The sequence below is a fragment of the Bradyrhizobium sp. genome, from assembly GCF_016219575.1.
In the GTDB taxonomy this organism is placed as follows: domain Bacteria; phylum Pseudomonadota; class Alphaproteobacteria; order Rhizobiales; family Xanthobacteraceae; genus Bradyrhizobium.
This window is the reverse complement of the sequence record NZ_JACRMG010000005.1, coordinates 223659-278026: the sequence shown is the minus strand read 5'-3', so window position 1 is coordinate 278026 and position 54368 is coordinate 223659. Positions and strand designations below refer to the sequence as shown.

General features: G+C 64.9%; 57 protein-coding genes, 3 tRNA genes and 2 pseudogenes (2 of these 62 cut by a window edge). 36 read left to right on the top strand and 26 right to left on the bottom strand.

Annotation, left to right across the window (positions count from 1 at the left end):
• Window positions 1–298 carry the beginning of a serine hydrolase domain-containing protein gene (locus HZB49_RS03475; RefSeq protein ID WP_291609080.1) on the bottom strand. Its footprint begins 974 nt before the window's first position, so only the first 298 of its 1272 coding nucleotides appear in the window; it begins with the start codon at window positions 296–298; its stop codon lies beyond the left edge, outside the window.
• 66 nt (window positions 299–364) lie between these two features.
• Window positions 365–928: a nitroreductase gene (locus HZB49_RS03470; protein WP_291609079.1), complete on the bottom strand. Its 564-nt coding sequence runs from the start codon at window positions 926–928 to the stop codon at window positions 365–367.
• A 176-nt stretch (window positions 929–1104) separates the two neighbouring features.
• Here HZB49_RS03470 and HZB49_RS03465 point away from each other — a divergent pair, with 176 nt between their 5' ends.
• On the top strand, window positions 1105–1443 hold the full coding sequence (locus HZB49_RS03465; RefSeq protein ID WP_291609078.1) for a hypothetical protein: 339 nt from the start codon (window positions 1105–1107) through the stop codon (window positions 1441–1443).
• Window positions 1444–1446: 3 nt separating this feature from the next.
• Here the strand turns inward: HZB49_RS03465 and thrS are convergent, their stop codons facing one another.
• Window positions 1447–3468: a threonine--tRNA ligase gene (thrS, locus tag HZB49_RS03460; protein WP_291609077.1), complete on the bottom strand. Its 2022-nt coding sequence runs from the start codon at window positions 3466–3468 to the stop codon at window positions 1447–1449.
• A gap of 293 nt (window positions 3469–3761) precedes the next feature.
• Here thrS and HZB49_RS03455 point away from each other — a divergent pair, with 293 nt between their 5' ends.
• The 3 genes from HZB49_RS03455 to HZB49_RS03445 all read left to right on the top strand — a co-directional run bounded on the left by HZB49_RS03455 (window position 3762) and on the right by HZB49_RS03445 (window position 6876).
• The gene (locus HZB49_RS03455) at window positions 3762–5006 is read left to right on the top strand and encodes a hypothetical protein (RefSeq protein ID WP_291609076.1); all 1245 of its coding nucleotides are present in this window, start codon (window positions 3762–3764) and stop codon (window positions 5004–5006) included.
• A 51-nt stretch (window positions 5007–5057) separates the two neighbouring features.
• Window positions 5058–6224 carry an MFS transporter gene (locus tag HZB49_RS03450; RefSeq protein ID WP_291609075.1) on the top strand — a complete coding sequence of 389 codons (1167 nt, stop codon included), beginning with the start codon at window positions 5058–5060 and terminating at the stop codon, window positions 6222–6224.
• A gap of 193 nt (window positions 6225–6417) precedes the next feature.
• On the top strand, window positions 6418–6876 hold the full coding sequence (locus HZB49_RS03445; protein WP_291609074.1) for a hypothetical protein: 459 nt from the start codon (window positions 6418–6420) through the stop codon (window positions 6874–6876).
• Window positions 6877–6939: 63 nt separating this feature from the next.
• Here the strand turns inward: HZB49_RS03445 and HZB49_RS03440 are convergent, their stop codons facing one another.
• Together HZB49_RS03440 and HZB49_RS03435 are read right to left on the bottom strand one after the other, a co-directional pair.
• On the bottom strand, window positions 6940–7266 hold the full coding sequence (locus HZB49_RS03440) for a GrlR family regulatory protein (protein ID WP_291609073.1): 327 nt from the start codon (window positions 7264–7266) through the stop codon (window positions 6940–6942).
• Window positions 7267–7445: 179 nt separating this feature from the next.
• A complete protein-coding gene (locus HZB49_RS03435) occupies window positions 7446–8696 on the bottom strand; it encodes an alpha/beta hydrolase (RefSeq protein ID WP_291609105.1) in 1251 nt (416 codons plus the stop codon).
• Window positions 8697–9057: 361 nt separating this feature from the next.
• Here HZB49_RS03435 and HZB49_RS03430 point away from each other — a divergent pair, with 361 nt between their 5' ends.
• On the top strand, window positions 9058–10428 hold the full coding sequence (locus HZB49_RS03430) for an amino acid permease (RefSeq protein ID WP_291609072.1): 1371 nt from the start codon (window positions 9058–9060) through the stop codon (window positions 10426–10428).
• Window positions 10425–11636: a hypothetical protein gene (locus HZB49_RS03425; protein ID WP_291609071.1), complete on the top strand. Its 1212-nt coding sequence runs from the start codon at window positions 10425–10427 to the stop codon at window positions 11634–11636. The genes HZB49_RS03430 and HZB49_RS03425 overlap by 4 nt, the downstream gene beginning before the upstream one ends.
• 22 nt (window positions 11637–11658) lie before the next feature.
• On the opposite strand, the gene yidD is transcribed toward HZB49_RS03425, so the two are convergent.
• Entirely contained in the window at window positions 11659–12000 is a 342-nt protein-coding gene (gene yidD, locus HZB49_RS03420; RefSeq protein ID WP_291609070.1) for a membrane protein insertion efficiency factor YidD, read from the bottom strand.
• Window positions 12001–12256: 256 nt separating this feature from the next.
• Between yidD and HZB49_RS03415 the strand changes: the two genes are divergently transcribed.
• Window positions 12257–13156: a hypothetical protein gene (locus HZB49_RS03415; RefSeq protein ID WP_291609069.1), complete on the top strand. Its 900-nt coding sequence runs from the start codon at window positions 12257–12259 to the stop codon at window positions 13154–13156.
• A gap of 128 nt (window positions 13157–13284) precedes the next feature.
• Here HZB49_RS03415 and HZB49_RS03410 read toward each other — a convergent pair whose 3' ends face one another.
• Complete coding sequence (locus HZB49_RS03410) at window positions 13285–13728, bottom strand: iron-sulfur cluster assembly scaffold protein (protein ID WP_291609068.1); 444 nt, start codon at window positions 13726–13728, stop codon at window positions 13285–13287.
• Window positions 13729–13979: 251 nt separating this feature from the next.
• Here HZB49_RS03410 and folE point away from each other — a divergent pair, with 251 nt between their 5' ends.
• The 3 genes from folE to HZB49_RS03395 all read left to right on the top strand — a co-directional run bounded on the left by folE (window position 13980) and on the right by HZB49_RS03395 (window position 16406).
• Window positions 13980–14663, top strand: a complete 684-nt coding sequence (gene folE, locus HZB49_RS03405; RefSeq protein ID WP_291609067.1) for a GTP cyclohydrolase I FolE — start codon at window positions 13980–13982, stop codon at window positions 14661–14663.
• Between the two features lie 27 nt (window positions 14664–14690).
• Window positions 14691–15116, top strand: coding sequence for a phosphoribosyl-AMP cyclohydrolase (gene hisI, locus HZB49_RS03400; RefSeq protein WP_291609066.1), 426 nt, complete (start codon window positions 14691–14693; stop codon window positions 15114–15116).
• Between the two features lie 204 nt (window positions 15117–15320).
• Window positions 15321–16406, top strand: a complete 1086-nt coding sequence (locus tag HZB49_RS03395) for a transglycosylase SLT domain-containing protein (RefSeq protein WP_291609065.1) — start codon at window positions 15321–15323, stop codon at window positions 16404–16406.
• A gap of 9 nt (window positions 16407–16415) precedes the next feature.
• Here the strand turns inward: HZB49_RS03395 and HZB49_RS03390 are convergent.
• Window positions 16416–16528: pseudogene (locus HZB49_RS03390) on the bottom strand (IS5/IS1182 family transposase); the annotation flags it as partial.
• 72 nt (window positions 16529–16600) lie between these two features.
• Here HZB49_RS03390 and HZB49_RS03385 point away from each other — a divergent pair.
• Window positions 16601–17101, top strand: a complete 501-nt coding sequence (locus tag HZB49_RS03385; RefSeq protein ID WP_291609104.1) for a heme-binding protein — start codon at window positions 16601–16603, stop codon at window positions 17099–17101.
• Window positions 17102–17251: 150 nt separating this feature from the next.
• On the opposite strand, the gene HZB49_RS03380 is transcribed toward HZB49_RS03385, so the two are convergent.
• Window positions 17252–18544 carry a caspase family protein gene (locus tag HZB49_RS03380; RefSeq protein WP_291609064.1) on the bottom strand — a complete coding sequence of 431 codons (1293 nt, stop codon included), beginning with the start codon at window positions 18542–18544 and terminating at the stop codon, window positions 17252–17254.
• A 238-nt stretch (window positions 18545–18782) separates the two neighbouring features.
• Between HZB49_RS03380 and HZB49_RS03375 the strand changes: the two genes are divergently transcribed.
• A complete protein-coding gene (locus tag HZB49_RS03375; protein ID WP_291609063.1) occupies window positions 18783–19958 on the top strand; it encodes a DUF2336 domain-containing protein in 1176 nt (391 codons plus the stop codon).
• A 157-nt stretch (window positions 19959–20115) separates the two neighbouring features.
• Here the strand turns inward: HZB49_RS03375 and HZB49_RS03370 are convergent, their stop codons facing one another.
• The 4 genes from HZB49_RS03370 to HZB49_RS03355 all read right to left on the bottom strand — a co-directional run bounded on the left by HZB49_RS03370 (window position 20116) and on the right by HZB49_RS03355 (window position 24328).
• Entirely contained in the window at window positions 20116–20694 is a 579-nt protein-coding gene (locus HZB49_RS03370) for an Hpt domain-containing protein (RefSeq protein ID WP_291609062.1), read from the bottom strand.
• A 19-nt stretch (window positions 20695–20713) separates the two neighbouring features.
• Window positions 20714–21259: a response regulator gene (locus tag HZB49_RS03365; protein ID WP_291609061.1), complete on the bottom strand. Its 546-nt coding sequence runs from the start codon at window positions 21257–21259 to the stop codon at window positions 20714–20716.
• Window positions 21260–21376: 117 nt separating this feature from the next.
• Window positions 21377–22150 carry an NAD kinase gene (locus HZB49_RS03360; RefSeq protein ID WP_291609060.1) on the bottom strand — a complete coding sequence of 258 codons (774 nt, stop codon included), beginning with the start codon at window positions 22148–22150 and terminating at the stop codon, window positions 21377–21379.
• A gap of 162 nt (window positions 22151–22312) precedes the next feature.
• A complete protein-coding gene (locus HZB49_RS03355; RefSeq protein WP_291609059.1) occupies window positions 22313–24328 on the bottom strand; it encodes an autotransporter domain-containing protein in 2016 nt (671 codons plus the stop codon).
• Between the two features lie 389 nt (window positions 24329–24717).
• On the opposite strand from HZB49_RS03355, the gene HZB49_RS03350 reads away from it, so the two are divergent.
• Both HZB49_RS03350 and HZB49_RS03345 read left to right on the top strand, forming a co-directional pair.
• Entirely contained in the window at window positions 24718–27048 is a 2331-nt protein-coding gene (locus tag HZB49_RS03350; RefSeq protein ID WP_291609058.1) for a caspase family protein, read from the top strand.
• A gap of 518 nt (window positions 27049–27566) precedes the next feature.
• Window positions 27567–27725: a hypothetical protein gene (locus tag HZB49_RS03345; protein WP_291609057.1), complete on the top strand. Its 159-nt coding sequence runs from the start codon at window positions 27567–27569 to the stop codon at window positions 27723–27725.
• On the opposite strand, the gene HZB49_RS03340 is transcribed toward HZB49_RS03345, so the two are convergent.
• Together HZB49_RS03340 and HZB49_RS03335 are read right to left on the bottom strand one after the other, a co-directional pair.
• Complete coding sequence (locus HZB49_RS03340; protein WP_291609056.1) at window positions 27713–29872, bottom strand: adenylate/guanylate cyclase domain-containing protein; 2160 nt, start codon at window positions 29870–29872, stop codon at window positions 27713–27715. The two genes, HZB49_RS03345 and HZB49_RS03340, sit on opposite strands and share 13 nt — an antisense overlap.
• Before the next feature lie 16 nt (window positions 29873–29888).
• On the bottom strand, window positions 29889–30566 hold the full coding sequence (locus HZB49_RS03335) for a hypothetical protein (protein WP_291609055.1): 678 nt from the start codon (window positions 30564–30566) through the stop codon (window positions 29889–29891).
• Window positions 30567–30845: 279 nt separating this feature from the next.
• Between HZB49_RS03335 and HZB49_RS03330 the strand changes: the two genes are divergently transcribed.
• Entirely contained in the window at window positions 30846–32408 is a 1563-nt protein-coding gene (locus HZB49_RS03330; RefSeq protein WP_291609054.1) for a peptidase S10, read from the top strand.
• Window positions 32409–32469: 61 nt separating this feature from the next.
• Here HZB49_RS03330 and HZB49_RS03325 read toward each other — a convergent pair whose 3' ends face one another.
• Both HZB49_RS03325 and HZB49_RS03320 read right to left on the bottom strand, forming a co-directional pair.
• Window positions 32470–33009 (bottom strand): tetratricopeptide repeat protein, encoded by a 540-nt coding sequence (locus HZB49_RS03325; RefSeq protein WP_291609053.1) that lies wholly within the window; start codon window positions 33007–33009, stop codon window positions 32470–32472.
• A gap of 26 nt (window positions 33010–33035) precedes the next feature.
• The gene (locus HZB49_RS03320; RefSeq protein WP_291609052.1) at window positions 33036–33593 is read right to left on the bottom strand and encodes a tetratricopeptide repeat protein; all 558 of its coding nucleotides are present in this window, start codon (window positions 33591–33593) and stop codon (window positions 33036–33038) included.
• Window positions 33594–33860: 267 nt separating this feature from the next.
• On the opposite strand from HZB49_RS03320, the gene HZB49_RS03315 reads away from it, so the two are divergent.
• From HZB49_RS03315 to HZB49_RS03300, 4 genes are all read left to right on the top strand, one after another.
• Window positions 33861–34082, top strand: a complete 222-nt coding sequence (locus HZB49_RS03315; protein WP_291609051.1) for a hypothetical protein — start codon at window positions 33861–33863, stop codon at window positions 34080–34082.
• 219 nt (window positions 34083–34301) lie between these two features.
• Window positions 34302–34697, top strand: a complete 396-nt coding sequence (locus HZB49_RS03310) for a hypothetical protein (RefSeq protein ID WP_291609050.1) — start codon at window positions 34302–34304, stop codon at window positions 34695–34697.
• A gap of 269 nt (window positions 34698–34966) precedes the next feature.
• Window positions 34967–35695 (top strand): outer membrane protein, encoded by a 729-nt coding sequence (locus HZB49_RS03305; protein ID WP_291609049.1) that lies wholly within the window; start codon window positions 34967–34969, stop codon window positions 35693–35695.
• 169 nt (window positions 35696–35864) lie between these two features.
• Entirely contained in the window at window positions 35865–36104 is a 240-nt protein-coding gene (locus HZB49_RS03300; protein ID WP_291609048.1) for a hypothetical protein, read from the top strand.
• A 46-nt stretch (window positions 36105–36150) separates the two neighbouring features.
• Here HZB49_RS03300 and HZB49_RS03295 read toward each other — a convergent pair whose 3' ends face one another.
• Window positions 36151–36429, bottom strand: a complete 279-nt coding sequence (locus HZB49_RS03295; RefSeq protein ID WP_291609047.1) for a hypothetical protein — start codon at window positions 36427–36429, stop codon at window positions 36151–36153.
• Window positions 36430–36636: 207 nt separating this feature from the next.
• Between HZB49_RS03295 and HZB49_RS03290 the strand changes: the two genes are divergently transcribed.
• The 3 genes from HZB49_RS03290 to HZB49_RS03280 all read left to right on the top strand — a co-directional run bounded on the left by HZB49_RS03290 (window position 36637) and on the right by HZB49_RS03280 (window position 38074).
• Window positions 36637–36750 (top strand): glucose transporter, encoded by a 114-nt coding sequence (locus tag HZB49_RS03290; protein WP_291609046.1) that lies wholly within the window; start codon window positions 36637–36639, stop codon window positions 36748–36750.
• A 113-nt stretch (window positions 36751–36863) separates the two neighbouring features.
• Window positions 36864–37229, top strand: a complete 366-nt coding sequence (locus HZB49_RS03285; RefSeq protein WP_291609045.1) for a hypothetical protein — start codon at window positions 36864–36866, stop codon at window positions 37227–37229.
• Window positions 37226–38074: an alpha/beta hydrolase gene (locus tag HZB49_RS03280; protein WP_291609044.1), complete on the top strand. Its 849-nt coding sequence runs from the start codon at window positions 37226–37228 to the stop codon at window positions 38072–38074. Before HZB49_RS03285 ends, HZB49_RS03280 begins: the two co-directional genes overlap by 4 nt.
• Window positions 38075–38198: 124 nt before the next feature.
• On the opposite strand, the gene HZB49_RS03275 is transcribed toward HZB49_RS03280, so the two are convergent.
• From HZB49_RS03275 to HZB49_RS03265, 3 genes are all read right to left on the bottom strand, one after another.
• Window positions 38199–38597 (bottom strand): hypothetical protein, encoded by a 399-nt coding sequence (locus HZB49_RS03275; RefSeq protein WP_291609043.1) that lies wholly within the window; start codon window positions 38595–38597, stop codon window positions 38199–38201.
• Between the two features lie 296 nt (window positions 38598–38893).
• Window positions 38894–40174: a hypothetical protein gene (locus HZB49_RS03270; protein ID WP_291609042.1), complete on the bottom strand. Its 1281-nt coding sequence runs from the start codon at window positions 40172–40174 to the stop codon at window positions 38894–38896.
• 210 nt (window positions 40175–40384) lie between these two features.
• Window positions 40385–40459, bottom strand: a tRNA-Thr gene (locus HZB49_RS03265).
• Window positions 40460–40632: 173 nt separating this feature from the next.
• Between HZB49_RS03265 and HZB49_RS03260 the strand changes: the two genes are divergently transcribed.
• The 4 genes from HZB49_RS03260 to HZB49_RS03245 all read left to right on the top strand — a co-directional run bounded on the left by HZB49_RS03260 (window position 40633) and on the right by HZB49_RS03245 (window position 43341).
• Window positions 40633–41346, top strand: coding sequence for a dienelactone hydrolase family protein (locus tag HZB49_RS03260; RefSeq protein ID WP_291609041.1), 714 nt, complete (start codon window positions 40633–40635; stop codon window positions 41344–41346).
• A 117-nt stretch (window positions 41347–41463) separates the two neighbouring features.
• Window positions 41464–42159 carry an urease accessory protein gene (locus HZB49_RS03255; protein WP_291609040.1) on the top strand — a complete coding sequence of 232 codons (696 nt, stop codon included), beginning with the start codon at window positions 41464–41466 and terminating at the stop codon, window positions 42157–42159.
• A 173-nt stretch (window positions 42160–42332) separates the two neighbouring features.
• Entirely contained in the window at window positions 42333–42791 is a 459-nt protein-coding gene (locus HZB49_RS03250) for a hypothetical protein (protein ID WP_291609039.1), read from the top strand.
• 49 nt (window positions 42792–42840) lie between these two features.
• On the top strand, window positions 42841–43341 hold the full coding sequence (locus HZB49_RS03245; protein WP_291609038.1) for a hypothetical protein: 501 nt from the start codon (window positions 42841–42843) through the stop codon (window positions 43339–43341).
• Between the two features lie 194 nt (window positions 43342–43535).
• Here HZB49_RS03245 and rlmB read toward each other — a convergent pair whose 3' ends face one another.
• Complete coding sequence (rlmB, locus tag HZB49_RS03240; protein ID WP_291609037.1) at window positions 43536–44366, bottom strand: 23S rRNA (guanosine(2251)-2'-O)-methyltransferase RlmB; 831 nt, start codon at window positions 44364–44366, stop codon at window positions 43536–43538.
• A 219-nt stretch (window positions 44367–44585) separates the two neighbouring features.
• Here rlmB and HZB49_RS03235 point away from each other — a divergent pair.
• The 4 genes and pseudogenes from HZB49_RS03235 to HZB49_RS03220 all read left to right on the top strand — a co-directional run bounded on the left by HZB49_RS03235 (window position 44586) and on the right by HZB49_RS03220 (window position 45960).
• Window positions 44586–44671, top strand: a tRNA-Tyr gene (locus HZB49_RS03235).
• 170 nt (window positions 44672–44841) lie between these two features.
• Window positions 44842–45102 (top strand): annotated as a pseudogene (locus HZB49_RS03230) (GIY-YIG nuclease family protein).
• Window positions 45099–45704, top strand: coding sequence for a TMEM175 family protein (locus tag HZB49_RS03225; protein WP_291609036.1), 606 nt, complete (start codon window positions 45099–45101; stop codon window positions 45702–45704). Before HZB49_RS03230 ends, HZB49_RS03225 begins: the two are co-directional and overlap by 4 nt.
• 43 nt (window positions 45705–45747) lie before the next feature.
• Window positions 45748–45960: a hypothetical protein gene (locus HZB49_RS03220; RefSeq protein WP_291609035.1), complete on the top strand. Its 213-nt coding sequence runs from the start codon at window positions 45748–45750 to the stop codon at window positions 45958–45960.
• A gap of 73 nt (window positions 45961–46033) precedes the next feature.
• Here HZB49_RS03220 and HZB49_RS03215 read toward each other — a convergent pair whose 3' ends face one another.
• Complete coding sequence (locus tag HZB49_RS03215) at window positions 46034–46483, bottom strand: hypothetical protein (protein ID WP_291609034.1); 450 nt, start codon at window positions 46481–46483, stop codon at window positions 46034–46036.
• A gap of 163 nt (window positions 46484–46646) precedes the next feature.
• Window positions 46647–47033 carry a YciI family protein gene (locus HZB49_RS03210; protein WP_291609033.1) on the bottom strand — a complete coding sequence of 129 codons (387 nt, stop codon included), beginning with the start codon at window positions 47031–47033 and terminating at the stop codon, window positions 46647–46649.
• Between the two features lie 182 nt (window positions 47034–47215).
• Here HZB49_RS03210 and HZB49_RS03205 point away from each other — a divergent pair, with 182 nt between their 5' ends.
• The 4 genes from HZB49_RS03205 (at window position 47216) to HZB49_RS03190 (ending at window position 49693) form a co-directional block, all read left to right on the top strand.
• Window positions 47216–47407, top strand: coding sequence for a hypothetical protein (locus tag HZB49_RS03205; protein WP_291609032.1), 192 nt, complete (start codon window positions 47216–47218; stop codon window positions 47405–47407).
• Window positions 47408–47848: 441 nt separating this feature from the next.
• Window positions 47849–47922, top strand: a tRNA-Gly gene (locus HZB49_RS03200).
• Window positions 47923–48017: 95 nt separating this feature from the next.
• Complete coding sequence (locus HZB49_RS03195) at window positions 48018–48395, top strand: YbaN family protein (RefSeq protein WP_291609031.1); 378 nt, start codon at window positions 48018–48020, stop codon at window positions 48393–48395.
• Between the two features lie 92 nt (window positions 48396–48487).
• Window positions 48488–49693: a M20/M25/M40 family metallo-hydrolase gene (locus tag HZB49_RS03190; RefSeq protein WP_291609030.1), complete on the top strand. Its 1206-nt coding sequence runs from the start codon at window positions 48488–48490 to the stop codon at window positions 49691–49693.
• 6 nt (window positions 49694–49699) lie between these two features.
• Here HZB49_RS03190 and HZB49_RS03185 read toward each other — a convergent pair whose 3' ends face one another.
• Entirely contained in the window at window positions 49700–50122 is a 423-nt protein-coding gene (locus tag HZB49_RS03185; RefSeq protein ID WP_291609029.1) for a hypothetical protein, read from the bottom strand.
• A 246-nt stretch (window positions 50123–50368) separates the two neighbouring features.
• Between HZB49_RS03185 and HZB49_RS03180 the strand changes: the two genes are divergently transcribed.
• Window positions 50369–51592, top strand: a complete 1224-nt coding sequence (locus HZB49_RS03180) for a CaiB/BaiF CoA-transferase family protein (protein WP_291609028.1) — start codon at window positions 50369–50371, stop codon at window positions 51590–51592.
• 186 nt (window positions 51593–51778) lie between these two features.
• Window positions 51779–53743 (top strand): tyramine oxidase, encoded by a 1965-nt coding sequence (locus tag HZB49_RS03175; protein ID WP_291609103.1) that lies wholly within the window; start codon window positions 51779–51781, stop codon window positions 53741–53743.
• Window positions 53744–53751: 8 nt separating this feature from the next.
• On the opposite strand, the gene HZB49_RS03170 is transcribed toward HZB49_RS03175, so the two are convergent.
• Window positions 53752–54368: the 3' portion of a TetR/AcrR family transcriptional regulator gene (locus HZB49_RS03170; protein WP_291609027.1), read on the bottom strand. 55 nt of this gene lie beyond the right edge of the window; the window shows 617 of its 672 coding nt (coding positions 56–672); the start codon falls outside the window, past its right edge; its stop codon occupies window positions 53752–53754.

The window sequence follows — 54368 nt, the reverse complement described above, 5'->3', positions numbered from 1 at the left end:
TGATCGGCTTGGTCATGGAATGGATGGCAAAGATCGTGTCCGGGCTCATGGGCGTCCCTGTCCGGACGTCCTGGACACCAAAGCCCTTCAGGTAGAGAGGTTTGCCATGCTGCTGGACCAGGATCATGGCGCCAGGCAGCTTCCCGGTTGCAACTTCGTTGGCGAAGAAGGCCGTGATGGCTTCGAGCTTGTCCGGCGCAGGGGCGGGGGCATCGCTCGCCTGGGCCTGATCGATGGCGCCGGTTTCGAACGTGCCGGCAACGGCCAATGCAATGAGAACGACGCCAAGGCGCTTCATCCCGGTTCCCTCCTGCCGACGCATCAAGGGGGAAGGAACTGCGTCCGTCAATCTTGCGGAAGTTGCCTAGAACCGCGTCACGATGTCCGACAGCGCCGGGCGCGGGCGGTCTTCGCCCGCCTTGGTCACGTTGCCGATGTGGATGAGGCCGACGAGCTTTTCATCCGGCTTCAGGCCGAAGCCGTCCAGCACGTCGCGGTCGAAGGCGAACCAGCCGGTCAGCCAGCAGGCGCCATAGCCGAGCGCGGTCGCTGCGGTGACGATGTTCATGGCGCTGGCGCCGGCGGAAAGTTCCTGTTCCCAGGCCGGCACCTTGGGATGCGGCCTGGTGAAGCTGACGATGCCGATCACCAGCGGCGCATCGGTGAGGCGCTTCTTCTCGACCTCGATCTCGGCGGCGGTGGCTTGAGGATTTTTCCTGGCGAACACGCCGGCAATGACCTCGCCGCCGCGGACCCGCGCATCGCCCTCGAACACGATGAAGCGCCAGGGGGCGAGCTTGCCATGATCGGGCACGCGCGCGCCGATGGTCAGGATAGTCTCCAGTTCGGCCGGCGAGGGGCCGGGACCGGTCATCTCGCGCGGCTTCATCGAGCGGCGGGTTTTCAGGAGTTCGATCGCGTCAGGCATTGAGAACCGCAGGGTTGGAGTCTTGATGCAGATATCTGCATCTGAGAGGCGATGGCAAGATGCCGACTTTATTTGCATTCCAAGCCGGCGGAGGTGCACCCGTTTGATCTCGCGCAAGGATTGACGCTGCGCGCCCTATATTTTGGCAAATATCGCCATCCTTTCGGAGGTCCGCAATGCCCAAACCGAAAAAGCTGGAGTTGAATGTCGTTCGCCTTGCGCCCGATGTGACCGCCCACGTCGATATCTGGGCGGCCGCCCATGCAGTCGATCGTTCGGTCGCCATCCAGCGGCTGGTCGAACTCGGACTGAAGGCGGAAGCCGAGAGCGCTGCGATGGCCCATCACTTGCTCGACGACCGTGCGATCGAGGCCCGGGCTGCAGACCAGATCGGGCTGTTGATCGACCCCGAAACGCCGGAAGAGGAGCGCGAGCGGCGCATTCACCGGCTGACCGACGGTCCGCCGGAATTCGTCGACTTCCGCATCGACCTGCCGGGGCGACGGCCGCACTGAGCGTCAGGTCGGCCCTCGCGCCCGCTTCACATCCGGCGGCGTCGCCTCGTCCACCAGGGCCGCGATCGCTTCGGCGGTGGGCAGGACCTTCTGTCCCTCGCTGCCGAGGCGGCGCACCGAAACCGAGTGCGTCTCGGCCTCCTTCTTGCCGACGGCAAGGATCGCGGGGATTTTCGCCAGCGAGTGCTCGCGGACCTTGTAGTTGATCTTCTCGTTGCGCAGGTCGATCTCGACCCGCAAACCCGCGCGCCGCGCCGCTTCCACCACCTTCCTGGCGTATTCGTCGGCTTCCGAGGTGATGGTGGTGACCACTGCCTGCACCGGCGCGAGCCAGAGCGGGAAGTTGCCGGCATAGTGCTCGATCAGGATGCCGATGAAGCGCTCCATCGAGCCGCAGATCGCGCGATGCACCATGACCGGCGCCTTCTTGCCGCCGTCGGCGTCGATGTAGAACGCGCCGAACCGTTCCGGCAGGTTGAAGTCGACCTGCGTGGTGCCGCACTGCCAGTCGCGGCCGATGGCGTCGCGCAGCACATACTCGAACTTCGGCCCGTAGAACGCGCCTTCGCCCGGGTTGATGGCGGTCTTGATGTAACTGCTCTGCGACTGGATCTGGTTCAGCACGGTGGCCATCACGCGCTCGGCGTGGTCCCACATCTCGTCGGTGCCGACGCGCTTCTCCGGCCGCGTCGACAGCTTCACCGTGAGCTCGCCGGTGAAGCCGAAATCGGCATAGGTGGAGAGGATCAGCTCGTTGATCTTGAGGCACTCGTCGGCAAGCTGCTCTTCGGTGCAGAACACGTGGGCGTCATCCTGCGTGAAGCCGCGCACGCGCATCAGGCCGTGCATGGCGCCCGACGGCTCGTAGCGATGCACCACGCCGAATTCGGCAAGCCGCAGCGGCAGGTCGCGGTAGCTCTTCAGGCCGTGCTTGAAGATCTGCACGTGGCCGGGGCAGTTCATCGGCTTCAGCGCAAACCAGCGCTTGTCCTCGGCTTCATCGCCCGCCGACTGCGCCGCGAACATGTTCTCGCGGTACCAGTCCCAGTGACCGGAGGTCTCCCACAACACCTTGTCGAGGATCTGCGGCGCGTTGACCTCGCTGTAGTCGCCGGTCAGCCGCCGGCGCATATAGGCGATCAGCTGCTGGAAGATGGTCCAGCCCTTCGGGTGCCAGAATACCACGCCCGGGCCTTCCTCCTGGAAGTGGAACAGGTCGAGCTCGCGGCCGAGCCGGCGATGGTCGCGCTTCTCGGCTTCCTCGATCTGCCTGAGGTAGGCGTCGAGCTCTTCCTGCTTCGCGAAGGCCGTGCCGTAGATGCGCGTCAGCATCGGATTGTTGGAATCGCCGCGCCAATAGGCGCCGGCCACCTTCATCAGCTTGAAGGCGTTGCCGATCTTGCCCGTCGAGGTCATGTGCGGGCCGCGGCAGAGATCGAACCAGTCGCCTTGGAAATAGATCTTGATCGGTTCGTCGCCGGGAATGGCGTCGACCAGCTCGACCTTGAAATTCTCGCCCTTGTCGCGGAACACCTGTTTCGTCTTGGCGCGGTCCCAGACCTCCCTGGTGAAGGGCTGATCGCGCGCGATGATCTCGCGCATCTTCTTCTCGATCGCGGCAAAGTCTTCCGGCGTGAACGGCTCGTTGCGGAAGAAGTCGTAATAAAAGCCGTTCTCGATGACGGGGCCGATGGTGACCTGCGTGCCCGGCCACAGCGACTGCACGGCTTCCGCCAGCACATGCGCACAGTCGTGCCGGATCAGTTCCAGCGCGCGCGCATCGTCGCGGGCGACGAATTCGATTCTCGCGTCGTTCTCGATTGCGTCGTTGAGATCGCTCAGCGTGCCGTCCAGCGCCATCGCCACGGTGCGCTTGGCGAGCGAGGGCGAGATGCCCTTGGCAATATCGAGGCCGGTGATGCCCTTGGGAAATTCGCGCTTGGCGCCGTCGGGAAAGGTGACGTGGACCTTGTTCACGGGCTCGACGGGTTTGAGATTCGTAAGGGAATACTTGAAGTCGCTCATCAGTCTCTCCTGTGGCTCACTCCTGCGGACCAACGCAGGTAAGCGGGAACTGGGCCCGGTATAGCAGGCGATTCGGGCGGCGCAATCCGGGATTCTCGCCAATTCAAGATGAAACACGGCCGATTGAGGGGGATCGTCCAAGGGACGCCGCCACGATGAGGCGGACCATGACTCGCCACGGATTTGTGACAGCATTTTTGACTCCGAATTTCCGAGCACCCACCGGTTGCCGCAGGCCGGCCGCCTTGTTAGCGTCGCAAATCGGCGCAATCGCCGTCGTCTGAAGACCGTTCATGATGCTCAGCGCATTCATTGTCGCCATCCTGATCCTGCTCGACGCACCGGCGTTTGCGGCACCTGGCCCGGCGCGGCGCGTGCCCCTGGCGACGCACCCGGCGCCGATGGTGTTCTATGTGGCCAAGGGCGCACCCGACTCCTGCGGCCGCGGCTGCGACAGCTGGATTGCGGTGGAGGGGCAGGTCGACGGTGCCGCCGCCTTACGCTTCAAGAAATTCCTGCAACAGGCCGGCAACCGCGACCTGCCGATCTATCTCTCGTCGCCCGGCGGCAATCTCGATCAGGCGCTCGCCATGGGGGCGATGTTGCGCGAACGCCGCGCCACCGCGCGGGTCGGGCGCACCGTGGTCAACGATTGCGGTTTCGAGGCGCAGGACAGCGTTGCCTGCGTGAAGCTCAAGCAATCCGGCCGCCTGCTGCGTGGAGATCTCTTCACCCGCGGCGCCAACTGCAATTCGGCCTGTCCCTATCTGCTGCTGGGTGCGACGAACCGCGAGGTTGCACCCGATGCGCTGCTTGCGGTGCATTCCGCCAAGGTGGTGGTGCATTTCCGCGGCGGCGTGCCGCCTGCCGAGGTGCGCGCGGCTGCCACCGAGCGCGGCCGGGAACGCGCCGACCGCATGCTGTCGGCTTACATCGTGAAGATGGGAGCGGATATCGGCCTGTTCGATCTCGCCCGCTCCATCAAGTTCGAGAGCCAGCATGTGCTGACGCGCGAGGAGATCATGCGCTTCGGCATCGACCGGCGCGAGATCGCGGAGACGCCCTGGAAATTCGAGAACAGCGTCCGCAGCATGGTGAGCAAGGCGGCGGCGGTGCGCGAGGAAGGCGGCAAGGCCTGGCGGCTGTCGCAATGGCGGATCATCTGTTCCTCGAACGAGCAGTTCGAACTGAATTTCCAGCGCCCGGCGCTCGTCTCCGGCTCGACACTGCCGACGGTCGCGATATCCGGAGTGGGCCCGTCGCCGCAGCACTTCAATTGGCCGCCGGCGAAGCTGCAGGGATTTGAGATCTGGGGGCTGCGCATGACGAGCGCCTCGGTGCAGAGCCTGGCCGCCGTGCCGCAGTTCGAATTCATGGAGTCGGTGCAGGCCGCGGACGGGCGGCGCGTGGCGCGCGCTGCGAAATTCTCCACCGAAGGCCTGGCCGGCGCGCTGACGACGCTGGCTGCGACTTGTCCGCCGCCCAGGAACATCGTGCTCCGGCAGACCGTCGGCGCGCAGGAGAGCGCCGCGAAATAGAGGGAACGCGCACCCTGTTCATCGGCGCCCGCCGGCCATAGATGCGATTGCATGGATACTCGCCCCGCCGCCGCGCGCCGCTTCGCTCCCACCGCCCTGATGCTCGGCAATGTCGTCACCGGCTGCGCGGTGCTGGCGCCGGCGGGCATGCTGAAGGAATTGTCCGAAGGCCTCGACGTCAGCATCCGCACCGCGGGGCTTCTGATCACGTTCGGCGCCATCGTGCTGTGCGTGGGATCGCCGGTCACGGCCTGGCTCACCAGTCGGGTCGAGCGGCGCATGCTGCTTGCGGCGACGCTCGCGGTCCTCGCGGTGACCAATGTCGCCTCGGCCTTCGCGCCCGACTATGCGAGCCTACTGGGCTTGCGGCTCGCGATGCTCGCCATCGGCGTGATCTATACGCCGCAGGCTGCCGGCACAGCGGCGATGATCGTGCCGGAAACAAGGCGCGGCTCCGCCATTGCCTATGTCTTCCTCGGCTGGTCGCTGGCGGCTGCCGTCGGCCTGCCGCTGATCACGCTGGTCGCCCACCGTTACGGCTGGCGCGCGGCCTATGGCGGCATCGGCGCGCTGGGCGTCGTGAGCTTCCTGCTGTTGACGTGGCGGCTGCCGGGCGGGCTGTTCGGGGCGCCCGTGGCGTTGCGGACCTGGCTTGATCTTGCGCGCAACCGCCTCGTCGTGCTGCTGCTCTTGATCACCACGCTCTATATGTCCGGCCAGTTCGTGATCTTCACCTTCATGGGGCCGCTGCTCGCCCGGCTCACCGGCGCAAGCGCCGACGCCATCGGTCTGGTGTTCGCGATCTATGGCGCCTTCGGCTTCGTCGGCGTGGCGGTCGCGACCCGCATTGTCGATGGCTGGGGGGCCTACCGTACCTCGGTGCTGTCGATATCTCTGGTGCTTGCCGGCATTGCGGGCTGGGCGCTGACCGCGGGCAATTACCTGTCGATGGCCTGCTCGGTCGCGGTCTGGGGGCTGGGTTTTGCTTCCAGCAACTCGATGCAGCAGGTGCGCCTGGTCGCCGCGGCGCCGTCGCTCGCATCCGCGTCCGTCTCGCTCAACACGTCGGTGCTCTATATCGGGCAGGCGATCGGCTCGGCGGTCGGCGGCATCCTCTACGGCGGCGATCTCCTTTACGGTGCAGGCTACGTGGCGGCGGTCTTCCTGGCGTCGGCGCTTGTCACCGTCGTCCTGACCCGGCCGCGCACGGCCGGATAGGGCGCGGGGGCCGTCACAACCTGCAACGTGACAAGACGCCCGCCGCATGCTTTCCTCAGCTCTCAAGGGGGAGGCGATCAGGGAATCGCCGGGACGCAGGCGCCGCGGGGCGATTTCGCCATTTGGCCTCAATCGGGCGCATATTCGTCGCATTGCCTTCCATCCCGTTGGGTCAGGACGAAAGCGAAGCGAGATGAAAAAGATTCTGGTGATTGCTGCGCTGCTGTATTCGGCCGCCGCCATTGCGCAGACCAGCGAGCCGGCCAAGCCCCCGATGGTGGGCGACAAGCCGCTGGTGCAGGTCAAGCCGAAGGGCGCGGCCAAATCCAAGGATGCGTCCAAGGATGCTTCCAAAAATGCGTCCAGGGATGCGCCGCCGGCGGATGCGGCCAAACCGGCCAAGTCGGCCAAGTCGACCAAGGGAGCCGGCAAACCGAAATCGATGGCGCAGCGGTTGCAGGCCTGCCTCGACATCGACGACGGCACCAAGGACCGGCTGAATTGCTATGACACCGTGATTGCGCCCAAGCCCAATCCAAAGGCCAAGGCGCCGGTGAAATCCGTCACCGAGTGCGGCGGCTTCAAGGACGAAGAGGAGCGGCTGACCTGCTTCAACGGCTTCGCCGAAAAGCTGCCCAAGCTGCCGTCCTGACCGAACCCGACATCGAAACGGCGACCGCTCGGGAGTAGCCTCCGCTCGCGAGCGCCCCGTGCGCTAATCGCTGATCCAGGTCAGGATCGCCTTGAAAGCGATGCCCGGCAGCTGCAGGGCGGTGCCCTCGAAGTCGACCATGCCGCCGTGCTCGGTTCCCCGTAGCGTCAATGTGATCATGTCGGTCCCGAACAGCGGCCGGAACGCCGGATCGGGATTGTGCCGCTGGGTCGAAACCTTGACCTGGATGCCGTCGTTCCGGTCGACATAATTGCCGGTGAAGGCAAACGCGGAGTTGCCGCCGCGCAGCTTGCCTGCCGTGGCGTAGATCACGCCGGTGCCGGTGCCGTGCACGGTGTGAAACTCGACCTTGTACAAGCCCTCGCGCAACAGCCGTCCCCAATGGCAAAACACGTTCAAATCAACGCATTCAGTAAAGGTTGCAGCCTAGGGCGTGCGCAACGTACCGACAATGCCCTGTGTCGCCTTTGACGGAGACATCAACATCACATCTCGGATGGAGGTATGATAGGGCGTGTTCGAGGCGCCCTCTTCGGTATTTCTACGGATCAGCGGCTCGCGCTCGCCGACGATGGCATGCTCGCATAGCGCGCGGATGTCGGCGCCGTCGCCATCTTGATCAGGACGTCCTTGACCGGATGCTCGGTCCAGGCCTGCGTGACGTAGCTGCGATGGGTGACGCCGTCGCGCGTCTGCACGAACACGACGCTGCCGGGGCGCAGCGGGCCGTCCATCTCCTCGCGATAGGAGATGCCCTTTTCACGCAGCATGGCCATGAGCTCCATGTCGCGCCGCTTGGTGTAGCGGGTATACGAGCTGATGAAGAAGCCGTTGCGATTGTTCTCGATCCAGTTGGCGAACTTGTCGAGCTCGCCATAGACGGCATCGAGCAGGATCACGCCGGCGATGCGCTTGGTGATGCCGCCGACCTCGAGGCTCCAGGCGGTCGGCAGGAAGCCGCCGCTGTAGCCGACGATCACGATCGGCATGTTGGCGAAGGTCTTTGCAGATTTCGGATCGCCATAGAGGCGGGTCAGATGGGCCACCGATTCGTCCATGAAGCGCTTGAAGCCGTTCGGCTGCCAGAACTTGCCGGCGCTGGAATCGGCGGCATCGACGGCCATCTGGGGCGCGAGCAGCACGGCGTTGACGCCGGAGTCGGAAATCTGCTGCGGCACCATCTGGCGGTCGCGCACGTCGCGCTCGAGCGTGGCGCCATTGCCATGGAAGAACACCACGATCACGCCCGGCTTCTGCGCATCGAAGTGCTCGGGCACGTGCACCAGCACGCGGCTGTCGTTGTAGGTCTCGTCCTGCCAGTAGACCTTGCCGGAATAGCTGCGATGGCCGCGGCGTTCGCCCTTGGCGATGTTGAGGAACGGCGCTTCCGAGCGCGGGTTCTCGCCGAAATAGGGGAAGGCGGAAGACTTCATGCTGACCAGCGTGGTCAGATCCTCGCGCGGGCGCTCCAGCGGCAGCGTCGGCGCGTAGGACGCGACGCGGTAGGACGAGGGCGCGGGCATAGGCTCGGGCGTGATCCTCTCGGTGCGCACCGTGCGCTGCCGCGCCGGCTCGCCGCGCGACGACCATTTGATGCTTTCAGACTCGCTGGGGAAACGATCCTTGAACTGCGGGGAGGGGAAACGCTCCTCGAACGAGTCGCCGCCGGTGGCGTGCACGTTCGCTGCGAGCGTTGCGGCCGGCGGCGCCTTGCCGCACTGAACCAGCAGCGAGGACAGCGGCACGAACACGGCGAGGAGGGCGAGCGCGCGCCAGCGCGGCGACATGCCGAATGGCATCGCCGGAACAGCGTGTTCGTGCGTCGTCGATTTCGGATCGACCCCGATCATCCACCCCCCAAAAAACCACCGAACGGCAAGCTGGACCGGCCGGCGTTTAGGCGACGTTAAGAATCCGGACGAACTCCCCATATCCGGACCCCCGAAATTGAACATGGAATCGTGTCCTGATTGTGGGAAGCGCCTTTTTGTTTGCGCATTACCGCGAATGATCAGGAAGATGGTCGGGCTCGCTTTCGGTATCTAAATACCAAAATCGGCGTTTGATTTAAACCTTTGTTAACATTGCTTGAACTGGCGGGCGCGAGCCTGCACCATTGACGCGAATCCCGGGCGCGATGCCCCAAAGGCGTGGACCGATATGGCGGCATCAGAAGCGGGGGGCGCGGCCGCGCCCGGCCGACCCACAGGCGGGTCAACCGTCTCGCTCTGGGTGGCGGCTGCCATCGTGGTTGCCGACATGGTGGGCGTCGGCGTCTTCACCAGCCTCGGTTTCCAGGTCAAGGATATCCCCAGCGGCTTCTCCATCCTGCTGCTCTGGACGCTCGGCGGCATCGTGGCGCTGTGCGGCGTGTTCTCCTATGGCGAGCTCAGCGCGATGTTTCCGCGTTCGAGCGGGGAGTACAATTTTCTCGGCCGCACCTATCACCCGGCGTTTGGCTTCGTCGCGGGCTGGGTGTCGGCGACGGTCGGCTTTTCGGCGCCGGTTGCGCTCGCCGCCATGGCCTTTGGCGAATATGGCCGCTCGATCCTGCCGAACGCGCCGCCGCTCGCGCTCGCCATCGGCGTGGTCTGGCTGGTGTCGTTGATCCAGCTCACCGGCATCCGGCATTCCTCGACGTTCCAGATGATCGCCACCATCATCAAGGTGGTGCTGATCGTCGCCTTTCTCGGTCTGGGCTTCGTCATCGGCACGCCGCAGCCGGTCTCCTTTGCGCCGCATTCGTCCGACTTCACCTACGTGCTCAGCGCTCCCTTCGCCATCAGCCTCGTCTTTGTGATGTATTCCTTCTCGGGCTGGAACGCGGCTACCTACATCATCGGCGAGATGAAGCTGCCCGAGCGCAACGTGCCGCGCGCCATGCTGATCGGCACGCTGATCGTACTGGTGCTCTATGTGGCACTGAACGCGGTGTTTCTGCATACCGCGCCGATGGACAAGCTGGCCGGCCAGCTCGACGTCGCCCGCATTTCCGGCAGCCACATCTTCGGCGAACTCGGCGGCCGCATCGTCGGCGCCATGATCTGCATCGGCCTGATCTCGTCGATCTCGGCCATGATGTGGATCGGGCCGCGCGTGATGATGACGATGGGGGAGGACATCCCTGCGCTGAAGGTTTTCGCCCGCCGCTCGCCGAGCGGCGCGCCGGCCTATGCCGTCCTGTTCCAGGTCGTCGTGGCGAGCCTGATGCTGTTCACTCGCAGTTTCGAGGCGGTGCTGGAGTTCATCCAGTTCTCGCTTCTGTTCTGCTCGTTTTTCGTGGTGCTCGGGGTGATCAAGCTGCGCATCACCCACCCGGACCTGCCGCGGCCCTATCGCGCCTGGGGATACCCGTTCACGCCGCTGGTTTTCCTGCTCGTGACCGGTTTCATGATGTACTATCTTCTGACCACCCAGCCCAAACCGTCATTGCTAGGTCTATTGATCATGCTTTCAGGCCTGCTGATCTACGCCGTTTTCCGCAAGCAATCCGCCAATGGCCCCGCGGCCGCATCTCCGGGTCGTGAATGAAACTGTTTCGATCACTTGCATCAGCAACGCTCGTAGCCGCCCTGATGCTGGCGGCCGCCGTTCCGGCACGCGCCGCCGAGGTCACCGCCGACGACACGGCGAAATTTCTCGCGGGCATGCAGCCGTCGGCGGATTCACCCCTGCTGCCGCTGACCAAGGATCCGTCCTGGCAGCGCCACGCCCGGTTCTTCGACAACGCCTTCGGCCAGCTCGAGCAGCGCCAGCTCTCGAAGATCCGCGCCTGGTCGGAAACCCATCTCGCCGCGCCCAAGCCGACCATGTTCTACATGTTCTCCGGGCCGGACTTCCTCTATGCCAACGCCTTCTATCCGAAGGCGACCACCTATGTGCTGAGTGCGCTGGAGCCGCCGGGGCAGGTGCCCGACCTGACGAAACTGCCGCGCGGCGCCATCGGAGCAGCGCTCTACAATATCGAGCATTCGCTGGGCTCGATCCTGTCCTTCAGCTTCTTCATCACCAAGCAAATGAAGACCGATCTGCGCGCCGGTCAGATGGGCGGTACGCTACCGGTGCTCTACGTGTTCCTGGCGCGCTCCGGCAAGACCATCAAGAGCGTCACCCCGATCGCGCTCGACGCCGAAGGACAGGTCAAGACCGGCAACGAGAATCCCGGATCCAACGCGCCGCGCGGCGCGAAGATCACCTTTGCCGGCTCCGACGGGGTGGAGAAGACGCTGTATTACTTCTCGACCGATCTCTCCAATGGCGGCATCAAGTCGAGCGGATTCCTTAAGTTTTGCTCGACGCTGGCGCCCGGCAACAGCCTGATCAAGAGCGCGTCCTATCTCTTGCATTCCGGCAACTTCACCACGGTGCGCGACTACATCCTCGCCAACAGCGCCACCGTCATCCAGGACGATTCCGGCGTCCCGCTGCAGTACTACAGTTCGAAGCAGTGGCGGTTCTTCCCGTTCGGCAGGTACAACGGACCGATCGGCGAATTCCCCGGCCGGTACCAGCAATCCTATGCCGAACTGTTCCGTAAGGCTGAGCCGATCAATTTCGGCATCGGCTATCGCTGGCGGACCAATGATTCGAATTTGCTGCTGTCGGTGCGGTTGCCGAACGACGGGACGGCTCCGGTGGAGACCACGTCGTCGGCCGAGCCGCCTCCGCCGCCACCGCGCCCGAAAAAGCCGAAGCCGCCGCCGCCTGCGCCGCGCGGCTTCCTGTTCTTCGGCCGCTAGTCCGCTTCGCTCCCGGCGCGCGTCACGGCGGCGGCGCATTGACGCCGCGCCAGCGGCCGTAGCGCCAGGGCAGGTACCAGCGCGCGCCAGGCGGTCTCGTTGCCGGAACATGATCGATGCCCGACGTGCCCCAGGGCTGGCAGCGCAACAGCCGCGCCAGGGTCATCCATCCGCCGCCCCACAGGCCGAAACGTTCGATCGCTTCATCGGCGTAGACCGAGCAGGTCGGCAGGTGGCGGCAATTGTAGCCGACCAGCGGCGACAGCGTGTGGCGATAGATCCAGATCATGCCGCGCCCGGCATTGCGCGGCAGGCGCAGCAGCGCGCCGGCGCAGTCGGGGCAATGATGCGGTGCATGCTTCATGGGCGGTCTGCTGCAATCCTAGCCGTAATCTTGCGGGGGTTCCAAAGCGGGGAACCCTTATTCTGCAGGCATTTGCGCCACAGTTGTAAAATATCGCACGAAGCCGACGGCGGTGCAGCAAAGGTCCTATGGACGAGTCCGGTCAGCACGATTACCGTTTTGATAACGCGGGCATGACAGAATCATGTCGCGTTTGGGGGCCATCGCAGCCGCAATATTGGGGCTTGGGGAAGGAACCGAATTGAAGCTTGTGACGATGCTTGAGCTTCGCGGCTGGGCGCTGATCGGCGCAACGGCCCTGTGCCTCGCATTGCCTGGCTTGCCCACGACGTCAGGCAATTCGGCGAAGGCGAGCGGCACGCTCGAGGAACGCAAGCTGCCGATGCGCTTCAACTGGGTCGAATGCAAGCCCGATTGCAAGAGCTGGGTCAGCGCGGTCGGAATCGTCACCGCGGACAGCCCGCGCGACTTCGACGAGTTCGCGCGCGACCGCGACCTTGCCGGCGCGACCATCGTGTTCGACTCCAGCGGCGGTTCGGTGAACGACTCCATCGCGCTCGGCCGGCGTTTCCGCAGCCTCGGCATGCTCACCACGGTGGGCATCAGCCTGCGCGGCGACAATGCGATGCGACCGGGCATTGCGCCGGAAGCCTACTGCGAGTCGATGTGCGTGTTCCTGCTGCTCGCTGGCAAGACACGCTATGTGCCTGAGGCCGCCCATGTCCGCGTGCACCAGATCTGGATGGGCGACCGCGCCGACGATGCGAAGGCCGCAAGCTATACGGCGCAGGACCTGATGATCGTCGAGCGCGATATCGGGCGTCTGGCGAAATATACCTTCGACATGGGCGGCACCGGCGACCTGCTGTCGCTGTCGCTCAGCGTGCCGCCGTGGGAAGACCTGCATCGGTTGAGCCGCGCCGAATTGCGCATGACCAATCTGGTCACGACGGATGCGGTGGCGGACGTGCTGCCGCGCGACAACCCGGTGCCGGTGGCGGAAGCAAAGCCGAAGACGGTGCAGGATCGTTTCGCCGGCCAACCGGCCAATGATGAAGCCGTGGTTCACCCTGCCAAGGCGACCAAGACGGCGGAAGTGCAGACGGGCGGTGTGGCACCCGCGGATAAGACGGCGCTGTCTCCGCCGGAGAAATAGCAATTCTTGCCGAGCAAGGACTGTCATCATCCGCGAAGGCGGATGATCCAGTACGCTGCGGCAGTCGTGATTGACCGGGAAGTCCCGGCGTACTGGATGCCCGCATTCGCGGGCATGACGAGGGATGGTTACGCCGGCTGCTTTGTCTTCGCCTCGATCTGCCCGATCGCATCGACAACCGCGTCGAAGGTGAGCATGGTCGAGGCATGGCGCGCCTTGTAGTCGCGCACGGGCTCGAGCAGGGCGACGTCGGCCCATTTGCCCTGCGGCGGGGCGCCGTTCTCTTTCAGCATCCTGCGAACGGTTTCGCGCAACTCGCGCAATTCATTCGCGTTCGAGCCGACGACATGGCGTGCCATGATGGAGGAGGAGGCCTGTCCCAGCGCGCACGCCTTCACGTCATGGGCGAAGTCAGTGACCACGGGGCCGTCCATCTTGAGGTCGACCTTTACCGTGGAGCCGCACAGCTTCGAATGCGCGGTGGCGCTGGCATGGGGGTCGGGGAGGCGGCCGAGGCGCGGAATATTACCGGCGAGTTCGATGATCCGCTTGTTGTAGATGTCATTCAGCATAGAGCGAAGTCCAACGTTCCCCCACTGCGCCGCGCCCTTGGCGGCCCCGGCGCACAGCCCTATATATGTACCAGAACGGCGGAAATACAGCCCGCTCGTTTGGCGCCCCATGCGGGATTTGCAGGGCAATTCCCCTGTGGCGGTGCTAGAATAAGAGAGAATGCTAGGGGACCCAGGCGTCCGGCGGCCGCAGCCGCCCCGTCTGCCCGGTGACACATCCGGCCCGCGTGGGCCGGTCGAACGGAGAAGACATGGTGGACGCGCTGATCAAATCCCTCAATACGCGCAAGGCGCCGGAGGTTCGTCCGGCCGAACTCGATCCTGCCGAATTCCTCGCCGCCGCCGTCCGGGCCGACCAGCCTCGCCCGTCGCGCGCCGAGGCCGAGCAGGCGGTGCATACGCTGCTCAGCTATATCGGCGAGAATCCCGATCGCGAGGGCCTGCTCGATACGCCGCGCCGCGTCGTCGAGGCCTTCGACGAGCTCTACCAGGGCTACCACCAGTGCCCCGCCGAAGTGCTCGACCGCACCTTTGGCGAGACCGCGGGCTATGACGATTTCGTGCTGGTGCGCGACATCGAGTTCACCTCGCAGTGCGAGCATCACATGATGCCGTTCTACGGCAGGGCGCATATCGCCTATACGCCGGTCGAGCGGGTGGTGGGCCTGTCGAAGCTTGCGCGGCTGACCGACATCTTTGCGCGGCGGCTGCAGACCCAGGAACATCTCACCGCGCAGATTGCAGCCGCGATCGACGAGGTCCTGAAGCCGCGCGGCGTTGCGGTGCTGATCGAAGCCGAGCATACCTGCATGTCGGTGCGCGGCGTCGCCAAGCATGGCGCGATGACCTTCACCAGCCGCTACACCGGCATGTTCCGCGACAACCCGGCGGAGCAGTCGCGTTTCCTGACCATGGTGCGAGCACCGCAGCGGTGACCTCGCATTGAAGATGCGAGGTCTGTCTTGTCCAAGCCAGAAGATGTAGAGCGCGAAGATGGGCTGGAATTCCTGCCCAAATTCGACGCGTCCGGTCTCCTCACCTGCGTGGCCACGGATGCCGCGACCGGCGACGTGCTGATGGTCGCACACATGAACGACGAGGCGTTGCGCAAGACCATCGCCACCGGCGAGGCCTGGTATTTCAGCCGCTCGCGCAACGCGCTGTGGCGGAAGGGCGAGAGCTCCGGCCAGACCCAGCGCGTGGTCGAGATGCGCACGGATTGCGACCAGGACGCGGTCTGGATTCGCGTCGAGCAGGTGGGCGCAGCCTGTCACACCGGCCGGCGCTCCTGCTTCTATCGCAGGGTCGAGGGCGGAGGCGGCAAGGCCGGCCTGGCCTACGTCGATGCCGAGCGGCTGTTCGATCCGAACGCCGTCTATCGCAAGTAATTGCCGGTTGTCATTCCGGGGCGGCTCGAAGAGCCGAACCCGGAATCTCGAGATTCCGGGTTCGCGCGTTGCGCGCCCCGGAACGACTGGGGCAGCCTTAACCCGGCATTAACCATAATCGCCGCACTGTGAGGCAGGCATGAGCGCTGGGTGGGCGCTCAGTAAGACCGCGCGGGGGTTTCGCCAGGAGCGAGGCACCAACACATGTCGGTCGAATCAATCAGTGCTACGGCCGCGGCGGCGATCGATCCGGTGCGGCTCGATCCGTCACGCATCGATCCGTCGCGTATCGATCCTTCACGCCTGAAGATCGCCACCTCCATCAAGCAGGCGTCCAGCACCACCGGCGCCAGCTTCGAATATCTGCTGACCACCGCCAAGATGGAGTCGAACTTCAATCCGAAAGCGGCGGCGACCACCTCGTCGGCACGCGGGCTCTACCAATTCATCGACCAGACCTGGCTCGGCACCGTGAAGGAGGCGGGCGCCCAGCTCGGCTACGGCAAATATGCCGACGCGATCTCGAAATCCTCGTCGGGCACCTACTACATCAACGATCCCTCGATGCGCTCTTCCATCATGAAGCTGCGCGACGATCCCGATGCGGCATCCTCGATGGCCGCAGTGCTGACGCAGTCGAACAGCTTCAAGCTCACCGGCAAGATCGGCCGCCGACCGAACGACAGCGAGCTCTATATGGCGCACTTCATGGGGGTCGGCGGCGCCGCCAAGCTGATCTCCAACGCCGAGGACAATCCCAACGCTTCCGCGGCGCGGTTGTTTCCGAACGCCGCGGCCGCCAACCGCTCGATCTTCTACGAGAAGGGCACCGGCCGCGCCCGCAGTGTCTCAGAAGTCTATTCGGTATTGGCTACGCGCTACACCGCGGCCGCCAATGCCAGGGACACCCGCACCGCCTTCGCCGCGCTCGGCGGCACGCCGCGGCCGACGGCGGTCGCCAGCGCCACGGCGCCGTCGGCGACGGCCGCCGCCACGATGGACAGTGCCAATTTTGTTTCCCTGATTCCGGACTCCCGCGCGGTGACGCCGGTCAAGGCGACCTCGGGAACGGAGTTGAAGACCGCCTCCCTGCCGCAGCAGGAACCGATGTTCCGCACGCTGTTCCAGGCCGGCGACCGCCCGCAACCGATCTCGCCCGCGGTGCAGGAATTGTGGGGCAATCCGGCGCCGCGGGTGAACGTGGCTTCGGCCGGCAGCCAAGTGCCGGAAGTCCGAGCGCCCGGCCGGCTCGATCTCTTCAGTGATCGCGACGGCACGTACTCGGGCTAGGGCATTAACGCGCAGCCATAGTCGGATTGACGCAAGCTGGATGAAGGCGAGGTAGTTCGACACAAGTTTGTCGTAGCGCGTTGCGACCCGCCGCACTGCTTGATCTTGTTGAAGAAGCGCTTTGCGTTAGATCAAAGTGCGAATGGCAGATGGCCGCTAGCCTAAAAAGCTTTTCGGAACCAACTATGAACCCGATGATCACACGTAGCCTCACGGTAGCTCTTGCTGGCTTGCTCCTCGCTTCCGCCTCATCGCGCGCGCAGGAATCGATTATCACTCACAAATCATTGAGCCCGGAGATTGCGCTTGATCTCGCCCGTGCTGCGCTCGTTGACTGCCGAAAGCGTGGTTATCAGGTGGCGGTTTCGGTCGTTGACCGTTTCGGCGTTCCGCAGGTGATGTTACGGGACCGTTTTGCTGGTCCTCATACGCCATCGACAGCCTCCGGCAAGGCATGGACCGCGGCGACGTTTCGCACCAACACGACTGAGCTTCACGCCATAAGCCAGCCAGGCATGATGCAAGCCGGCATCCGCAATCTGCCCGGGGCAGTAATCATTGGCGGTGGAATGGTAATTGAATCGGGCGGCTCGCTGCTTGGTGCGGTTGGCGTCTCCGGGGCGCCCGGCGGTGATGCCGATGATGCCTGTGCCAAGGCCGGCATAGCAGCGATCCAGGACAAGCTCGACTTCTGACAATCGCCCAGGTGTCTAACGACCGCTTCTGGCACATTCGCGGCGACGCAACAATTCGGTTGCTCTCGGAGCGAAGCGGACATTCAGCGAGCCGCGATTAAAGAACCGGATTCATGGGCACGCGCCCCAGCCAGATCGGCCGGCGGCCAGCTACTTCTTCTTTTGAGCGGCGACGATCTTTCCGGACTCGAAGAAGATACGTCCGCCGTCGGCGCCGAACCTGATGCCGAATTCAAAGGACGAGGCGCCGGAGGATTTGCGGCCGTCCGCCGGATTGCTCAGATCGAAGTCGAGCAGCCCGTCGATGCGGCAGGTGGCTTTGCTCTCGTCGCATGACGTGCGGATCGATTCAGTGCGCAGACGGTAGGAGCGGACCGGCCAGCGGGCGACATAGCGTTCCTTGTCCTTCAGCACTTCCGCGCGCGAGGTGAGCTTGCCGTAATAGTCGACCTGATCGTCGATGCTCTGTCGGGCGTAGTCGAGATATTCGGCAGCGCTTCCTTCCGAGCGGATCATGTCGTTGGTGACGAAGGCGAGCGCACGCTGTTGCAGCGTGGGTGGGTTGGCCGTCACTCTCGGAGCAGAAGCCTGCGGCGGCGGTGGGGGCGACGGCTGCCGCTCGGCAATTCCGGGCTCATCCCTGCGCGCCTCCTTGCCAGCTTCCTTGCTGGTTTCTTTGGGCTCCTCCCTCGGGCTGGCAAAATAGAATGAGCCGTCGATCGGTGATGACGACACCCAGGGCTGCTGTGCGCCGCCCGTTGCCCGCTTCACCAGCAAGCCGACCTGATTGAAGGTCTGGAACACGTCGAGGCCGGGCTTGCGTATGGTCTCCGACAGGGCCTGCGAATAGGGGCTGTGGTTGCCCGTGCCGTCGAGCGCGACATTGCCGGGCTGCGTCGCATAGGACAGCAGCGTGCCTTCCGGCGCGCGGATCTGCGCGAGCCCGCTCTCGGCTGAACGAAGGCCGCGGCCGCCGAAGGGATTGTTGCGGCAGGCGTCGAGGATGACGAGATTGAGTTTCGTTCCCGATCCTTCCATCTGCCGCAGGATCAGCGCGACATCGACCATCTGGAAATCGACGTCGGCTTCGCGCACGGGATTTGCGGACACGGGAACCAGGTAGTTCGAACCGCGGATCTGGACGCCGTGCCCGGCGTAGTAGAACAGGGCGACGTCGGCGCCGATCAGCTGGTTGCCGAAGCTCTGTACGGCCTTGTCGAACGCAGGCTTGTCGAGATTGACCTGGGCGCCGCCGCCGACCAGCGTGAAGCCGACGCCGCGCAGTGTTTCGGCGATCAGGGTCGCATCGTTCTGCGCGTTCGCGAGCGGCGTGATGTTCTGGTAGCCGGCGTTTCCGACGACCAGCGCGACACGTCGTTCCGCGCTCGCCCCCGAGAGCGGGATTGCGAGCAACATCAGCAAGAGAACTGATCTGAGAAGCATAATTCGCCGCCCCCGGCCGAAAATTTCCGAGCCAGATTAGCCAGTTGCTGGCGCCCGAGACATTCCAAATCGGCGGAGGAGATCCTGCCAAGGGAGCTCATCCGGGGCCTGGCTCTTAACGAAACGTCAATAAACCCAAGCAGTTATGGTGAACCCTTTGTTAAGCGTCATGGTTTATTTTTCGTGACAGTGGCATCGCGTCACGGTGTCGTCGCAAGTTGCGTAAGCCGGAAAGAGCATGATCGTTCGGCAGTTTATCAGTTGGGTCAGAAATGCATCCGCCGGCGAGCGGGCGGAGGCCACGCGTTCCCTGGCGCGGGCCTGGCTGATCTCGGACCTCAGCGACGACGACCGCACCGCCGCCGAAGGCGCGCTCCTGATGCTGCTCGACGATCCTTCGCCGCTGGTGCGCCAGGCGATGGCCGAAGTCTTTTCCCGCAGCACCGACGCGCCGGCCGCCATCGTGCAGGCGCTCGCGGTGGACCAGCCCTCGGTGTCGCTGTCCATCCTCGAACATTCGCCGCTTCTGATCGACGCCGACCTCGTCGACATCGTCGCGACCGGCAATGAAGAGACGCAATGCGCGATCGCGCGCCGCATCAGCCTGCCGGCATCGGTCTGTGCTGCGATCGCCGAAGTCGGCACCGCGTCGGCGGCGCTGGAGCTGATCGAAAATCCCTATGCGGAGCTCGCGCCGTTCTCCTGGGACCGCATCGTCGAGCGTCACGGCCATCTCGCCGCCATCCGCGAAGCCATGCTGGTGCTGGAAGGTCTGCCCGCAGCGACGCGCTATGCGCTGGTGACGAAGCTTTCCGACACGCTGGCGCAGTTCGTCGTCGCCCGCAACTGGCTATCCGCCGACCGGGCAGGGCGCATCGCCGTTGAGGCGCGCGACCGCTCAACCGTGCATATCGCAGCCCGCGCCGGCGGCGCCGACATGGAGGGACTGGTGCGTCACCTGCGCGCCACCGGCCATCTCACCGCGGGCCTGATCCTGCGTACGCTGTTGTCGGGCAATCTCGACCTGTTCCACTGCGCGCTCGCCGAGCTCTCCGGCCTGCCGCTTGCCCGCGTCAGCGCGCTGCTGCACGACCGCGGCCGCGCGAGCCTGAATGCGCTCCTGATCAAGGCCCGCCTGCCGGAATCCACCTTCGCCGCTTTCCAGGTGGCAATCGATGTCGGTCACGAGATCGGCTATGCCGACAGCGATGGCGCAGCCGCGCGGCTGCGCCGCCGCATGGTCGAGCGCGTGTTGACCCATTGCGAGACCGATGGCCGCTCCGCCGAACCGCTGCTGATCCTGCTGCGAAGGTTTGCGACTGAATCCGCCCGCGAGGAAGCGCGGCTGTTCTGCGAGGAACTGGTGGCGGAAGATTCGATTGCGCCGCTGCACGATAATCTGATCGCGGCGTAAGGCGCGCTAATACGTAGGGTGGGCAAGGCCAACGGGTCGCGCGAATGCGCGCCCGATGACAGGCTCCGCGTGCCCACCATTCTTGCGCAAAATGAAGGTGGGCACGACGCTACGCGCCTTTGCCCACCCTACGATTCCGTAAACGTCGAGATAGTCCTCACTCCGCCGGCACGATGCTCGGCGCCAGGATCGCCTCCAGATGTTCCGGGCGGTCGCGATTGGCCCTGGTCAGGAACTCGTCGGTGACGCCGCGCAACTGGCGGCTCAATTCGCTCGCCATTGCCGCCGTGTCGAGCTTGGTGCGCTGGCGCACGATCGCCTGCACCGCATTGATGTGATGCATGATCAGGTCGGACGGCACCTTGGCCAGATCCGGGGCGTGCTCGATGATGCGGCAGAGGCTGTTGGCGGCAGCGCCTGCGGAGGGGAAACCGAAGGTCACGGCGTCGCCCTTGATGTCATGCGCGGCGCGGAACAACTCGCCGCGGGTGTCTTCGTTGAAACCGTCGTTGCGGATCGCGTCCCACGCAGCGGACAGCCGGTCGGCCTCGATCGTCATCCAGTTCTTGAATTCGCCCGACAGTCCCTCCAGCGCCTTTTCGGCCCGCGCCACCGGATCGTCGCGGTCGTCGTCGGGCACACGCCGCAGCACCTTGCGCAGCGGATTGGGCTGCACGATGACGTGGTGGGTGGCGAAGGTCTTGACCTCGATGTCGCCGGGCTTGTTTTTCGACATGCGATAATGATCCCTGCGCCTAGATTCCCGACCGCGCCTTGTCGAGCAGCGAGGGCTGCTGCATCACTTCCATCTCGCCGCCGACGCGGCGTTCCGGGCCGATATAGGTGTTGACCGTATTGCGGCGGCGGTCCGGCCCGAAATAGGTCTTGGTCTTGATGAAGGGGCGGGGATTGGCGACCACGTTGAGGATGCGCTGGTAGAGGCCCTTGGCCGAGATCGGCTTTGCCAGGAATTCGGTGACGCCGGCGTCGCGTGCCACAGTGACGCGCCGTTTCTCGGAATGACCGGTCAGCATGATGATGGGCGCGTAGGGGTTACCCTTGGAGTCCGGCTGCCGGATCATCTGCGCCAGCTCGATGCCGTCGAAGATCGGCATCGCCCAGTCAGTGATGACGATGTCGGGCACATAGTGGGTGTACATTTCCAGCGCGGTGGCGCCGTCCTCGGCTTCATAGACTTCGCGCGCGCCGAAAGAGTGCAGCAGCGTGCGCAGGATGCGCCGCATGTGCGGGTTGTCGTCGCAGACGAGGAAACGCAGCTTGTTGAAGTCGATGCGAAACATGGTTCGGCCCTGAGGGGCATACCGGGGAGAGCGCGGTATACCCCGCGTTAACCATATCGCGGCGCGAGTTAACGAATGGTTTCGAAAGGCCGCCGGCGGGCTGCGGACGGGCCGGTTTCAGTGCCCGAACTGCTCGCGCAGGATGCGTTCTTCCAGGCTGTGGCCGGGGTCGAACAGCATGCGCATCGAGATGGTCTTGTCCGACAGCACCTCGACGCGGGTGACGTCGCGCGCCTCGTCGTGGTCGGCGACCGCCGCCACCGGGCGCTTGTGGGGGTCGAGCACCTCGATGACGACATAGGCCGAGTTGGGCAGCAGCGCGCCGCGCCAGCGCCGCGGCCGGAACGGGCTGATCGGGGTCAGCGCCAGCAGGGAGGCGTTGATCGGCAGGATCGGTCCCTGCACCGATAGGTTATAGGCGGTCGAGCCCGCGGGCGTCGCCACCAGGATGCCGTCGGCGATCAATTCGGCCATCCGCTCGCGCTCGTCGATCAGGATGCGCAGATGCGCGGCCTGATGGATCTGGCGGAACAGCGCGACCTCGTTGATGGCGTGGTGGATGTGCACATTGCCGTGGATGTCGGTGGCGCGCATCTTCAGCGGATTGATCAGCGACTCCCGTGCCGCCGACAGGCGTGCGTGCAGATCGTGCGGCGAGAATTCGTTCATCAGGAAGCCGACGGTGCCGCGATGCATGCCGTAGATCGGCTTGCCCGTGTGCATGTGCTGGTGCAGCGTTTGCAGCATGAAGCCGTCGCCGCCCAGCGCCACCACCACTTCGGCCTCTGCGGCATCGCAGTTGCCGTAGAGATCGGACAGCTGTTTCAACGCCGCCTGCGCTTCCGGGCTCGCGCTCGCAACGAAGGCAATCTTCGCATACCGCTTGGACATGGGACTGGCGTACTCGTTACCGGGGGCGCAGGAAAGCGCTGTGCCCGTCTAACGTACCTTGGCGGTTCCTGTCGAGACGAGGAAGCCGGGCTTTAGGGCAGGGTAAACGAAATCGGGCGGCTGCATGGCAGCCGCCCGATCGCGATGTCCATGTTGCGCCGCTCAGAACTTGGCGACGACCGCGGAGGGGCCGCTGAACCGGTAGTTCACGCCGATCTTGACCTGGGAGATCGCGCCGCTGTCGCGCATCGTCGTCGTGCCGTCCGTCGCGAGCGCCGTGCGGCCGCCGAGGTCGATGTAGTTGTACTCGGCCTTGGCCGACCAGCTGTATCCGAGGTCGAACTCGGTGCCGTAGCCGACGAGCCAGCCGCTCCGGGTACCCTTGGTGCTGAAGCCGTTGGTGACGGCGCCGGCCTGATTGCGGCACGGACCCAGGGTGCCGAACGGCTGCACATTGCCGTTGAGCGGGCCAAAGATACAGGAGACGTTGACGCCGTCATCAGCCCAGGCGCCGCCGGCCTTCACATAGAGAAGCGTGCGGTCCCATGCATAGCCCACGCGGGCGGTCGCGGTCGCGATCCAGTTCGACGTGTTCTGGCAGTTCAGGAAGGCGGGGCTGAAGCCCGTGCCAACGAGGTTGCCGTTGGCGTCCCGACCGTTGTCGGTGCCGCAGGTCCTGCTGCCGTGCAGATTGGTGGCTGCGACATCGGCTTCGACGCCGAAGACCCAGCGGCTGGCGGTCTGGAAGTTATAGCCGGCCTGAAGTCCGGCGAGCCAACCGAGCACGCGGGGGTTGATGCCGGCATTGTTGGGATCGCCGACGAAGCGGATGTCGGTCTTGCCCTGCGCAGCGCCAAGGAAGCCGCCGACATAGAAGCCAGTCCAGTTGGTCGGCGGAATGACGGCTGCAGCCTTGACCGGTGCTTTCCTCGGCATCAGCGAGGCGAACCGCTCGGGCGTGAACTGATAGCGGATGCCGGCGTTGGCGTTCCAACCCTCGAGGTTGTTGCCGTTCTTGTAGTCGACGCGAACGAAGCCGAGCCAGCCGGTATTGGCCACCTGACCCGCCAATCCCAGCGAGTACTGGCCATAGGTACCGACGCGCGATGTGCTGTTGGTACCGGTGGCGGTAACGGGAACGACGAGGCAGAATGGGCAAACGCCAATTTGTCCGAATGCACCGTTGGGTATGGTCGAGCCACTCGATGTGATGTTGCCGGCGAATTCGTGGAACACGCTGGCCGACGCAAAGGGCTGCCAGATCATGTTGCCGGAGGAGACGGTCGTTCCGACGCGCAGGCTGAGGCGTCCGATCTGGCTCTCGATCGGGTTAGTGGTCAAGGTCGAGACCGCGCCCTGGCTGATGATGCCGCCGCTGACATTGAACGGATCGACTTCGGTCCGCGCCCAGATAAACCCGGCTGACGGCTCGATGAACCAGTTATTGGCGAGTGCGAAATTATAGCCCGCCGACGTGGCGACCGAAACGCCGTTGGCGCCGACTTGCTGGCCAAAGAGACCGACAGCGGTATTGGTGAGATTGGCGCTGTAGAACTCGCGGCGAACCATCACGTCGGCGAAGAATCGGCCGTAGGTCGCAACCAAATAGGCGCCGATAAACGGAACTTCGAAGTCGCTCGAGCCGCCACTGCTGTCGGTGCCGCGTGAATGCAGATAGCCCACGGTCGTGCCGAGGTGGAGGTTCAGGCCGTTGATGTTGAGCCTGGAAATATCGGTTCCGGCCTGGATGCCGGTGAACGTCGCATGGACGCTGCCTGCACAATTGGCCCGCGCATTGGTGTCAAGCGCGCCCGGAAAGGGCGGGGACACGACGGTGCCGGTGCCGGCATTGGTAAACTTGCTCGTGTACTCGCCGCCGACGCCACGGGCCCAGACACCGCCGCCGGGCTGGTTGGGCTGCGGGTCGCCGGGCGCGGAAACGAAAGCGCTGCCCTGCTGGCTGAGGAAGGCGGTGTGGATGTTACCCAGCGCACTACCGAAAGCGCCGGCGGAAGCACCGCTCGCCGCGGTTATGGCGTTCAGTTGGGGTCCGAAGATGGGTGCGCCAGGGCCTGTGACGGTGCTCGTGCACTGTGCGAAGGCCGCCGAACCCGTCGTCAGCGTGACTGCGACGGCAAGGCCGGCCAAAATCCGGCTGCTGGCTGCGCTACGAATCATGAAACGGCCCCCGAAATCCATTGCTATTCCGTAAAAAGAACACGGCGATGGTAGATTAGAGTCGCGACGTCCGGAAGTTTGTCGGGCCGATCCGGGGGGCAATGCGTTGTTTCTTTGGGGGCTTGTGGCATTATGGCCACATAGTGTCATTCGGGGGTTCGCTTTCGGAGTTAGAAAGCGGCGGATGTACAACCAGGGATGTGGCGGCCAGCCGGTGTCGAGGCTCCATGCCGCGGCGATTTCCCCAACCCGATAGTGATATGCCTCACTCGAACGGACGGGCTTTCTGATAGGATTTGGGTCGGCTAGGATTGTTGCCGGAAAAGCTATTTTGCTGAATCACTTGAACGGGAATGCTGCGGTGTAGTCGTGGCTACGCCGAAACGATCATGATCAAGCGCTTTCTGCCGCTCGCGACCGCCGTCGGAGTGACCATCCTTGCGATGGTTTTCGCTCCCGACGTTGCTTGGGCGGAAAAGCGGGTCGCACTGGTCGTCGGCAACTCGAAATATCAGACCGTCCCGCAACTCCCGAACCCGTCGAGGGACGCCAATTCGGTGGCGGACATGTTCAGGAACGCCGGCTTCGACACCGTCGAGATTCAGCTGAATGTGGGCAACCTGGAGTTCAAGCGTTCGATTCGCCGCTTCGAGACGCTGGCCGATCAGGCCGATTTCGCCGTCGTCTACTACGCCGGCCACGGCCTCGAACTCGGCGGCGTCAACTACCTGATTCCAACCGATGCAAGACTCGCAAGCGACCGCGATGCCGAGGACGAGGCGATACCGCTGGAGCGCCTCGTCTCGTCGGCGGACGGCGCGCGGCGGCTGCGCCTGATCATACTGGATGCCTGCCGCGACAACCCGTTCGTGACGACGATGCGGAGGGAGCGCAAGACGGCAACCCGCGCCGTGCTCGCCGGTCTCGGCAGGGTGGAGCCGACCAGCACGGACACGCTGATCGCTTACGCTGCGAAGGCGGGCTCCACCGCCGAGGACGGCAGTGGCGAGCACAGCCCGTTCACCACCGCCTTGCTGAAGAACCTGACGGTGCCGGGGCTCGACGTTCGCCTCGCTTTCGGCCGCGTGAGGGATGAGGTCATGAAGGCCACTGCCAACAAGCAGGAGCCGTTCGTCTATGGCTCGCTCGGCGGCGGCAACATCTCACTGGTGCCGGCGCCGGCGGTGGCCCGCGAAGCACCGGCCAGCGACGTAAAGGCCGACTACGAACTGGTGCAGAAGATCGGCTCGAAACGCGCCTGGGAAGTATTTCTCGGCACGCATCCGTCCGGCTTCTATTCGGATCTCGCCCGCGCGCAGATCGAGGAGATCAACAAGCAGCAAGCCAATGTGCAGCTCGCCGCGCTGCCGCAGGCTCCGCCACCCTCCGTCCGGGAAACTCCGACACGGGAGGCGATCGAGTGGGACAAGCTGCGGGATTCGACCGACATTGGCGCCCTGCAGCGCTTCATCAAGCGCTTCCCGGATTCGCCCCTGGCCATCACCGCGCAGCAACGCGTCGATGTGTTGAACCAGGCATTGCGGGAACGTGAAGAGACTGCGCGCGCCGAGCGCGAGGCGGCGCGCAAGGCGGCCGAAGAGGCGCAGCGCGCGGCCGAGGCCCGCAAGGCGGAGCTTGCGGCGCAGAAGAAGCGTGAGGACGACGAGCGCCGCGCCCGCGAGGCGGAGGCGGCCGAGAAGGCGAGGGTGGCCGCGGCGGAAGCGGCAGCGGCAAGGAAGCGCGAAGAGGACGAGCGGCGCGCCAAGGCGCTGGAGGCCGAGCAGAAGGCGAAAGCTGCGGAAGCCGAGCGGAAGGCGTCGGAAGCCAAGGCCAGGGCCGAGCAGGCCGAGCGCGAGCGCGTGGCAGCCGAGGCCGCCGCGCAGAAGGCCGCCGCCGAGAAGCATGCCAAGGCCGCCGAGGAAGCGCAGCGCGCCAAGGTGCTCGAGGCCGAGCGCAAGGCCGCCGAGGAGAAGCGCAAGGCGGAAGCGGAAGCCGCAGCGGCCCGCGCCGTCGCCGAGAAGCAGGCGAAGGAAGCCGAGGAGGCCCGCAGGAAGGCGGAGCTGGCGGCCGCCAGGGAAGCCGTTTGCAAGTCCGAGCAGGGCAAGCTTGAGGACATCACCCGCAAGGGCAGCGACGGTACCGGTCTCGAAGACCTCAAGGCCTTCGCCAGGACCGTGACCTGCGACCGCCTCGGCGGTGTCGTCGTTGCCGCCCTGGACAAGTTCAAGGCGGAAGTTGCCAAGCGCGCGGCCACCATGCCGAATTCACCCGAGTTGATCCGTTCGGCGCAGGCCGAGCTGATCCGCATCGGTTGCCTCACCGGCAAGGTCGACGGCACGCTCAACCAGCCGACTTCGACGGCGCTCAGCCGTTACATGAAGATCGGAGGGCAGCTGACTGAGAATGTGAGTGTAACCGAAACGCTGGTCACGGAACTGACCAAGCATGCGACGCGGGTTTGCCCGATCGAGTGCAAATCCGGCGAAGTCGTGAAGGGAGATACCTGCGTCGCCGAGGAGAAGAAGGCGGCGCCTGCGGTGGCGGCCAAGCCGAAGAGTGACGACGATGCATCGCGCCGCAAGCAGCAGGCTGCTCGTCCCGAGCGCGCCAAGCCCGCGCAGGAAGCCGTCGCGCCGCGCGCCAAGCAACAGGCGGTGGCGCGGCCGAGCATCGTCAGCGGCGGCGGTGGTCACAGCACCATGATCGGCGTAGGGTTCTAGAGACGAGGCAAGTATCGGGTTTGGGGGCGTAGCATCGGGAGGTCGCTTTGACCGTAACAATGGGCAAGTTTCCCGGCACGGGCATTTCAATCTGTGCAGCTGCGGCACTGGCGGCGACGCTTTGGAGCTGGCCCGCCTTGGGTAGTGACTTGGGCAGTGACACGCCCTCTGCCGTTGCGGCCGCAGCCGTTGCATCGGGCGACAGGGTCGGGCCCGTCTCGCCCTCTGCCGCGATGGCCTGGGCACTGCAGGGGAGGCCGAAGCCCGCCCGGAGCCACCGCATCCGTCCGGCGCGTGTCGCAGCCCTGTCCCAGCAGGGGTGTGGCTGGTACGCCTCGCCGTGCGATCGCCAGTTCGTGCTCATTCTGGGGATCGGTTTCTAGGCCGGCCGCCGGCGCCGCCCGCCGATCCCAATACGCCGGTGCGGCAACCGCCGCGTGACGTTCGTCACATTCTCCGTCGATGACACCGTCTAGCTTGCAGACATCAGCAAGTGAACGTCACCGATGGGGATTGCGATGACCGGCTTTCTGTTTTCAGCACTCAACTCTGCTGTTGCGGCGACCGACAGCGCCTTCAGCCGCACCTTCCAGCTGCTGTGGCTGCAGATTCTGTCCGAGCATCGGCGCCATGCGCGCCGCCGCCGGCATACGACCCGCCTGGTCTATTTTTCCTGAAGTGTGCGAACCGGATCCCAGTCCGCACCGGGCGGCGAGGTGGCCAATTCCTGCGCCCGGTCGCGGAACATGGCCGCCGCCCGGTCAACTTCAGCCGAGCGACTGAACGCGGCGGCCGCCGCCGAAAATTCCCGGGCGCGCCAATGTGCGAGCCCCTCGGCGTAGTCGGAGGCGGATTTCCGCCGGGCCTCCGTCAGCCCGGAAGACAGCGCCAGCAATTCGTAGATCTTCAACGCCTGCGTACGCCCCTTGACCCTGATGGCATCGAGCTCGCGCCAGGCAAAGGCATCGCCGGTGAGCCCGGCCGTCGTCTCCGAGACAATGATCGTGGTGCCGTAAAACTTGTTGGCGCCTTCGAGCCGCGAGGCCAGGTTCACCGCGTCGCCCATCACGGAATAATTGAACCGCCGCCGCGACCCGAGATTGCCGACCACGGCTTCGCCCGAATTGATGCCGATGCGCTGGGCCAGCGGATGTTGCTGGAACGCCGCGGCATCGCGGTTGAGCTCGGCGAGTTTCGCGCAACAATCGAGCGCAGCGCGGGCGGCGTGGGCGGCATGATCGGGATCGTCGGCGGGCGCGCCGAACACCGCGACGATGGAGTCGCCGATGTACTTGTCGACATAGCCGCCATGGCTCTCGATGATGTCGGTCATGTAAGACAGATACTCGTTCATCAGCGCCGTCAGGGCTTCCGGCGTGATCTGTTCGGCGATCTTGGAAAAGCCTTCGAGGTCGGAGAAGAACACCGTTACCTGGCGTGTCTCGCCGCCGAGCTCCGGCAGCTTGTTCGAGCTCAGCATGCGATTGATCACGTCGGGGGCGAGATAGAGCCCGAAGCTCTTCTGCAGAAGCCGCCGGTCCTTGTCGGCAACGGCGAAGCGATAGCCGATCGTCAGCGCCAGCGCGCCGAGGCCGGCGAAGAAGGGCTCGACGATCGGGATGACGGTGCCGAACTTGAAGGCGACGATGGCGTCGATGAGGCCGACGGCCGCGAGCACGAGGAAGGCAGCGGCGGCGCCGATCGGCGCGAACAGCAGCGCGCCGGCGGCGGCAAGTGCTGCGATCAGCAATGCGATGGCGAACGTCGCATGCCCGCCGAGCTCGATCGCCGCGTCATGCCGGATCAAATTGTTGACGGCGGTAGCGTGGATGTAAATGCCCGCAATCGAGCTGCGCCTGAAGCTCGTCATCACGGGCTTGCCGTCACCCGCGCAGCGCGCCGCGCGGCCGCCTTCGAGGCCCGTCGCAAAACGCTTCGACGTGAGCCTTCGGTCCTCCGAATCGAGCACGGTGCCGAAGATCACGACCTTGCCGTCGAAGGCGCGCTTGAAAAAGTCCTTGTCGTTCTTCAGCGCGCAGGTGCGCAAGTCGGCAAAGGAGTAGGTCGGGATGTCGTCGGCGCCGCCCTCGAAATTGACGGTCATAGTGTTCGGCACCGTGCTCGGAATCCTGTAGCCGGCGAGCGTCACCGATCCGTCTGCGGCGAATTCCGGCGCCGCGTTCTGGGCGCGTGCCGCCAGTTCCAGCGCCATGCCCGGCACCCTTGCGCCATTCACGGTGAAGGTCAGCGGCATGCGGCGCACGGTATCGTCGCCGTCGGTGAGGGTGTTGAGCGGCCGGATGTTCTGCTGCTGGCGGACGGCAATGCGCTGGCCGGGCGAGGGCCGGATCGGGTCATTGCCGCGCAACTGCTCGCCCAGCACCACCTTGCCGGGCGCCGTTGCGCCCGCCAGCGCGCGCAGGAAGTCGCGGTCGAAACCGCGGACCCTTTCGCCGAGCACGCCCTCGCCGAAGGGGATTTCCGACTGCTCGATCGATGTCGGGATCACCATGTCGAAGCCGACGACCCTGGCGCCGCCTTCGACGACCGAATTCAGCACGCGGCCGATCTCGCCGGTCCAGGTCAGCGTCGGCGAGCCCTTGAAGGGCGGGGTGTGATAGCTCTCCTCGTCGATCGCCACCACCACCGCCGGCGAGGCCGCCGGATTGGTCCGGTTGCCGAACATCTCGAAGCGGAGTGCGGTGAGGATGTCGAGCGACAGCCCCTGGACCCGGTCGAGGGCAGGGGAAACCGCGAGGCCGGCGCAGGCGAGTGCGATGGCGGAGGCCGCAATCGCATCCCGCGTGACGCGCCGCGCGTTCAAAAGTGCTGCCGCCGGGCTAGTTGAGGCGGATCAGGCGGCCGACGACGGGCGCGGCGCCGGGCTTTGCGTTCGCGTCGACCTGAAACACGATCTTGGAGGTGCCGAACGTCGCCGAATAGACGCCGCCCGGGGTCAGCGTCTTGTTGGCGCTGGCGAAGTCGTAGAACTTGCCCTTCTGCTGGCTGCCGTTGAGCTCGATCTGCTGCCGCTCGCCCTTGACGTCGAGCCGCTCGACCACGAGCGTGCCCTTGCCCTTGGCCTCCACGATCGGCGAGGTGCCGTACACGGTGAGCTGCGTCTGGATTTTCGGCGCGCTCTTGTCGCTCTTGTCGCCGAGACTGCGCAGCACGGTGGCGGCGGCCTCGCTGGTCGCCTTGGTCGTGGCGTGCGCCTGGCTGGAATCGCAATCGGTCTTCTCGCGCTTGACGTCGGAGAATTGCACGAAGCTCTCTTCGGTGCCGATGATGACGGTGCCGAGCCCGCTGATCTTCTCGCGCTGGCAGGATTTCATGTAGGAGATCGTGACGGAGCCGCCCGCCGGCACCTTGATCACCGTTTTCGGTGCCACATAGTCCATGAACTCGGCGCCGGTCACCTTGCCCTGCACCTCTTCGACGACGGCGACCGGTGACTGGGCGGCGGCAGGCCCTGCCAGGGCCAATAGTCCGGCACAGAGTGCAATCGCGCGTTTCATGGCAGAAATCCCTTTGAATTGGAGAGCTTGCTCTCCGGTCACCCGGCCCATGGGGTTTGCTTCGGAATACAGATCGGCAACGCCGATGAATGTGACTGATATCACTTAGCGGCCGGCGAGGACAACATGACCGCGCGACCGGTAGTCGCGTCAACCCGGCGCAATGTTCGACGCTGGCGCGTTTGTGACTTTCATTCGTTTCCCCGGTTGTGGACCATCCGGCTCGCCGCGGCGTTGGAACCCGCACGACAATTGCGGCAGATGCAGGGAGACGACGGAATGGCCAATAGTCCTGCCGCGCCGTGGCGCATGCGCGGACGTATCCTGGTAGCGTTGTTTGCGCTCGCCATTGCAGCCGGCGCGCACGCCCAGGACACCGGTGGGGTAACGACGGATTCGCCGGGGCAGGCTGCGAAGGCGCCCGCGGGGCAGAAGGGCGGGGCCGGACAACCGTCCGCCGCCGAGCAACATCGCCTGCCGCCGGACTCCACCACCAAGCACACTCTGGCGCTGCCCGGGCGCACGCAGTCCTTCACCGCGGTGGCCGGATCGATTCGGCTGTTCGACGACAAGGGCGAGCCGCAGGCCGACGTCGCCTACACGTCCTATCAGCTCGATGGCGCCGACCGCGGCGCGCGGCCGGTGACGTTCTTCTTCAACGGCGGACCGGGCGCCTCATCGGCCTGGCTGCAACTCGGCGATGCCGGGCCGTGGCGGCTGTCGATCACGGGCGAGGGGGCGGTAGCCTCTGCAACGCCCGATCTCCTTCCCAATGCCGAAACCTGGCTCGACTTCACCGATCTCGTCTTCATCGATCCCGTCGGCACCGGCTACAGCCGGTTCGTCGCGACCGGCGAGGACGTGCGCCGCCGCATCTGGTCGGTCGATGGCGACGTCGAGGCGATTGCGCTGGTGATCCGCCGCTGGCTGGAGAAATACGACCGGCTGCTGGCGCCGAAATATGTCGTGGGCGAGAGCTATGGCGGCATTCGCGGGCCGAAAGTCGTGCACAATTTGCAGAGCAAGCAGGGCGTCGGCATACGCGGATTGATCCTGGTGTCGCCCGTGCTCGACTTCCGCGACTGGTCGGGATCGAGCCTGCTGCAATTTGTCGGGCGGTTGCCGACCATGGCGGCGGTGGCGCGCGAGGCCAGGGGGCCCGTGACGCACAAGGATCTGGCCGACGTCGAACGCTACGCGCGCGGCGAGTATCTCGTCGATCTCGTCAGGGGTCAGGCCGACACCGAGGCCACCAACCGCATCGCCGACAAGATCGCGGGGCTCACCGGCATCGATGCCGCCGTGACCCGCCGCCTGGCCGGACGGCTCAGCGTCGGCGAATTCCGCCGGGAGTTCGACCGCAAGAACGGCAAGGTCACCGGCCGCTACGATGCATCCGTGACGGGCTTCGATCCCTATCCCGATTCGAACTACGGGCAGTTCGGCGATCCCTCCGGCGATGCGCTGATGGCGCCGTTGACGAGCGCCGCCGTCGATCTCACCACGCGCAAGCTGAACTGGCGGCCCGACGGCTCCTATCATCTGCTCAACGATGCCGTCGGCGGCGGCTGGAATTTCGGTCGAGGGCGCGACCCGGCCGAGTCGGTGTCGGACCTGCGGCGGTCGCTGGCGCTCGATCCCAACATGAAGCTGCTGGTCGGGCACGGCCTGTTCGATCTCGCCACGCCGTATTTCGCAACGCGGATCGTGCTTGACCAGTTGCCGGCCTATGCCAGCCCCGACCGCGTCAGGTTCGTGGTCTATCCGGGCGGCCACATGTTCTATTCGCGCGAAGGCGCCCGCAAGGCGTTCCGCGGCGAAGTGCAGTCGCTGATGAAATGACAAAGCAAAACCGGCGCGACGTTGTCGTCGCGCCGGCTTGCGTGTCGGTCGATATCGCCGGTCAGTAGACCAGGCCGGTGCCCGGCGCCTTTTCAAGCGCGGCGGCGAGCGAGCGGTATTCCTCGCTTTGCGTGCCCGCGAGCGCGGCGATGCGGCCCAGATGATATTGCGCCTGGTCGCGGTTGCCCTGTTCGACCTGCCAAAGCCCGTAATACTGCCAGGTCTTGACGTGGCCGGGATCGGACTTCAGCGCGCGCTCGTACCAGGCCTGCGAAACCCTGTAGTCGCCGAGCTTGCGGTAGGAGTAGCCGATCAGATTGGCGACTGCGGCACTGTCGTCGCGATGCAGCGCCTTGAGCTGTTCGATGGCGGTGGCGTATTCGCCGCGCCGGTAGATCGCATCATAGGCCGAGCGATAGCCTTCCGCGAACGAAGCCTGCCCGCTGCCAGGGCGGACTTCGCTGGATTTCTTCTTTTTCTTGCTGCTGCTGGATGGCGGCGACGGTTCGTCGGGTGCGGCGTAGGCATTGGTCACGACGGGCGCCACCGCAAGTGCGATCGAGAAGAGTCCCAGCGTCAAAAGCTTCGCGTAGTTCTTCATGCAGTTCTCCAGTTCACGTTGTGACGTCAGTAGACTAGCCCGGTTCCCGGCGGCTTATCCAGTGCGTCGGCGAGCGAGCGGTACTCCTCGCTTTGCGTGCCCGCGAGCGCGGCGATACGGCCCAGATGATACTGCGCCTGGTCGCGATTGCCCTGTTCGATCTGCCACAGACCGTAATATTGCCAAGTCCGCACATGGTTCGGATCGGCCTTCAGCGCGCGTTCGTACCAGATCTGCGAAACCCTGTAGTCGCCGAGCTTGCGATAGGAGTAGCCGATCAAATTTGCGACATCGGCGCGGTCGTGATGGCCGAGCGCCTGCAGCTGTTCGATGGCGGCAGCAAAATCCTGACGGTCGTAGATCGTGGCATAGGCGGCGCGATAGCCGGCGGCGAAACGCTGCTCCTCGATCGAGGAGGTCTTCTTGCCCTTCTTCTTGGTGTTCTTGGTCGAGGTGTCGGAGGAAGGGGGAGGCGGTGCCGGCGGCTCGCCGCCACCACCGGCGGCAAGCGCCGACAGCGCGGGCGCGCAAAGGAACATTCCCGTGATCATGATTGAGAATAACCGGACTGCAGACTTGCGCATGCGTCTCTCCTGATTCCCGTTGGATTTGTTCCCAGGTCCGAACAGATGAACATCCGGGACGCCGGGATATTCCCGGTTCCGTCTCCCCTTTTGGGCCGGTTTGCGACGCTGCGGCGATTGAAGGGGAAGATGACAGACATGTCATCGAGATGAACGAAGTCCGCTTTTCCGCTTCAGCGGGGGTTCAGTGCGCAGCCGTTAGCCTCCTGCACATGATCGGCGGGCCCGGATGCGGTCACCTCGCAGATCCCCTTGAGGAGGACCAAGATGTTCAAGACGATTTCTGCGGCGCTGCTCGCCGTATCCGTTCTTGCCGCACCGGCGCTGGCGGCACCCTACCGGTCGGATCATGCCCCGGTGATCAAGGCCGCACCCTTCAGCGCAAACGTGCTCAACGCCAATGCGCGCTGGGGGCGTCATCATCGTCACCACCGCTGGCACTTCCACCATCGTCATCATCGGCACCACCACCATCACCACTGGCGCTGATTGATCCTGATCCCGGGGGACGCCGTCCGATCCGCATTGCCCCGCCGCGTCCAACGGGTACAGGCCCGGCCCGTCAGCCATTGCTTCCCCAATGGCGGCGGGCCGGTGCCTTTTTCGACGGGGTTGCGAATTCCAATTTGCGGGCGAAGCGTCTAGTTTCCGGCCGGGAAAATCTTCGGGTCTCTGCCTTTGCCAATATTGTCACCCCGTGTCGCTGTCGTGCTGCTGCCGATCCTGCTTGCCGCCTGTGCCGGCGGCGGCGAGGAGAGCAGGGGTATTTCGTTTACCGACGACCGCGGCTATTCCAACCAGCCCTATCCCAACAACTACAAGAGCGAAGTGCTGGCCTTCATGCGGACGTACCTGAACAATCCGGTCGGGGTTCGCGAGGCCATGATGGCCGAGCCGGTCCAGCGCACGATCGGCGGCCGGCTGCGCTATGTCAGTTGCCTCCGCTATGCCGCCCGCGAGTCCGACGGGCGTTACCGCGATCCGCGCGAGCGGGCCGTGGTCTATGTCGATGCGCGGCTCGATCGCGTGCTGGAGAACAGCGGCGATGCCTGTGCCGGCGCCACTTACCTGCCGTTTCCCGAGTTGGAAAAGTTGACCCGCTGAGCCCCGCGGCTGGCCCGCCTGCCGCCGCCTCGGATCGGGGTTGGGTCCCGATCACGTTTCGGAGAGCGGGGCGAACCCGATTGTGGCCCCAATCGACCAATCTCCGGGCGCAAAGTGTATTGTGACGGGCGAAAAAATCCCTATTTCCCTTTGGAACAAAAGGGCTTTGTGGCCGCTCCGTCACGGTTGTGATCGTTCGATGCCGCAGAGCAACCTAACTCGAGCCACGTTGTTTGATGAGTGTCGTGACTGAATAACGGGGATCAAACATGAAGAAGACCATTCTCGGCGCAGCCGCCCTGGCGGGTGTCCTGGCAGCCCTCGCGGGCCAGGCGTTCGCGGCTGACATGCCGTCCCGACCCTATGCCAAGGCGCCGGCCTATACGGCGCCCGCCGTCGTCTACAACTGGACCGGCTTCTACGTCGGCGGCCATCTTGGCGGCGCGTTTGCGGGCAACAACAGCCTGCAGAGCAGCGACGCCCGCTTCCTCGGCGGCGTGCAGGCCGGCTTCGATTATCAGTTCACCCCCAACTGGGTGCTGGGCGCGGAAGCGCAGTACTCCTGGCTGGGCGGCGGCACCAACAACAACCTGATCTTCCCGGCGGGCACGGTCGTGACCGGCAGGGTCGCCGATCAGATCGGCTCGGTGACCGGCCGCCTCGGCTACACTTGGGGTCCGGCACTGGTCTATGCCAAGGGCGGCTACGCCTGGCGCGACGGCAACAATATCGGCATGACGGTCGCCGGTGTGCCCCAGGCCTTCACCACCTCCGGCAACAGCAAGGACGGCTACACCGTCGGCGCGGGCCTGGAGTACCTGTTCGCCCCGAACTGGTCGGCCAAGGCCGAGTACCAATACTACAATTTCGGCAATACGACGGTCACCGCCGGTCCCGCCGACACGGTCGGCGCGCGCTTTCGCAACGACGAGCACAGCGTCAAGGTCGGCGTGAACTACCGCTTCGGTTGGGGCGGCCCGGCCGCCTCCAGATATTGAGGCCGCCGTTCAAATTGCCTTGCGGGAAAGCCGGCGCGAGCCGGCTTTTTTGTTTTTCCGCTTGCGACGTCCGCTGCGGCAGGGTGCGGCAAAATAATTTTCGTCGTGCACGAAACTTTCACGGCGCATGCGCTATTATGTTCGTCGTCGGGTTGGCGGACAAACAAACATGCGTGCTTTTGCGTTAGGGCTGATCTTTTCGGCGCTCTCTGCGCCGTGCTTCGCCCAGACTATCCTGAAATCCGAACCCTTGGCTCTGGCGCCTTATGAGATCGCCTTCGTGCAGGATTCGTCCTGCGGCGCGGGCAGGGTGCTCAGGGTGACCGGCGCGATCCGGGGTCTGCACCGCAAGAAGGTGTGCGTATCGATCGGTTCGGCGCAGGCCTCGCTGGTGAGCGCGACGCCGTAAAGGGTCTGGAATTGTCCTGAAAGCCGGTCCCGCCGACCGCGGGGCCCTAGGCCGCTTCGTCCCTGGTTTCCGTCTCGGAGAGTTCCGGCTCCAGCCGCGCCTCGCGCTCGGCGTCGGCCTTGTTCCTGGCTGGGTCTTCATTGGTCTCACAGTGGCAGGGGCGGATTTCATAGTCATTGTCCAGCACCGGCCGCGGCGCGATCTTGCCGCTTTCCGACATCACGTCCACGACGAGCCCGGACCGTCTGGCGAGCTGCCAGACATCGGCTTCGGTCGGGTAGGCCTTGCTCAGCTTGGCCTCGTTGGAAAACAGCGCGTAGGGCATCGCCGGGGCTCCATCAGAAACCGACAACGCCTTGGGCGGCCTCGCGGTTTCGACGTCTGGTTTGCTTGGACATCACGGGCCGGTGAAGGCAAAAAACGGCCCGTTTCGGGCCGTTTTCCGGGAGTCTCTGAGTCCCTAACAAGTGGTGAATCCCCCAAAAAAGAAACCCCGGGACTCTACGTGCAGAATCGCCGGATGCTGATTGCCATGAGAGCGACCCTCCATAACGCGTGCGCCTGCGTGCGCCTGCAGCTGACGCTTTCCGCGGCGCTGCTGCTGGCCTGCGTGGCCAATGTCGTACTGGTATGCGCCTGGCTGTAGCGCGCCGTCGTGCGGCGTCATGGCTCGCCGATTGACGCAAGTCTCCACCCGCCCATCATGCTGAAGGAGCAAGCGCCTCGACCAGAAGGCGCGGAGGTGACGGGAGGCTGGCGATGATCGAGACGCTCAAAGACAAGGTCAACGGCGATGCGGGCCTGACGAGGCGCGGACGATACCTCACCACGACCTTCCTCCTGGAGGTCGGCTCCACGGCCTGGCTGATCCGGATATTCGAGGGGCGGATCGTCGCCGTGACGAAAGGGCCGTTCGTGATGCCGTCGTCGGCCTTTGCGCTGCGCGCGCCGGCGGAGGAATGGGAGAAATTCTGGAGCCGGCGCCCGCCACCCGGCTCCAACGACCTGATGGCCCTGATCAAACGCCGCGTCCTGAAGGCGGAAGGCGATCTGCAGGTCTTCATGGCCAATTTGCGTTACTTCAAGGAAGCGCTCGGCAAGCTGCGCGCGGGAGCGGGCGCATGAGCGCGACATTCGAGCCGATCGTCGGCCGCTATATGCGTCTCGATCTCCTGGGCAAGCCGCACCGTCTCTATGTCGAGGAAGCCGGCGAGGGCACGCCGCTGCTCTGCCTGCACACGGCGGGCAGCGACGGGCGGCAGTATCGCGGCCTGATGAACGATGCGCGGGTGACGTCGCGGCATCGCGTCATCGCCTTCGACATGCCATGGCACGGCAAATCCTCGCCGCCGGCCGGCTGGCACGACGAGGAGTACCAACTCACCTCGGCGCAATACACGACCATGATCCTCGAGGTGATGGCCGCGCTCGGGCTGGAAAAGCCGATCCTGATCGGCTGCTCGATCGGCGGGCGCATCTGCCTGCACCTGGCGCTCGAACATCCCGAACGCTTCCGTGCCATCATCGGCCTGCAGGCCGGCGCCCATGTCGATCCCTATTACGACCTCAACTTCCTGCACCGGCCGGACGTCCATGGCGGCGAGGTCGCGGGCGCCATCGTCTCCGGCCTGGTCGGCCCGGACGCACCCGACAGCGAGCGCTGGGAGACGCTGTGGCACTACATGCAGGGCGGCCCCGGCGTCTTCAAGGGCGATCTCTATTTCTACAAGATCGACGGCGACATCCGCAGCCGCGTCGCGCAGATCGACACCAAACGCTGCCCGCTGTTCCTGCTCTCGGGCGAGTACGACTATTCCTGCACGCCGGAGGAAACGATGGCGGTGGCGAACAGTATCGCCGGCTGCGAAGCCGTCATCATGAAAGGCCTCGGTCATTTCCCGATGAGCGAAGATCCGCAGGCGTTCCTGGGCCACCTGCTGCCGGTGCTGGAGAAGATTGCGGCGCGGTGAAGCTCGGTGTCAGATCCTCATCCTGAGGGGCGCCGCTTGCGGCGCGTCTCGAAGGATGAAGTGGCCTCATGGTTCGAGACGGCGCTGGCGCGCCTCCTCACCATGAGGATGACCTCCATAGGCGTTACTTCGGCGGCCGCGGCGCCGGAAACTTGTCGAGCGAGGCCTGCATCCTGGCCATGGTCTGGCTGCAATAAGCCTCGCGTTCGCGGTTGAATTTGGCCTGCTGGGCACGGAATTTGTCGACCCGGGCCTGGATGTCGCTCTGGTACTCGCTGCGTCCGGCCGGCGGCACGGGTGGGGGCGGGAGCGGTTTTGCCGCCTCGGGAACGGCACGCACAGGCGGTTCGGAAACCCCGAGCGCCTCGGCGAGCATTGCTTCGACATCGGGGAGACGGGTGGGGCTGACGGCAGGGAGGTCGGTTCGCGCAAAAACTTCGGCTTCGGACTTCCGCCCGGTTACCGACTGCACGAACGCCATTGTCTGCGCGATCAAGAGATCGCGTTCCCGCATCCATTTCATATGACGCTACCCCACGCCACGCCCGCGCACTCATTCCAACACAGGTTTTCCGGGAATCAAGAGCGGGCTGTGCGCGCGGATACTGCAGCGATTTGTTTTTCGCGCAAGGTGACAAAACAGTGACACACAGGAGCTTCCACCGGTGCCAGGTCACCATAAGCCTGCGCTAGTGACGCTCGCGCGGATTGGTGTTGGGTATGAACGGCGCGCCGACGACTCGCACCGGTTCGAGTCGGCGAGATAGGCTGAAGGGCTCGCTGCCTCCTGCTTCGCCGTCGAGCGGTTCCGCCGGCGGCTCAAATCGGGCCGGTCGCCGACGGGTTGAAACGGAACCGGAAACCAACCGCCGCCTGGTCACCCCTGCGCTCGAAATCGTAGGTGAACGGTGCCCGCTCGGTGCCGACGCTGGACGGGAACCTATGGAGGTAGTCGAAGAAGATCGATGGGTCTCCCATGGCGGAGCCGCCGGAAGCCAGCATCGGGAGCTTGACCTCGACGCCACCGCCGACTGCTGCCGCCACGCTGGTCTTGCTCACGTCGGTCGGCGTGCCGCCGAAATCGATCTGGATGCGGTTGCTCGCAACGCTGACGCCCGCCTGGCTGTAAAGCAGGAAATTCGGTGCGACCAGCACACCAGCCCGGCCGAGAAGGTCGACGGTGAAGGTTTGCGTTGTGCCGAGGAAGAAGGGAGTTGGCGGGAAGGGATGGCGTACTTCGCCGCCGGCAACGCCAAGATTGACGGCCATGCCAGCCACGAAATGGCCGCCGATGATCGTGTTGTAGCCGATGGTTACGCCGCCTCCGGCGCGCGTTGCGGAGTCGCTGAAGGCGTTGGTCTGCAGACCCGTGGCGGCGAACCGCTCCGTGATGTTGAGGCGGCTGTTGGAGACGTTGACGAAGGCGCCGCCGTTGAAGCCGGACCAGCGGTCTGCGAAGTTGTTGCGCATCAGAGGCAGGCTTGATTGCGAGGGAGGGCACCTCTTGCTTTCGCGTAGTTTGTCTGCGGCCGCTTCGTATTTTTGCCTGGCCTCGATCACGTATTTCTTGACGCTCTCGACGGCGGCCTCGCGACTTGCTCTTCGCCCGGCTGCCTGAATGTAAGCCTGCTCGGCTTTCTGAGCCGCCGCGCGTGCATCGGTGTGCTTTTTCAGCGCGGCCTCAAACTGCGGCAGATAGACAACGCCGATTGCAGCACCGGCTCCGCGCTTTCTTGCCTCCTGCAGCGCATCTCGCGCCCGCATCATTTCGTTTCGCGCCTGGCCGAGGGCGAAATCTGCGTTGTATTTGGCATCAAACGCGGCTGCTTCGGCCTGCTTGGCAGCGGCGATATCGCGCTGCCCCTGCTGCATGGCATCGTAAGTGGACTGCCAACTGTCCCTCAGCCGCGCCAGTTCCTCCTTCTCCGCATCCGTCGCGCAGGGAAATACCCCCGGTGCCACCGGTGGCTCCTCGTCGATGGGCGACTCGATTTTTATTTTGCCGCCCAGGATGGCCTGACTGCGAGCGGGAGCCGTCACGACAAGCGACATCAGTGCGGCAAGTGCGAGAAAGGATTTGGCATTCCGAAAAGCAACCATGGCAAGGTCCCCCAACCCTGGCTGGCAGTCTGCAAAAGCTCGCCCGGCCGAGAAAGCCGGGGGTGGGTGTGCAAAAGCGGAATCTGTTCCGGTTGTGTCGTTGCTGCATCAGCCCGATGCGATCGTTCGGGAGCGACCGGGAAGTGCTCCCGCATCAGCCCGCAATGAGAAGGTGTGTGCCCCGATCGCTTGACGGGCGGTCGCCGCCAATGGTGCCGGCTGAGGGGATTGAACCCCCGACCTTCGGTTTACAAAACCGCTGCTCTACCGCTGAGCTAAGCCGGCAAATCGACGGGATCGGCAAAGGGAAAAAATCGGGCGCGGACGCCACTGAACTGCCGGGTCGAATAGCAGACTTGGCCTTAAAGAACTACCCTCGGCGGTCCCGTTTTTCCCGTTGTGCAGGCTCCCAAGCAGTGTGAATTTCCCGCTCCAAGGGGTTGGGAAGCATCCGCAAAATGCACACGTTGGACATCGACTATGCCGCTGATGGCGTGACCATGCGTGGCTATCTCGCCTTCGATGAAGGCGCAGGTCCCCGGCCGGGCGTGCTGGTGTTTCACGAGGGGCTCGGGCTCGGCGACTTCGCCATGGACAAGGCGCGCCAGCTCGCTTCTCTCGGCTATGTCGCGCTCGCGGCCGACATGTTCGGCGAGCGGCGGCAGGCAAGGAACCTGCAGGAGGTGGCGACCGCGGTCGGCGGGCTGCGCGCCGAGCCGGAACGATTGCGCGCCCGCGCCCATGCAGCAGTCGCGACCCTTGCCGCTCTTCCGCAGGTTGATGCATCGCGGCTGGCCGCCATCGGCTTCTGCTTCGGCGGCTCGGTGGTGCTGGAGTTGGCGCGAGCTGGCGCCGAGCTGAAAGCGGTCGTCAGCTTTCACGGCGTGCTCGCGACGAAACTGCCGGCGCAGGAGGGGCAGGTGAAGGCGAGCGTCCTCGTGCTGACCGGCGCGGAGGATCCGCTGGCGCCGCCGGATCAGGTCGCGTCCTTCGAGGACGAGATGCGCGCCGCCAGGGTCGCCGACTGGCAGGTGGTGAGCTATGGCAACACGCTGCACGGCTTTGCCAACCCGGCCGCCGACGGCTCGATGATGCGGACCGCGCTCTATGATGCCCAGTCTGACCGGCGCTCCTGGGCGGCGATGCGCGCATTGTTCGATGAAGTGCTCTAGCGTTTTCAAGCGAAGTGGTATCCCCGGTTCGCGCGGAGAAAACGCGTCAAGAAAATCGAAGACCTGACAAATGCTTCCAACTCGTATTTGATGTGAGCTCATAAGCGGGCAGGGTGCATGTTCGGAATTCTGGGTCTCGGTTTCCTGTTGGGCATGCAGCATGCGCTCGAGGCCGATCATATCGCGGCGGTCTCCAGCATCGCCGCCCGCCGCAGCCGCGTTGGCGACATCGTCAAGCACGGCCTGACCTGGGGCCTCGGCCACACGGCCACGCTGTTCGTGTTTGCCGGCGTAGCCATCCTGCTCGGCCGCGCCATCCCCGAAACCGTGGCAAAGCCGCTTGAGGCCGCCGTGGGTGTCATGCTGATCGGCCTGGGCGCGCATGTGCTGTGGCGGCTGTGGCGCGACCGCGTGCATTTCCACCGCCATGGTCATGCCGACGGCACCGTGCACTTCCATGCCCACAGTCATGCCGGCGACACGCTGCCGCATGCCGGCGCCGCTCACGCCCATGAACACGGGTTCCGCTGGCGCACGCTGCTGGTCGGGCTGATGCACGGCATGGCGGGTTCCGCAGCACTGCTGGTGCTGGCGGTGACGCAGGCCTCGAGTCCCGCGGCCGGGCTCGGCTATGTCGCGCTGTTCGGCGTCGGCTCGATGATCGGAATGGGCGTGCTTTCCGCGGTCATTGCGGTTCCGCTGGCGGTTTCCGCGCGTTTTCTCACCGCGGCCAACCATGCGCTGCAGGGCGCGGTGGGGACTGTCACAATCGCGATCGGCCTGGTGACATTGGCGGAAAACGTGCTCGCCTAGCGCGACTGTCGTAACCTTCGTCGCCGCGTTAACGTTTCCTGATCGCACTCGCTCGGATTTGCGCAGGCGCCAATCCTTACGCGTTAGGCTTACCCGCAGTTTCGCCCGCGGCCTTAACCCTTGGCATCGCGCATTGGACTAGGTTGCGGCGAAACAAAGGCGGGTACAGGGAAATGCGCGCAGGCGTTGCACTGGCATTCTTGATGGCGATGACGTCGCAGGCGCTGGCCGGCGGCGGCTTCGAGATCGTGATACCGGGCAAGCCGGGCGTGCCCGTGATCATCAATGGCGTCGATGCATCCTATGCGGTGGTCGAAGGCGATTGGGGTCTTGGCAAGGGTGTGCATGTGCAGCCCACGGTTTACGGCGGCCGCTATGTCGATCCGGTGCCGCATGTCGGCCACTACTATCCCAGCGCGGGCCATATGCCCGGCTATGGCCGGCTTGAAATCGAACCGCCCGCCAATCGCAAATTGCCGCCGGAGGCCGAGAGCTACTACCGCTCCTGGTCGGCGCAATCGACCCCGCAGCTCGAAGTTCCGGCCAATCCTCCGCCGGTGATCGTCGCGCCGCAGATCGATTACGACTGGCAGCATGGCCGTCACCCGCGGCCGCGCCCGCATCCGCGTTAAGTTTTGAAGTAGACCCACGCCAACGAGAACACCCCTACAGGAGAGAGTAATGCGTCATTTGATTTCAGGAATTGTTGCGGCAGTTGCCGTCATGGCCGCGTCGCCCGCGATGGCGTGCGGTTACTATTCGTGCGGCACGCCGTGCTATTCGTATAGCCCGTGCGCGCCGCGCTATGTCGCCCCCGTCGCGACCTACAGCTACGGCTACGGCTATGGTTATGGCTGTGGCTCGACCTGCGGCGGCTGGGCCACCCAGCGTCTCGCCGAGCCGGCCACGCAATATTACTACGTCAACCAGGGTCCGACCTACAGCGGTCCGGGTGCCTGGGCGCCGCAGCCGACCTACTACGAGCCGTCGGTGTCCGGCTGGAGCAACTACGCGCGTCCCTATGACTACGGCTATGTCGCGCGGCCGCGCTACTTCGGCCCGCGCGCCTATGGCTATCGCGCCGTCCGTCCGTACGGCACCGCCTATCGCTACGGCTACGCGCATCGCCACCACGGCATGCACTATCACCACGGTCAGCGCGCGCTGCGCCGCTACTACTGATCTGAACAAGATTTGAGACCGGGACGCCCGCTCGCTTTCGCGAGCGGGCGTTTTGTTTTTCGTCACTGTCACCCCTCATGGCGTGGAGCGCGTCTTCGCGCGTCTCGAACCATAAGGCCACAGACGGGCCGTCATCCTTCGAGACGCGGCCTGAAGGCCACTCCTCTGATGAGGGTCTTTCAGCGCACGCGCGTCTATTTCCCCATCAGCCCCAGCCGGCTGGCGCCGACATAGAGCGCCAGCACCGCGGCGTTGGAGACGTTGAGGCTCTTGATCTCGCCGGGCATGTCGAGCCGCGCCACCGTGGCGCAGGTCTCGCGCGTCAGTTGCCGCAGGCCCTTGCCCTCGGCGCCGAGCACCAGCGCCAGCGGCTCGCGTAATTCCACCTTGGAAAGCTCGTCCGTACCCTCGCTGTCGAGTCCGACGGTGAGGAAGCCGCGTTCGTTCAGTTCAGTGAGCGCGCGCGCGAGATTCTGCACCAGCACCAGCGGCACCAGCTCCAGCGCGCCGGAGGCGGATTTCGCCAGCACGCCGGTCGCCTCCGGGCTGTGCCGGGCGGTGGTGACGATCGCCTTCACCGCAAAGGCCGCCGCCGAGCGCAGGATGGCCCCGACATTGTGCGGATCGGTGATCTGGTCGAGCACCAGCACGATGCCTTCCTGCTTCAATGTCTCGATGTCCGGCGAGGGCAGGGGATCGGCTTCGGCCAGCATGCCCTGGTGCACGGCATCCGGTCCGAGCCGCTGGTCGATCAATTGCGGACGGACGATTTCCGGCGTCACGCGGGTGTGGATGTTTTCTTCCGCCAGCCGCCGCGCCGCATTCTCGGTCAGCAGCAGCTTTCTGATCTTGCGCCGGGGATTGGCCAGCGCCGCGGCAACCGTGTGAAAACCATAGAGGATCGCCGGCCCGTCGCCGCCGGAATCGCGGTCGCGCCAAGCCGGCCGGGGGGAGGATTTCCGCCCTTTTTCGAAGGATTTGCCGCCGCTCCTGCGGAACGGCGGCCTGCGGTCGCGATCATTCATGACAAGGCTTGTGTCACGGGTTCCGGATTCTGGCAATTTGGTCTCGTTTGGAGCGGTTTGAGCACGGTTTTGAGCGCTTCCCTTGGTTGACTTTGCGGGTCCGCTTACCCATAAACGCGCCCGACCGCGCCCCGTCACCGGGTCGCGCGGGCCCAGCGCCATATCGACGGTTCTGTCCGCCGCCACGTCTTGCGGACGAATTGCTGACGCTGTTGGGACGGGGGAGTGTCCCGAGTGGCAAAGGGAGCTGACTGTAAATCAGCCGTCTTATGACTTCGCAGGTTCGAGTCCTGCCTCCCCCACCATCCTGCTTCGCGCCAAGGCGCTTCGCAGGACTACGGCCTGCCAGACCGCGAAGCAGGATGCCCTCCGAAGCCTTGGCGAAGGAGGGCCTACCAACCATGTTTGCGATTTGCGGCCCAGCCAACTCCGAAGCATGATCTCCACCGAAGCATCAATGCAGAGGTCAGGTTACGTGCACTACGTTTATCTCATCGAAAGTGAGCGATTCCCGGATCAGCGATATATCGGTGTTACCAATGATCTGAAGCAGAGAATTCCGGACCACAACGAGGGAAAGTCCGCTCACACGTCCAAGTACGTCCCTTGGAACCTGGCGACATACGTCGCCTTCTCCAACAGGTAAAAAGCCGAAACCTTCGAGCAGTACCTGAAGTCAGGCTCGGGTCACGCCTTTGCAAAGAAGCGACTCTGGTGGAGCAATCCGAATCCATGACCCCATCCCATCCCGATCTCTTCGAAATGCGGCGGCTGGAATCGCTCTCCAACACCATCTTCGGTGTGGCGATGACGCTGTTGGCCTATGACCTTCCCAGGACCGGCACCTTCGCCCGCATGCCGGGATGGACCGATCTCTATCACCACTATGCCGGCAGGCTGTCGGCGCTGATCTTCTCCTTCGTCATCGCTGGCGTGTTCTGGATCAGCCATCATCGCCGGCTGGCGCGGCAGCCGGAGGCCGACCGTGGTGTCGTGATCCTCAATCTTTTCTTCCTGCTCTCGATCATCCTGTTGCCGGTGACCAACAGCCTTTATGGCAGCTACCGGCTGAGCAGTGCCGTTACGGTGCTTTACGGTTTGCAGCTGACGCTGATCGCCTCGCTGAACGCGGTGCTGTGGTGGCTGGCGGTGCCGGGGATCCGCAACATCGAGGTCGCAGCCGCTTTTTTTCCGGTGCTGGCATTCCTGCCGGGTACTGCGATCGCGGCGATCGCCCCTGAATATGCGCCCTATTTCTGGTTCCTCGCATTCGGCGGGCTGCTGATGCGCCGTTACGGCGCATCGAGGCCTGGAGATGGCGCGGCCGGGGGCCGTTGAACCGGCAGCTTGGCCGCGGCGACCAAGGCTGCGGAGAAGCACCATGCTCGATTGGCTCATCATCGCAGCGGTCGTGATCGTGATCGCGGTGGTCGTCCTCGCCTATTTCGATATGGCGGACGTGCTGGTCGACCTCGTCACGTCGCTGGCGCAGCTGGCAGTCGCCGCAGCCGCGCTGACGATCTCGCTGCTCGCGCTTCTGCTCAACGCGCTGAAGCGGCTGTTGAAGAAGCAGCACAACGCAATTCTTCCCTGACCAATGCGTAACGAAAAAGGCGGAAAGCTTTTGGCCCTCCGCCTGATTTGTCGCGCCGCTCACGCAGGGGTGGCTAGTACCCGGGGCAGTAATCCCAGAAGCCGGCGCGGCGGTACGGGTCGGTATAATACCAGCACATGCCCGGCGCCGGCGCGACGCTTGACGCATAGGCAGCAGCGCCCGCAGCGGCGATGAAGCCGATGGCGGCACCGGCGGCGATCGCACCGCCCGGTGCCCAGCGATACGGACGTGCCCAGCGCACCACCGGGGCGGGACGTACGATCGGACCCGGACGCACGACGGTCGTGCCGCGATAGCGGTAGACGCCGCCGCGCGGTCCGACCGCGACGCCACGGCGCACGACGACGGCAACTTCGCTGACGTCGGAAGCGTCGTTCACCTGCGCATTGAGCGCACCGGTCGGGGCAAGCGGCGCGGCCTGCGCCGGCGCCAAGGCGAACAGCCCGACTGCCGCGGATGCCGCGACGAGAAGAGAAGCGTGACGTCGTCTGGTAGTAACCATCAATTCCTCCGGCTCATGTGATCGCCCTCTTCAGGCGAAGATACCTGCTGGTTGCATCACCACCCCTAAGCGCCCGCGCAAAGGCTAGGCGGAGGGAACCGCATTGGCAAGCGGGCCGGGCGCCTAACCCATTGACGAAAACGCGAGAAATCCACCGTCGGCGTCAACTTTCGGCCGCAGTCTCCGGGAAGGCGTTGCCGGGAATGAAAAGCCGGATCGGTCTCACTTCATAGACGGCGCTCGGATTGGCGCGGCGCAGGTGGCGCACCGCGTCATCGGCAGCGGCTTCGTCCGGAAAATCCACGACATAGAAGCCGAGCAGCTGCTCCTTGGTCTCGGCGAACGGCCCGTCGATCATCATGCCGTCGCCGGGCCCGCGCAGGGTGCGCGCTTTCCTGGTTTCGCCGAGCCGCGCCGCGGGGCCGAGCTTGCCGACCTGGTTGAGCCGCTCATGGGCCTTGCGGAGGTTGACCATCAGCGCGGCGTCTTCTTCCGCGCTCCAGGAATTCACCTCGGTTTCGACGTGATAGGCGAGAATGGCGTAGAGCATCAAAAACCTCATTTTCCCTTCGATTCGCACGGATGGAAGACGCCGGAACGGCGCCGAATCCGACAATCCGCGCACCCACGAAACCGAATTGAAACACGATTTCGGGGTGGCCTGTGTGAACGTGGCGAAGTCGGGGCACGACTGATGGGCAGAACGCAGGAATTGCGCAAGCGGAGAGGGTCATGTCACGGAAATCAGCCACCATCATCAGCGATACCGCCCGCGGCCTGGCTGCGATCGACACCGGCGGCGACTGGCACGATGTCCCCCGCCATCACCGCTATTACGGCAGCTCCGCCTTCAACGGCGGCGAGCGCCTCACCGAATCCCGCCGCGGCCCGCGCGCGCGCTCGCTCAGTCCCGCCGGCATCTAACCCCACCCGTCATTCCGGGGCGGCCCGCAGGGCCGAACCCGGAATCTCTATCGACGATTTCCAGATTCCGGGTTCGCGCTTCGCGCGCCCCGGAATGACTCAAGGACAAACAAAAAAGGCGCGGCGGAAAAACTCCCGCCGCGCCCCAACTGTTGTCTCGCTGGTCCAGGGCTGAGAACGCCCCGTTGCCAGGCTGTCAGGCCTTAGCGGGCGATCCCAGCGAGGTGACAGCGCTTGAAACAAGACACTGGATCACCTCCTTTCGTTGTTAGTGGAGAATCCAATATAGGCGGCGAATCGGCTGCCGTTAAGGGCCTGGCGCGCCTTGTCCGTCATTCCGGGGCGCGCTCAGCGACCTGGAATCTAAGGCCGGAACTGCATATTTTGAGGCTTGCACAGCGGTTGAGACCCGTGGCGCGCCGTGTTAGGTCACCCCCTAGCGCGGGTGTAGCTCAATGGTAGAGCAGCAGCCTTCCAAGCTGAATACGAGGGTTCGATTCCCTTCACCCGCTCCAGCCTTCGCTCGCTTCGCGAGCTACGGCTCGGCAGGCCAGCGCGTCAGCCGGGAGCGAGCATTCCTTGTTCGAACACACTGCAGGCGGCAGCTCTGATGCGCATGATGTATTTCGGCCTCGGTTGGGTGATGGTCGCGCTGGGCGTGATCGGGCTCGTGATGCCGCTGATGCCGGGGACGGTTTTCCTGATCATTGCGGCGGCGTGCTTTGCGCGCTCCTCGCCCCGGCTGGAGGCATGGCTGCTCGATCATCCCAAGTTCGGCAAATCGCTGCGGGACTGGCGCGCCGCCGGCGCGATCCCGCGTTCGGCCAAGGCCATGGCCTGCGCCGGCATGACGGTCGGCTTTTTCGTCTTCTGGTACAGCGCCGATCCGTCGCCGCCGCTTGCCGCGGTCGTGGGGCTTTCGTTCCTCGCCTGCGCGGCCTACGTCGTGTCGCGACCGGCGATGGCCGATGAGGATTCTTCCGCCTAGCACATCGGTCCTTGGCGCCTCATCCTGAAGAGCCTTGCGCAGCGATGCATCTCGAAGGATGCTCGAACGCACCGCAACCAAGGTCCTTCATCATGCCCGTTGACGTCAAAGCCGCCACCGACCGTCTCATGCGCTTCCTCGCCGTCGAGGGCGTGACCGGCAAGGAAGCGGCGATCGGGCGCGAGCTAAGTGCGGCGCTGCGGGAGGTCGGCGTGCCAGCGGACACGATCCGGCTCGACGACGCCAACACGCGCATTCCCGTGCCGACCGAGACCGGCAACCTCATCGTCGATCTGCCCGGCCGCGGCGCGATGCACAACCAGCCGCGGATCATGTTCATGACCCATATGGACACCGTGCCGCTGTGTGCCGGCGCCAAGCCGAAGATTTCGGGGCGCAGAATCGTCAACGAGGCGAAGACGGCGCTCGGCGGCGACAACCGCTGCGGCTGCGGCGTGCTCGTCACGCTGGCGGCCGAGCTCGCCAAACAGAATCTCGATCATCCGCCGATCACCCTGTTGTTCTGCGTGCGCGAGGAGAGCGGGCTCTACGGCGCGCGCCACGTCAGGACCGCGGAGCTCGGCTCGCCCGTGATGGCCTTCAATTTCGACGGCGGCGCCGCCTCCAATGTCACCATCGGCGCGGTCGGCGCGGATCGCTGGCAGGTCGAGATTTTCGGCCGCGCCTCGCATGCCGGTGTTGCACCCGAGCGCGGCATCTCCTCGACCATGATTCTCGCGCTCGCACTCGCCGATTTGAAGGCCGGCGGCTGGTTCGGCAAGGTGGTGAAGGGCAAGGGGCAGGAGAAGAGGCAAGGCACCAGCAATGTCGGTCCCGTCACCGGCGGCGAGGGCCGCCCGGCGGGCGATGCCACCAATGTCGTCACCGACTATGTGCATGTGCGCGGCGAAAGCCGCAGCCACGATGCAAGATTCTTCAAGGAGATCACCAGGGCCTACAAGACGGCGTTCGAGAAGGCCGCAAGGCGCGTCAAGAACAGCGACGGCAAGACAGGCAAGGTCAGGTTCAAGGCCGAGACCGATTACTATCCATTCCGCATGAAGGAGAGCCTGCCCGTGGTCAAGCGCGCGGTCGCGGCGGTGTCCGGCATCGGCGCAGCACCGGCCATCCGCGCTGCCAATGGCGGGCTCGATGCCAACTGGATGGTCCGCCATGGCGTTCCCACGGTGACCTTCGGCGCCGGGCAGAACGAGCCGCACACGACAGACGAGTGGATCAATCTCGACGAATACGACAAGGCCTGCGCGCTGGCCGTGCAGCTCGCGACCATGCGGTGAGCGTGCTCAACTCCCGAGCCGCCATCGCGCGCGCCGGCGCAGGGCAGGGAGCACCATCGCGAGCCCCAGCATGCCGAGCGCGCTCGCCAGCGCAACCGCGCCGTTGACCGCGAGATAGCGCGGCAGGGAGAAATTGGCCTGCATCTTGCCGCCGTCGCGCAGCGCATCCTGCTCGCGGTGGCACGCGAGGGCATCGTCGATATCCCCGGGGTCGACCTTCAGCCCGAGCACGTCGCGCGCCTCGACCTGGGTCTCGAAAAAGCGGCAGTTCCCCGAGCGCTCGAGTTTCGCGGCGATCTCCGCCCGCTGTTCCGGCGTGAGCGCGATCCACGTCTGCGCGTTGGCCGTGGGTCGCGACGTGCCGGCAACGAACGGCGCCGTGATCGCGGCGGCGATGGTGAGACCGAGAGCGATCCGTGAAGGCCTCATGCCGTCTCCCGACTTGTCCCGCCGCCAAGACTACCACTGCCAAGACTACCACCGCGCGTTGCGCGAACAACGATCGAATGGCGGGTCCGGATTGCCTGATGCTGCGCCGCGTCCGCCCGACCGCGGCGGTTCAAGTATGGCTTCATGCCGCCGGTGCAGTACTCGCAGCCGAAAAATAGTATATTCGGCTTCCCCAGAACATCGCGGGAGTTCCCGCGTCAAGAACAGCACTCTGGAGGAACCGCCATGTCGGCCCTGCCGCTTACCGGCATCAAGATTCTCGACCTCACGCGCGTGCTGGCCGGTCCCCTGTCGGCGCAGATGCTGGCCGATCTCGGCGCCGAGGTGATCAAGATCGAGCGCCCCGGCGGCGGCGACGATGCCCGCGCCTTCGGCCCGCCCTACCTGAAAGACCCCGAGGGCAAGGCCAACAACAACAATTCCTTCTATCTCTGCGCCAACCGCAACAAGAAGTCGGTCACCGTCAATATCGCAAGCCCCGAGGGGCAGCAGATCATCCGCGACATCGCCAAGGGCTGCGACGTCTTCATGGAGAACTACAAGGTCGGCGACCTCAAGCGCTACGGGCTCGACTACGAGTCGATCAAGGCGATCAACCCATCCATCATCTACGCCTCCGTAACCGGCTTCGGCCAGACCGGACCTTACGCGCCGCGCGCCGGCTATGACGCCATCCTGCAGGCGATGGGTGGCCTGATGAGCGTCACCGGGCATCTTGATGGCGAACCCGGCGCGGGGCCGATGAAGGTCGGCCCGTCGATCGTCGACTACATGACCGGCATGAACTCCTCGATCGGCATCCTCGCCGCGCTCTATCACCGCAAGGCAACGGGGGAGGGGCAGCATGTCGACGTCTGCCTGTTCGACACCGTGATCGCCTCGCTGTCGCACTACGCGCAGATATTCCTCGTCAACGGCGTCACCCCGCCGCGCCGCGGCACCTGGGGCAACGGCGGCATGCCGGCCGGCGTGTTCCGCTGCACCGACGGCGAATTGATGCTGGTGGTCGGCAATGACGGCCAGTTCGCGCGCACCTGCGAGGTGCTCGGCCGGCCGGAACTCGCGAGCGATCCGAAATTCATCAAGAACAACGACCGCGTCGTCCACGGCAAGGAGATCATGGCGATCTTCGCCGGCCTGTTCCTGCAGAAGCCGGTCGCCCACTGGCTCGATGAGCTGGAGAAGGCCGGCGTGCCCTCGGGCCCGATCAACGACTTCTCGCAGGTGTTCAACGACCCGCACGTGCAGTCGCGCGGCATGCGGGTCAAGGTCAATCACCCCTTCGAGCCCGACCTGTCGCTGATCCGCAATGCCATCACCTTCTCCGGCACCCCCGTGAAGGAATACCGCGCCCCGCCGCTGTTAGGGGCCAACACCAGCGAAGTGCTGGCCGGCATCGGCTACGACGAGGCGAAGGTGGCCGGGCTGAAGGAGCGGAAGGTCATCTAGGCGCGCTTTCCGGCGGCACGGTGCTTGCGCCGGTTTGACCGTCGCGCCTTTGGCGGATCGCCTGACTTGAACTAGACTTCGCCGTGGAGTTTGCGCAGATTTCGCGCAGGCAGTTTCCTGCACGGAGATCGGCGCATGCATGGATCGATGTCTCGGGGGGCGATTTGGACGCGGCGTTTGGCGGCGGTGATCCTGTTGCTCTCGCCGTTCTCCGCCACTGCCCAGGACGCGAAAAATGCGCATCCGCTCGACGCATTGACCGGCGACGAACTCGGCCGCGTGAAGTCCATTCTGATTGCGGAAGGCAAGATCGGGTCGCGCGCGCGCTTTCACAGCGTCGATCTCGACGAGCCAGAAAAGGCCGAGGTGTTGGCGTGGCGTCCGGGCACGACTCTGCCCCGGCGCGCCATCGCCGTCGTGAACGAGGCCGGCACGGTGTATGAAGCCGCCATCGATCTGTTGGCCGGCCGCATCACGGCATGGCGACCGCTCACCGGCGAGCCGGCCTTGCTGCTGGGCGAGATGATGGGCGCCGGCGACATGGCGAAAGCGGATCCGCGCATGGTGGAGGCGCTGGCCAAGCGCGGTTTCGCGCCGGATCAGGTGTATTGCGTGCCGCTGACCGCCGGAAATTTCGGCGCCAGGGAAGAGCAGGGCCAGCGCCTCCTCAAAGTCCCGTGCTTCGCCAAGCCAATCCAATCCAATGCGTGGGCTCGCCCGATCGAAGGCCTGTTTGCGACCTTCGATCTGAAGGCCGGCAAGGCGATCGACGTGATCGATGCCGGCGTTGTGCCGGTCCCGACCGAGGGCTGGGGTTATGACGAGGCTGAGGTCGCCGCGCGCGGTGCGCTGCGGCCGGAGACCAGGGCAGCCAGCCTTTCCCAGCCCGGCGGCGACAACATCAGGACGGAGGACGGCCGCTTCGGCTGGGACATCTGGCGTTTTCACCTGCGCGCCGACATCCGGCCGGGGACGGTGCTCTCGATGGTCGAGGTGCGCGACGGCGCGCGCTGGCGCTCGGTCGCCTACCAGATGCACCTGTCCGAAGTCTTCGTGCCCTATATGGATCCGGACCAGGCCTGGTACTGGCGGACCTACATGGACAGCGGCGAGTATGGTTTCGGCAATCTCCTGAGCCCGCTGCGCCCGGGCGTCGACTGTCCGTCCTATGCCCGCTTCCTTGCCGTCACCATGCCGCAGGACAATGGCGAACCGATGCCGATTGCGAATGCGATTTGCCTGTTCGAGCGATCGATCGGCGATCCCGCCTGGCGGCATTTCGAGATCGTCGGCAATACGCCGCAAGACCCGAAGCCGACCGTCGGCCGGCCGGCCAGCGAACTCGTGGTGCGCTCGGCCTCCGCGATCGGCAATTACGACTACCTAGTCGACTATGTCTTCCGCCAGGACGGCAGCATCCGCATTGCCATCGGCGCGACCGGCATCGACGCCGTCAAGGGTGTGGCGAGCCAGTCGATGAAGGACGCAACGGCGGCGGCCGACACACGCTGGGGAACCCTGATCGCGCCGGGCCTGGTGGCGCCGTTCCACAGTCATTATTTCAACTTCCGCCTCGATCTCGACATCGACGGCACCGCGAACGATTTCATGCGCGAGCGTCTGGTGCAGCAGTTGATGCCGGAAGGCTTGCCCCGGCGTTCGATCTTTGCGGTCACGCACGAAATGCCGGCAAGCGAACAGGCGGCGCGCAGCCGCATCGAGCCGGCTTCGCCCGCGCTCTATCACTTCGGCAATCACAATGTGGAAAGCGCGCTCGGCCATCATCCCGGCTATATGCTGATGCCGGAAGGCAGCTACGTGCATCCTCTGCTCGCTGCCGACGATCCGCCGGTGCGGCGCAATTCCTATCTGCACTATCAGCTTTCGGTGACGCCCCGGCAGCCTTCGGAGCGATATGCCGGCGGGCGCTTTGCCATGATGAGCGACGGCTCGGACACGCTGGGCGCCTGGACCGCCCGCGACCGGCCGATCGGCAACCGCGACATCGTCGCCTGGTACACGGTCGGCTTTCACCACATCACGCGGATGGAGGACTGGCCGGTCATGCCGACCCACTGGTTCGGCTTCACCCTGATGCCGCACAATTTCTTTGCGACGAATCCGGCGATGACGATCCGGGAGGTGAAGTAGGGGGCAGGCTATCGCGCGTCGCGCGCCACCAGCCGCGCCGGCTGCCGTTTCTCGACGGGCTCGGCCGTCAACGCCATCGCCGCCACGCCCACCACGCGATCGACGATACCAGCAACGTCGTTTAGGTCGCACTTGCCCTCCGACAGCTTCGCCAGCCGCTCCTTTTCGCGGATGGTGTGGTGGGCCATCGACAGCGCGAAGTGCAGGCCCCAGTAGAGCTCGGCCTCGTCGCGGCCGGGCAGCGCGCGGCGCATCGCGGCGGCGAATTTGCGCAAGTGATCGATCTCGCGGTTCTTGATGCGGCGGATCGGCGGCACCGATTCGATCGACGCGCGGATCATGAAGCGCGCCGCGGTCGAGCCCTCGCGGTCGGGGCCGAGGCAGCCGCGCAGGGTGGGGCCGACCAGCGCGCGCAGGATTTCGTCGATGGTGGCGCGGCCGCCGCCTTTTTCCTCCGCGGCCTTCAGTTCGTTGAGACGCTCGCGGTTGGTCTGGATCGAGCGGGTGACGAACAGCTCCGCGATCAGCTCGTCCTTGGAACCGAAATGGTAATTTACCGCCGCGAGGTTGACGTTCGCCTCCGCGACGATGTCGCGCAGCGTCACGTCGCCGAAGCCGCGGTCGG

Bases quoted from the DNA above. Each gene is read 5' to 3' on its own strand.
- HZB49_RS03470 (WP_291609079.1), bottom strand. From the start codon at position 928: ATGCCTGACGCGATCGAACTCCTGAAAACCCGCCGCTCGATGAAGCCG.
- HZB49_RS03465 (WP_291609078.1), top strand. From the start codon at position 1,105: ATGCCCAAACCGAAAAAGCTGGAGTTGAATGTCGTTCGCCTTGCGCCC.
- thrS (WP_291609077.1), bottom strand. From the start codon at position 3,468: ATGAGCGACTTCAAGTATTCCCTTACGAATCTCAAACCCGTCGAGCCC.
- HZB49_RS03455 (WP_291609076.1), top strand. From the start codon at position 3,762: ATGATGCTCAGCGCATTCATTGTCGCCATCCTGATCCTGCTCGACGCA.
- HZB49_RS03450 (WP_291609075.1), top strand. From the start codon at position 5,058: ATGGATACTCGCCCCGCCGCCGCGCGCCGCTTCGCTCCCACCGCCCTG.
- HZB49_RS03445 (WP_291609074.1), top strand. From the start codon at position 6,418: ATGAAAAAGATTCTGGTGATTGCTGCGCTGCTGTATTCGGCCGCCGCC.
- HZB49_RS03435 (WP_291609105.1), bottom strand. From the start codon at position 8,696: ATGCCATTCGGCATGTCGCCGCGCTGGCGCGCGCTCGCCCTCCTCGCC.
- HZB49_RS03430 (WP_291609072.1), top strand. From the start codon at position 9,058: ATGGCGGCATCAGAAGCGGGGGGCGCGGCCGCGCCCGGCCGACCCACA.
- HZB49_RS03425 (WP_291609071.1), top strand. From the start codon at position 10,425: ATGAAACTGTTTCGATCACTTGCATCAGCAACGCTCGTAGCCGCCCTG.
- yidD (WP_291609070.1), bottom strand. From the start codon at position 12,000: ATGAAGCATGCACCGCATCATTGCCCCGACTGCGCCGGCGCGCTGCTG.
- HZB49_RS03415 (WP_291609069.1), top strand. From the start codon at position 12,257: ATGCTTGAGCTTCGCGGCTGGGCGCTGATCGGCGCAACGGCCCTGTGC.
- HZB49_RS03410 (WP_291609068.1), bottom strand. From the start codon at position 13,728: ATGCTGAATGACATCTACAACAAGCGGATCATCGAACTCGCCGGTAAT.
- folE (WP_291609067.1), top strand. From the start codon at position 13,980: ATGGTGGACGCGCTGATCAAATCCCTCAATACGCGCAAGGCGCCGGAG.
- HZB49_RS03395 (WP_291609065.1), top strand. From the start codon at position 15,321: ATGTCGGTCGAATCAATCAGTGCTACGGCCGCGGCGGCGATCGATCCG.
- HZB49_RS03385 (WP_291609104.1), top strand. From the start codon at position 16,601: ATGATCACACGTAGCCTCACGGTAGCTCTTGCTGGCTTGCTCCTCGCT.
- HZB49_RS03380 (WP_291609064.1), bottom strand. From the start codon at position 18,544: ATGCTTCTCAGATCAGTTCTCTTGCTGATGTTGCTCGCAATCCCGCTC.
- HZB49_RS03375 (WP_291609063.1), top strand. From the start codon at position 18,783: ATGATCGTTCGGCAGTTTATCAGTTGGGTCAGAAATGCATCCGCCGGC.
- HZB49_RS03370 (WP_291609062.1), bottom strand. From the start codon at position 20,694: ATGTCGAAAAACAAGCCCGGCGACATCGAGGTCAAGACCTTCGCCACC.
- HZB49_RS03365 (WP_291609061.1), bottom strand. From the start codon at position 21,259: ATGTTTCGCATCGACTTCAACAAGCTGCGTTTCCTCGTCTGCGACGAC.
- HZB49_RS03360 (WP_291609060.1), bottom strand. From the start codon at position 22,150: ATGTCCAAGCGGTATGCGAAGATTGCCTTCGTTGCGAGCGCGAGCCCG.
- HZB49_RS03355 (WP_291609059.1), bottom strand. From the start codon at position 24,328: ATGATTCGTAGCGCAGCCAGCAGCCGGATTTTGGCCGGCCTTGCCGTC.
- HZB49_RS03350 (WP_291609058.1), top strand. From the start codon at position 24,718: ATGATCAAGCGCTTTCTGCCGCTCGCGACCGCCGTCGGAGTGACCATC.
- HZB49_RS03345 (WP_291609057.1), top strand. From the start codon at position 27,567: ATGACCGGCTTTCTGTTTTCAGCACTCAACTCTGCTGTTGCGGCGACC.
- HZB49_RS03335 (WP_291609055.1), bottom strand. From the start codon at position 30,566: ATGAAACGCGCGATTGCACTCTGTGCCGGACTATTGGCCCTGGCAGGG.
- HZB49_RS03330 (WP_291609054.1), top strand. From the start codon at position 30,846: ATGGCCAATAGTCCTGCCGCGCCGTGGCGCATGCGCGGACGTATCCTG.
- HZB49_RS03325 (WP_291609053.1), bottom strand. From the start codon at position 33,009: ATGAAGAACTACGCGAAGCTTTTGACGCTGGGACTCTTCTCGATCGCA.
- HZB49_RS03320 (WP_291609052.1), bottom strand. From the start codon at position 33,593: ATGCGCAAGTCTGCAGTCCGGTTATTCTCAATCATGATCACGGGAATG.
- HZB49_RS03315 (WP_291609051.1), top strand. From the start codon at position 33,861: ATGTTCAAGACGATTTCTGCGGCGCTGCTCGCCGTATCCGTTCTTGCC.
- HZB49_RS03305 (WP_291609049.1), top strand. From the start codon at position 34,967: ATGAAGAAGACCATTCTCGGCGCAGCCGCCCTGGCGGGTGTCCTGGCA.
- HZB49_RS03300 (WP_291609048.1), top strand. From the start codon at position 35,865: ATGCGTGCTTTTGCGTTAGGGCTGATCTTTTCGGCGCTCTCTGCGCCG.
- HZB49_RS03295 (WP_291609047.1), bottom strand. From the start codon at position 36,429: ATGCCCTACGCGCTGTTTTCCAACGAGGCCAAGCTGAGCAAGGCCTAC.
- HZB49_RS03290 (WP_291609046.1), top strand. From the start codon at position 36,637: ATGAGAGCGACCCTCCATAACGCGTGCGCCTGCGTGCGCCTGCAGCTG.
- HZB49_RS03285 (WP_291609045.1), top strand. From the start codon at position 36,864: ATGATCGAGACGCTCAAAGACAAGGTCAACGGCGATGCGGGCCTGACG.
- HZB49_RS03280 (WP_291609044.1), top strand. From the start codon at position 37,226: ATGAGCGCGACATTCGAGCCGATCGTCGGCCGCTATATGCGTCTCGAT.
- HZB49_RS03275 (WP_291609043.1), bottom strand. From the start codon at position 38,597: ATGAAATGGATGCGGGAACGCGATCTCTTGATCGCGCAGACAATGGCG.
- HZB49_RS03270 (WP_291609042.1), bottom strand. From the start codon at position 40,174: ATGGTTGCTTTTCGGAATGCCAAATCCTTTCTCGCACTTGCCGCACTG.
- HZB49_RS03260 (WP_291609041.1), top strand. From the start codon at position 40,633: ATGCACACGTTGGACATCGACTATGCCGCTGATGGCGTGACCATGCGT.
- HZB49_RS03255 (WP_291609040.1), top strand. From the start codon at position 41,464: ATGTTCGGAATTCTGGGTCTCGGTTTCCTGTTGGGCATGCAGCATGCG.
- HZB49_RS03250 (WP_291609039.1), top strand. From the start codon at position 42,333: ATGCGCGCAGGCGTTGCACTGGCATTCTTGATGGCGATGACGTCGCAG.
- HZB49_RS03245 (WP_291609038.1), top strand. From the start codon at position 42,841: ATGCGTCATTTGATTTCAGGAATTGTTGCGGCAGTTGCCGTCATGGCC.
- rlmB (WP_291609037.1), bottom strand. From the start codon at position 44,366: ATGAATGATCGCGACCGCAGGCCGCCGTTCCGCAGGAGCGGCGGCAAA.
- HZB49_RS03225 (WP_291609036.1), top strand. From the start codon at position 45,099: ATGACCCCATCCCATCCCGATCTCTTCGAAATGCGGCGGCTGGAATCG.
- HZB49_RS03220 (WP_291609035.1), top strand. From the start codon at position 45,748: ATGCTCGATTGGCTCATCATCGCAGCGGTCGTGATCGTGATCGCGGTG.
- HZB49_RS03215 (WP_291609034.1), bottom strand. From the start codon at position 46,483: ATGGTTACTACCAGACGACGTCACGCTTCTCTTCTCGTCGCGGCATCC.
- HZB49_RS03210 (WP_291609033.1), bottom strand. From the start codon at position 47,033: ATGCTCTACGCCATTCTCGCCTATCACGTCGAAACCGAGGTGAATTCC.
- HZB49_RS03205 (WP_291609032.1), top strand. From the start codon at position 47,216: ATGTCACGGAAATCAGCCACCATCATCAGCGATACCGCCCGCGGCCTG.
- HZB49_RS03195 (WP_291609031.1), top strand. From the start codon at position 48,018: ATGCGCATGATGTATTTCGGCCTCGGTTGGGTGATGGTCGCGCTGGGC.
- HZB49_RS03190 (WP_291609030.1), top strand. From the start codon at position 48,488: ATGCCCGTTGACGTCAAAGCCGCCACCGACCGTCTCATGCGCTTCCTC.
- HZB49_RS03185 (WP_291609029.1), bottom strand. From the start codon at position 50,122: ATGAGGCCTTCACGGATCGCTCTCGGTCTCACCATCGCCGCCGCGATC.
- HZB49_RS03180 (WP_291609028.1), top strand. From the start codon at position 50,369: ATGTCGGCCCTGCCGCTTACCGGCATCAAGATTCTCGACCTCACGCGC.